Source organism: Pseudomonas peli (assembly GCF_900099645.1).
Lineage (GTDB): Bacteria > Pseudomonadota > Gammaproteobacteria > Pseudomonadales > Pseudomonadaceae > Aquipseudomonas > Aquipseudomonas peli.
In genome coordinates, this window is sequence record NZ_FMTL01000001.1 from 1,655,296 (window position 1) to 1,711,709 (window position 56,414).

General features: G+C 57.2%; 56 protein-coding genes and 1 pseudogene (2 of these 57 only partly in view). 24 read left to right on the forward strand and 33 right to left on the reverse strand.

All coding sequences use genetic code 11. The annotated features are described in order from the left end of the window. The 3 genes in view from BLO50_RS07855 to BLO50_RS07865 are tightly spaced (at most 47 nt apart) and all read left to right on the forward strand, a layout consistent with a single transcriptional unit that may run on beyond the window. Positions 1–169: the final stretch of a hypothetical protein gene (locus tag BLO50_RS07855; RefSeq protein WP_090250684.1), read on the forward strand. 191 nt of this gene lie to the left of the window's left edge; the window shows 169 of its 360 coding nt (coding positions 192–360); its start codon lies beyond the left edge, outside the window; the stop codon is at positions 167–169. A gap of 47 nt (positions 170–216) precedes the next feature. Further along, entirely contained in the window at positions 217–954 is a 738-nt protein-coding gene (locus BLO50_RS07860) for a HupE/UreJ family protein (protein WP_090250687.1), read from the forward strand. A 12-nt stretch (positions 955–966) separates the two neighbouring features. Continuing rightward, positions 967–1,629 carry a transmembrane anchor protein gene (locus BLO50_RS07865; RefSeq protein WP_090250689.1) on the forward strand — a complete coding sequence of 221 codons (663 nt, stop codon included), beginning with the start codon at positions 967–969 and terminating at the stop codon, positions 1,627–1,629. Positions 1,630–1,709: 80 nt separating this feature from the next. Here BLO50_RS07865 and BLO50_RS07870 read toward each other — a convergent pair whose 3' ends face one another. From BLO50_RS07870 to bufA2, 3 genes are read right to left on the reverse strand one after another with little or no spacing between them, the layout of a single operon-like run. Beyond that, positions 1,710–2,489 carry an HvfC/BufC N-terminal domain-containing protein gene (locus BLO50_RS07870; RefSeq protein ID WP_090250691.1) on the reverse strand — a complete coding sequence of 260 codons (780 nt, stop codon included), beginning with the start codon at positions 2,487–2,489 and terminating at the stop codon, positions 1,710–1,712. Beyond that, positions 2,480–3,322 (reverse strand): MNIO family bufferin maturase, encoded by an 843-nt coding sequence (bufB, locus tag BLO50_RS07875; RefSeq protein WP_090250695.1) that lies wholly within the window; start codon positions 3,320–3,322, stop codon positions 2,480–2,482. The genes BLO50_RS07870 and bufB overlap by 10 nt, the downstream gene beginning before the upstream one ends. A gap of 45 nt (positions 3,323–3,367) precedes the next feature. After that, positions 3,368–3,628, reverse strand: coding sequence for a BufA2 family periplasmic bufferin-type metallophore (gene bufA2, locus BLO50_RS22025; RefSeq protein WP_090250697.1), 261 nt, complete (start codon positions 3,626–3,628; stop codon positions 3,368–3,370). Between the two features lie 314 nt (positions 3,629–3,942). Between bufA2 and BLO50_RS07885 the strand changes: the two genes are divergently transcribed. From BLO50_RS07885 to BLO50_RS07910, 6 genes are all read left to right on the forward strand, one after another. Further along, positions 3,943–4,149: a co-regulatory protein PtrA N-terminal domain-containing protein gene (locus BLO50_RS07885; RefSeq protein ID WP_090250699.1), complete on the forward strand. Its 207-nt coding sequence runs from the start codon at positions 3,943–3,945 to the stop codon at positions 4,147–4,149. A gap of 197 nt (positions 4,150–4,346) precedes the next feature. Further along, a complete protein-coding gene (locus tag BLO50_RS07890) occupies positions 4,347–6,224 on the forward strand; it encodes a copper resistance system multicopper oxidase (protein ID WP_090250702.1) in 1,878 nt (625 codons plus the stop codon). 12 nt (positions 6,225–6,236) lie between these two features. Beyond that, entirely contained in the window at positions 6,237–6,536 is a 300-nt protein-coding gene (locus BLO50_RS07895; protein WP_090250704.1) for a hypothetical protein, read from the forward strand. Positions 6,537–6,579: 43 nt separating this feature from the next. Continuing rightward, the gene (locus BLO50_RS07900; RefSeq protein ID WP_420875449.1) at positions 6,580–7,560 is read left to right on the forward strand and encodes a copper resistance protein B; all 981 of its coding nucleotides are present in this window, start codon (positions 6,580–6,582) and stop codon (positions 7,558–7,560) included. 9 nt (positions 7,561–7,569) lie between these two features. Continuing rightward, on the forward strand, positions 7,570–8,433 hold the full coding sequence (locus BLO50_RS07905; protein WP_090250707.1) for a c-type cytochrome: 864 nt from the start codon (positions 7,570–7,572) through the stop codon (positions 8,431–8,433). Next, positions 8,423–8,878: a DUF411 domain-containing protein gene (locus tag BLO50_RS07910; RefSeq protein ID WP_090250710.1), complete on the forward strand. Its 456-nt coding sequence runs from the start codon at positions 8,423–8,425 to the stop codon at positions 8,876–8,878. Before BLO50_RS07905 ends, BLO50_RS07910 begins: the two co-directional genes overlap by 11 nt. Before the next feature lie 248 nt (positions 8,879–9,126). Here BLO50_RS07910 and BLO50_RS07915 read toward each other — a convergent pair whose 3' ends face one another. From BLO50_RS07915 to BLO50_RS07955, 8 genes are all read right to left on the reverse strand, one after another. Beyond that, positions 9,127–10,449, reverse strand: coding sequence for an OprD family porin (locus BLO50_RS07915; RefSeq protein ID WP_090250713.1), 1,323 nt, complete (start codon positions 10,447–10,449; stop codon positions 9,127–9,129). 173 nt (positions 10,450–10,622) lie between these two features. Continuing rightward, complete coding sequence (locus BLO50_RS07920; protein WP_090250716.1) at positions 10,623–10,955, reverse strand: DUF2790 domain-containing protein; 333 nt, start codon at positions 10,953–10,955, stop codon at positions 10,623–10,625. Positions 10,956–11,141: 186 nt separating this feature from the next. Next, positions 11,142–14,270: an efflux RND transporter permease subunit gene (locus tag BLO50_RS07925; RefSeq protein WP_090250719.1), complete on the reverse strand. Its 3,129-nt coding sequence runs from the start codon at positions 14,268–14,270 to the stop codon at positions 11,142–11,144. Then, a complete protein-coding gene (locus BLO50_RS07930) occupies positions 14,267–15,727 on the reverse strand; it encodes an efflux RND transporter periplasmic adaptor subunit (protein WP_090250721.1) in 1,461 nt (486 codons plus the stop codon). Before BLO50_RS07930 ends, BLO50_RS07925 begins: the two co-directional genes overlap by 4 nt. Further along, on the reverse strand, positions 15,724–16,986 hold the full coding sequence (locus BLO50_RS07935; RefSeq protein ID WP_090250724.1) for a TolC family protein: 1,263 nt from the start codon (positions 16,984–16,986) through the stop codon (positions 15,724–15,726). Before BLO50_RS07935 ends, BLO50_RS07930 begins: the two co-directional genes overlap by 4 nt. Positions 16,987–17,655: 669 nt before the next feature. After that, the gene (locus BLO50_RS07945) at positions 17,656–18,111 is read right to left on the reverse strand and encodes a hypothetical protein (protein ID WP_090250728.1); all 456 of its coding nucleotides are present in this window, start codon (positions 18,109–18,111) and stop codon (positions 17,656–17,658) included. Between the two features lie 8 nt (positions 18,112–18,119). Next, entirely contained in the window at positions 18,120–18,482 is a 363-nt protein-coding gene (locus tag BLO50_RS07950) for a DUF3703 domain-containing protein (protein WP_090250731.1), read from the reverse strand. A 16-nt stretch (positions 18,483–18,498) separates the two neighbouring features. Then, positions 18,499–20,781 (reverse strand): heavy metal translocating P-type ATPase, encoded by a 2,283-nt coding sequence (locus tag BLO50_RS07955; RefSeq protein ID WP_090250733.1) that lies wholly within the window; start codon positions 20,779–20,781, stop codon positions 18,499–18,501. Positions 20,782–21,016: 235 nt separating this feature from the next. Between BLO50_RS07955 and cadR the strand changes: the two genes are divergently transcribed. The 4 genes and pseudogenes from cadR to BLO50_RS21815 all read left to right on the forward strand — a co-directional run. Beyond that, the gene (gene cadR / locus BLO50_RS07960) at positions 21,017–21,469 is read left to right on the forward strand and encodes a Cd(II)/Pb(II)-responsive transcriptional regulator (RefSeq protein ID WP_090250736.1); all 453 of its coding nucleotides are present in this window, start codon (positions 21,017–21,019) and stop codon (positions 21,467–21,469) included. A gap of 259 nt (positions 21,470–21,728) precedes the next feature. Further along, positions 21,729–22,166, forward strand: coding sequence for a disulfide bond formation protein B (locus BLO50_RS07965; RefSeq protein WP_090250738.1), 438 nt, complete (start codon positions 21,729–21,731; stop codon positions 22,164–22,166). Next, positions 22,163–22,807 carry a DsbA family protein gene (locus tag BLO50_RS07970; protein ID WP_090250741.1) on the forward strand — a complete coding sequence of 215 codons (645 nt, stop codon included), beginning with the start codon at positions 22,163–22,165 and terminating at the stop codon, positions 22,805–22,807. Before BLO50_RS07965 ends, BLO50_RS07970 begins: the two co-directional genes overlap by 4 nt. A 143-nt stretch (positions 22,808–22,950) precedes the next feature. Then, positions 22,951–23,207: pseudogene (locus BLO50_RS21815) on the forward strand (HipA domain-containing protein); the annotation flags it as partial. A 38-nt stretch (positions 23,208–23,245) separates the two neighbouring features. Here BLO50_RS21815 and BLO50_RS07980 read toward each other — a convergent pair. From BLO50_RS07980 to BLO50_RS08010, 8 genes are all read right to left on the reverse strand, one after another. Next, positions 23,246–23,701, reverse strand: a complete 456-nt coding sequence (locus BLO50_RS07980) for a hypothetical protein (RefSeq protein ID WP_090250744.1) — start codon at positions 23,699–23,701, stop codon at positions 23,246–23,248. A gap of 2 nt (positions 23,702–23,703) precedes the next feature. Beyond that, positions 23,704–26,361: a hypothetical protein gene (locus BLO50_RS07985; RefSeq protein WP_090250746.1), complete on the reverse strand. Its 2,658-nt coding sequence runs from the start codon at positions 26,359–26,361 to the stop codon at positions 23,704–23,706. After that, positions 26,362–27,966 (reverse strand): site-specific integrase, encoded by a 1,605-nt coding sequence (locus BLO50_RS21655; protein WP_143003808.1) that lies wholly within the window; start codon positions 27,964–27,966, stop codon positions 26,362–26,364. Next, a complete protein-coding gene (locus BLO50_RS07990) occupies positions 27,967–29,184 on the reverse strand; it encodes a tyrosine-type recombinase/integrase (protein ID WP_143003809.1) in 1,218 nt (405 codons plus the stop codon). A gap of 212 nt (positions 29,185–29,396) precedes the next feature. Then, on the reverse strand, positions 29,397–29,669 hold the full coding sequence (locus tag BLO50_RS07995; protein ID WP_090250753.1) for an HU family DNA-binding protein: 273 nt from the start codon (positions 29,667–29,669) through the stop codon (positions 29,397–29,399). A gap of 186 nt (positions 29,670–29,855) precedes the next feature. After that, on the reverse strand, positions 29,856–31,004 hold the full coding sequence (locus BLO50_RS08000; protein ID WP_090250755.1) for an NAD(P)/FAD-dependent oxidoreductase: 1,149 nt from the start codon (positions 31,002–31,004) through the stop codon (positions 29,856–29,858). 63 nt (positions 31,005–31,067) lie between these two features. Next, on the reverse strand, positions 31,068–31,235 hold the full coding sequence (locus BLO50_RS08005; RefSeq protein WP_090250758.1) for a rubredoxin: 168 nt from the start codon (positions 31,233–31,235) through the stop codon (positions 31,068–31,070). A 99-nt stretch (positions 31,236–31,334) separates the two neighbouring features. Beyond that, positions 31,335–31,502, reverse strand: a complete 168-nt coding sequence (locus BLO50_RS08010; protein ID WP_090250760.1) for a rubredoxin — start codon at positions 31,500–31,502, stop codon at positions 31,335–31,337. 214 nt (positions 31,503–31,716) lie between these two features. Between BLO50_RS08010 and BLO50_RS08015 the strand changes: the two genes are divergently transcribed. The 5 genes from BLO50_RS08015 to BLO50_RS08035 all read left to right on the forward strand — a co-directional run bounded on the left by BLO50_RS08015 (position 31,717) and on the right by BLO50_RS08035 (position 36,853). After that, the gene (locus BLO50_RS08015) at positions 31,717–32,280 is read left to right on the forward strand and encodes a chorismate--pyruvate lyase family protein (protein ID WP_090250763.1); all 564 of its coding nucleotides are present in this window, start codon (positions 31,717–31,719) and stop codon (positions 32,278–32,280) included. A 111-nt stretch (positions 32,281–32,391) separates the two neighbouring features. Beyond that, positions 32,392–33,285, forward strand: a complete 894-nt coding sequence (ubiA, locus tag BLO50_RS08020; RefSeq protein ID WP_090250766.1) for a 4-hydroxybenzoate octaprenyltransferase — start codon at positions 32,392–32,394, stop codon at positions 33,283–33,285. 91 nt (positions 33,286–33,376) lie between these two features. Then, positions 33,377–34,066 (forward strand): phosphate regulon transcriptional regulator PhoB, encoded by a 690-nt coding sequence (gene phoB / locus BLO50_RS08025; protein ID WP_090250769.1) that lies wholly within the window; start codon positions 33,377–33,379, stop codon positions 34,064–34,066. Positions 34,067–34,135: 69 nt separating this feature from the next. Continuing rightward, positions 34,136–35,443 carry a phosphate regulon sensor histidine kinase PhoR gene (gene phoR / locus BLO50_RS08030; protein WP_090251344.1) on the forward strand — a complete coding sequence of 436 codons (1,308 nt, stop codon included), beginning with the start codon at positions 34,136–34,138 and terminating at the stop codon, positions 35,441–35,443. Between the two features lie 69 nt (positions 35,444–35,512). Beyond that, positions 35,513–36,853, forward strand: coding sequence for a hemolysin family protein (locus tag BLO50_RS08035; RefSeq protein WP_090250772.1), 1,341 nt, complete (start codon positions 35,513–35,515; stop codon positions 36,851–36,853). A 253-nt stretch (positions 36,854–37,106) separates the two neighbouring features. On the opposite strand, the gene BLO50_RS08040 is transcribed toward BLO50_RS08035, so the two are convergent. The 7 genes from BLO50_RS08040 to BLO50_RS08070 form a co-directional block, all read right to left on the reverse strand. After that, positions 37,107–38,003: a peptidoglycan DD-metalloendopeptidase family protein gene (locus tag BLO50_RS08040; protein ID WP_090250774.1), complete on the reverse strand. Its 897-nt coding sequence runs from the start codon at positions 38,001–38,003 to the stop codon at positions 37,107–37,109. Between the two features lie 123 nt (positions 38,004–38,126). Next, complete coding sequence (locus BLO50_RS08045) at positions 38,127–39,038, reverse strand: response regulator (RefSeq protein ID WP_090250777.1); 912 nt, start codon at positions 39,036–39,038, stop codon at positions 38,127–38,129. Positions 39,039–39,170: 132 nt separating this feature from the next. Continuing rightward, a complete protein-coding gene (gene phoU / locus BLO50_RS08050) occupies positions 39,171–39,902 on the reverse strand; it encodes a phosphate signaling complex protein PhoU (RefSeq protein WP_090250779.1) in 732 nt (243 codons plus the stop codon). Between the two features lie 53 nt (positions 39,903–39,955). Continuing rightward, positions 39,956–40,789 (reverse strand): phosphate ABC transporter ATP-binding protein PstB, encoded by an 834-nt coding sequence (gene pstB, locus BLO50_RS08055; protein WP_090250782.1) that lies wholly within the window; start codon positions 40,787–40,789, stop codon positions 39,956–39,958. A gap of 63 nt (positions 40,790–40,852) precedes the next feature. After that, positions 40,853–42,529 (reverse strand): phosphate ABC transporter permease PstA, encoded by a 1,677-nt coding sequence (gene pstA / locus BLO50_RS08060; protein WP_167354440.1) that lies wholly within the window; start codon positions 42,527–42,529, stop codon positions 40,853–40,855. Between the two features lie 15 nt (positions 42,530–42,544). After that, complete coding sequence (locus tag BLO50_RS08065) at positions 42,545–44,830, reverse strand: ABC transporter permease subunit (RefSeq protein ID WP_090250786.1); 2,286 nt, start codon at positions 44,828–44,830, stop codon at positions 42,545–42,547. 183 nt (positions 44,831–45,013) lie between these two features. Beyond that, on the reverse strand, positions 45,014–45,982 hold the full coding sequence (locus tag BLO50_RS08070) for a PstS family phosphate ABC transporter substrate-binding protein (RefSeq protein WP_090250788.1): 969 nt from the start codon (positions 45,980–45,982) through the stop codon (positions 45,014–45,016). Positions 45,983–46,294: 312 nt separating this feature from the next. Here BLO50_RS08070 and BLO50_RS08075 point away from each other — a divergent pair, with 312 nt between their 5' ends. Then, entirely contained in the window at positions 46,295–46,696 is a 402-nt protein-coding gene (locus tag BLO50_RS08075; protein WP_090250791.1) for an acyl-CoA thioesterase, read from the forward strand. Between the two features lie 59 nt (positions 46,697–46,755). Here BLO50_RS08075 and BLO50_RS08080 read toward each other — a convergent pair whose 3' ends face one another. Next, positions 46,756–47,856: a TRAP transporter substrate-binding protein gene (locus tag BLO50_RS08080; RefSeq protein ID WP_090250792.1), complete on the reverse strand. Its 1,101-nt coding sequence runs from the start codon at positions 47,854–47,856 to the stop codon at positions 46,756–46,758. 196 nt (positions 47,857–48,052) lie between these two features. On the opposite strand from BLO50_RS08080, the gene BLO50_RS08085 reads away from it, so the two are divergent. From BLO50_RS08085 to BLO50_RS08095, 3 genes are all read left to right on the forward strand, one after another. Continuing rightward, on the forward strand, positions 48,053–48,598 hold the full coding sequence (locus BLO50_RS08085; RefSeq protein ID WP_090250795.1) for a TRAP transporter small permease subunit: 546 nt from the start codon (positions 48,053–48,055) through the stop codon (positions 48,596–48,598). Next, entirely contained in the window at positions 48,591–49,967 is a 1,377-nt protein-coding gene (locus BLO50_RS08090; protein ID WP_090250797.1) for a TRAP transporter large permease, read from the forward strand. The genes BLO50_RS08085 and BLO50_RS08090 overlap by 8 nt, the downstream gene beginning before the upstream one ends. Positions 49,968–50,076: 109 nt before the next feature. Then, a complete protein-coding gene (locus BLO50_RS08095) occupies positions 50,077–50,997 on the forward strand; it encodes a D-hexose-6-phosphate mutarotase (protein WP_090250800.1) in 921 nt (306 codons plus the stop codon). A gap of 17 nt (positions 50,998–51,014) precedes the next feature. Here BLO50_RS08095 and BLO50_RS08100 read toward each other — a convergent pair whose 3' ends face one another. The 6 genes from BLO50_RS08100 to purE form a co-directional block, all read right to left on the reverse strand. Then, positions 51,015–51,482, reverse strand: coding sequence for an FAD/FMN-containing dehydrogenase (locus BLO50_RS08100; protein ID WP_090250803.1), 468 nt, complete (start codon positions 51,480–51,482; stop codon positions 51,015–51,017). Positions 51,483–51,498: 16 nt separating this feature from the next. Next, positions 51,499–52,032, reverse strand: a complete 534-nt coding sequence (locus BLO50_RS08105; RefSeq protein ID WP_090250805.1) for a DUF3299 domain-containing protein — start codon at positions 52,030–52,032, stop codon at positions 51,499–51,501. 34 nt (positions 52,033–52,066) lie between these two features. Continuing rightward, positions 52,067–52,312 carry a GlsB/YeaQ/YmgE family stress response membrane protein gene (locus BLO50_RS08110; protein ID WP_090250808.1) on the reverse strand — a complete coding sequence of 82 codons (246 nt, stop codon included), beginning with the start codon at positions 52,310–52,312 and terminating at the stop codon, positions 52,067–52,069. A 68-nt stretch (positions 52,313–52,380) separates the two neighbouring features. Next, the gene (locus tag BLO50_RS08115; protein ID WP_090250810.1) at positions 52,381–53,139 is read right to left on the reverse strand and encodes a substrate-binding periplasmic protein; all 759 of its coding nucleotides are present in this window, start codon (positions 53,137–53,139) and stop codon (positions 52,381–52,383) included. 49 nt (positions 53,140–53,188) lie between these two features. Continuing rightward, entirely contained in the window at positions 53,189–54,274 is a 1,086-nt protein-coding gene (locus BLO50_RS08120) for a 5-(carboxyamino)imidazole ribonucleotide synthase (RefSeq protein ID WP_090250813.1), read from the reverse strand. Positions 54,275–54,277: 3 nt separating this feature from the next. Further along, the gene (gene purE, locus BLO50_RS08125; RefSeq protein WP_090250815.1) at positions 54,278–54,769 is read right to left on the reverse strand and encodes a 5-(carboxyamino)imidazole ribonucleotide mutase; all 492 of its coding nucleotides are present in this window, start codon (positions 54,767–54,769) and stop codon (positions 54,278–54,280) included. A gap of 292 nt (positions 54,770–55,061) precedes the next feature. Here purE and BLO50_RS08130 point away from each other — a divergent pair, with 292 nt between their 5' ends. Both BLO50_RS08130 and BLO50_RS08135 read left to right on the forward strand, forming a co-directional pair. Next, positions 55,062–55,856: a hypothetical protein gene (locus tag BLO50_RS08130; RefSeq protein WP_090250818.1), complete on the forward strand. Its 795-nt coding sequence runs from the start codon at positions 55,062–55,064 to the stop codon at positions 55,854–55,856. A gap of 101 nt (positions 55,857–55,957) precedes the next feature. Next, a protein-coding gene (locus BLO50_RS08135) for an AraC family transcriptional regulator (RefSeq protein WP_090250820.1) crosses the window boundary here: on the forward strand, positions 55,958–56,414 show its beginning. 536 nt of this gene lie beyond the right edge of the window; 457 of the gene's 993 nt are visible here — the first part of the coding sequence; the start codon lies at positions 55,958–55,960; the stop codon falls past the right edge of the window.

The window sequence follows — 56,414 nt, forward strand, 5'->3', positions numbered from 1 at the left end:
CTCGTCGCTGACTGCCGACCATCTGCATGAAACACCGCACCTGACCACGCTACTCAGCATCAGCACGCGGCCAGAGCGTGCTCAGCCGATAGAAGCTCCTCGCCATTCCATTCCTTCCACTCCGATCTTCCTGATCGAGCGGCCACCACGCGCCACATTCATGCTCTGACACAGGCCGCCAAGCGGCCCAAGACCACTGCAATTTAGGACTTAACTATGTCTTCGCTATCTATGGGCGCAATGGACGCATCTGTCGTGCGTCCGAATCGCTCGCTATTACTGCTGCTGTTGTTCATTGCATTGCTGTTTCTCGGCATGCCTGATGCGCTGGCCCACGCTGTCGCCGAGGGCGACAAAGGCTTTATCCAGGAGAGCTCCGGGGTGATGGTGTTGCCGTTTATCTACATGGGCGCTAAGCACATGATCACCGGCTACGACCATCTGCTGTTCCTCTTTGGGGTGATCTTCTTTCTCTACCGCCTGAAGGACGTGGGGCTCTACGTAACCCTGTTCGCCGTGGGCCACACCGTGACGCTGCTGCTGGGCGTACTAGCGGAAATCAACATCAGCTCCTATGTGATCGACGCCATCATCGGTTTCTCTGTGGTGTACAAGGCGCTGGATAACCTGGGCGCGTTCCAGCGCTGGTTCGGTCACCAGCCGAACACCAAAGCGGCCACGCTGATATTTGGCTTGCTGCATGGCTTCGGTCTGGCGACCAAGATTCAGGAGTACGAGATCTCGGCAGACGGCCTGATCACCAACCTGATCGCATTTAATGTCGGCGTCGAAATCGGCCAGCTCCTGGCCTTGAGCGCCATCCTGATTGTCATGGGCTACTGGCGACGCACAGCCAGCTTCTGGCGCCATGCCTACACCGCCAACGTCGCCATGATGAGCGCCGGTTTCCTCTTGATGGGTTACCAGCTCACCGGCCTGATCGTCTCTCAGTAAGGAATTTTCAGCATGTTCAATACCAAGCTTCCAACTCAAAGCGAATTGCCGACCAGCCGCCAACTGCTGCGCTCCACTGTGATCGCCGTGGGTGTTGCCGCAGCCTTACTAGTCACCGTGGTGATGCCTTCGGAGTACGCCATCGACCCGACGGGCGTTGGTCGCGTACTCGGCCTGACCCAGATGGGCGAAATGAAGATAACCCTGGCCGAAGAAGCGGTAGCGGATGCAGCGGTTCAGCCAGCTGCGGCTCCCGTGGCTCAAGCTCCCGCGCCTGTTCAGCCGGTAGTTCAAGAACCTGTTGCAGCAGCACCTGTGGCCGAACCCGTAGTTGAGCCTCAGCCAGCCCTGAAGTCGGATGAAGTGACTGTCACGCTGAAGCCGGGCGAGGCCAGTGAAATCAAACTGGAGATGCTGAACAAGGCCACGGTCAGCTACGAGTGGACAACCAATGGTATTCCGGTCAACCACGACACCCACGGCGAACCCTACAACGGCCCCAAGGGCTATTACCACAGCTACAGCAAGGGTAAGCAGATGAAGGGCGACAAGGGTGAATTCACCGCCATCTTCGACGGCACGCACGGCTGGTTCTGGCGCAACCGCAGCAACAGCGACGTGACCATCACGCTGAAGACCAAGGGCGAGTACCTGAGCGTCAAACGCGTGATTTAAGGTTTTTGCCTCTTCCGTCAGCTGGCGGAAGAGGCAACTCTCAGCCAATGGCACCACGCCCTGCACATCCACGGCACTATTTATCGACGCTGAAGCAGTCCCTCACCGATCCACTGCTTCAGCCAGGTAGCCGCTCGCAGAGGTGCCTGTTCGCCGTGTTGACCCACGAGGTTTTCGCACATTGAAGCAAACGAGCCTCCATCGCTAAGTAACCGCAAAGCCGAAGCTTCACCCGACTCAAGAGTACGGTACTGACAGACCAACTCATGTCGCCAAACCAAGCAATCCAGGGGAGTGGACAGCGCAACGACATCAGGAATATCGGCCTCGGCCTTGGCAGCCACCCAAATACCCACGGTGTTGTGCTGTAGCTGCAACCAACGAACCGAGGGTGTGAGGTATACCCGCAGATTGACCCAGTCATCAGCTGAAAAACGACTCATCACATCCAGCGACAGTGGCTCTGTATCAGGTGCGTCGAAGGCCAGGGTAAAGGCCCATTCAAGTGTGGCGAATTCTATCATCGGGGAACGTTGCGGCTCGGCAATATAGCCGCGGATGAACTCCGGCAGCCTCTCACCCAGCCAGCGCAAACTGAAATGTCTAGGTGGCCACGCGCTGATATAAGCCAAGGCCAACTGTGCAAATGACTCATCACCCATCCAGCGATGCAACGCTGGGAAGTCTTCCCTCAAGACGGAAAGAAGCCTGGCGCGATAAGCGTTGTGGTAAATCATCAGGCCATCTGCGGCAGGCAGCGTATTGCTACCTTGAATCTGCTCCATCAGCTCATGTGGGATAACGCTATCGCCTGTGGCCAGGTAACGCTCCAGCGCTTCCTGCTGAGCACTCAGGCGCATGGTGCGGCAGCCCTTAGAGCATTGGCGGAGATAGAGCGCGCCTTGGACAGCTCCGCTAATAGCTCGTCAAAGGGCGGGAAATGATCATCTCGCTCAATCAGGGTGGCAGTAGCACCCAAATAGCTCAGCGTTTTGCTATACAGAGTCCAAACCGGATCGGCAATCGGCTGATCATGGGTGTCGATGAGGTAGTGGCCGTAGTCGCTGTGGCCAGCTAGGTGGATCTGGCGAATTCGACCATGAGGCAACTCCATGATGAATTGCCAAGGGTCGAATCCCTGGTTACGTGAACTGACGTATACATTGTTCACATCAAGCAATATCTCGCAGCCCGTCAGGCTACTCAGCTCGGCCAGAAACTGGGACTCACTCATACACGAGGTTTTCCACTGCACGTAGGCCGACACGTTCTCAAGCACCAGGGGGCGCTGCAATACATCCTGAACCAGCCGAACCCTTGACGCGACATGCAGCAGGCTTTCCTGGGTGAATGGCAGCGGCAGCAGATCATGCAGGTGATGGGCACTACCCCGACTCCAACACAGATGATCAGCGACCCAACAGGGCTGAACTCGGTCGGCCAAGGTTTTCAATTGCCGCAAGTAGTCGGCGTCGATCTCATGAGGACCGCCAATCGACAAGGAAACCCCGTGCATAACCAGCGGATACTGCTCTTTGATCGCGTCGAGAAAATAGAGGGCTTTCCCCCCGCCGACCATGTAATTCTCGGAGATGATCTCGAACCAGTCGACTTCAGGACGTTGCTCCAAAATCTGCTGGTAATACTCGCTACGTAAGCCCAGGCCAAAACCCAGCGTGTTGCTTTTGCTCATTAGAACTCCGAGTCAAGGGAGTGACTTGCACTCCCTCGGATGGACTTACTCGCTGGTTTTACCACCGGCCTCATCGCACTTTTCTTGGGTCATCAAATTGAAACCCTGGCCTTTGCATTCCCCCTGGCCTTTGCAGGCATTCTTTGCAGTCATGCAATCGTTTTGGCCTTTGCAGCCATTCACACCAAAGCATTTGACTTCGGCTGTTTTCGCGTCCTGAGCCGCTTGAACCGGCAGGGTGGCAAATAGGCTGGCGGCAACGAGTGCCAATGCAGCGCCGGTAGCAACGGTATTTTTCGTCGACATAGTGGCTATCTCTCTTGAGCGTTGTGTGGGGGTCAGGACTATTTAGCGCCACTGACCGGAAGAAGCTTAGGCATCGCTGCCAGGCATGCCATAAAACGAATCCGCGCAGGCTTCATAAACGGGCATGAGTAGACACTACAGAGGCCCGTGGAGACTCGACAAGAGAGAAGTAGCAACCTGACAGAACTGTAATGTTCAGCTCAGGTTTATGACAGGGCGCTCTGGTTAAGGTTACTTCGAGCCTGAAGCTCAATGCCTGATGCCGACCCACTCAGGGTCACCGGGCCAACTGAACTGAATCGAGGAACGCCCATATGAAATCAATTAAAACCCTGTTCGTGGTTATCGCGCTTACCGCCTCCTCTTTGGCGATGGCCGAAGGCGGTGCTGACCGGACTTTTGCTCGCATGGAACAGGCCAGCAAAGTATCGATGGAAGCCTATCAACTGGCCCAGCAAGAGAAAAAAGAGTCGCCGGTTGCAGGTAATAAAACCCAAACAGCCGACCACGCTAACTGCTAGTACACGGCCAACCTGACAGAAATGTAATCACTTAGCCGGTTGAGATATGGCAATTTCTCAAGCTCGCTGTCGAACCGATTTGAAAAATCACGGCAGTGGGCAAGGCTGATAGGGAAACCCTCCCAGGATGAAGCTGACAATCAACCTGAAGTTACGGTTGTTTACCCTGGTTCCTCTAACTGATTGGACATAACGGCATGCACTGCAAAACCTCAAGACGAACCTTCGTAAAAGGCCTGGCCGCCACCGGCATTCTCGGAGGCCTTGGCTTGTGGCGCACTCCCGTTTGGGCGGTGACCAGCCCAGGTCAGCCCAACGTATTGACTGGTACCGACTTCGACTTATTCATTGGTGAAACGCCAGTGAACATTACCGGAGCAGCCCGGACCGCGATGGCTATTAATGGGTCCATTCCAGGGCCAATTTTGCGCTGGCGGGAAGGCGATACCGTCACACTGCGTGTGAAAAACCGCTTGGCCGAAGACACCTCGATTCACTGGCACGGCATCATTTTGCCCGCGAACATGGATGGTGTGCCTGGCTTGAGCTTCCACGGCATCGCGCCCGATGGCATGTACGAGTACAAGTTCAAGGTCAATCAAAATGGTACTTACTGGTACCACAGCCACTCTGGGTTGCAGGAGCAGATTGGCGTTTACGGTGCCCTGGTCATCGATGCCAAGGAGCCTGAGCCGTTTAGCTATGACCGTGACTACGTGGTGATGCTGACTGACTGGACTGATGAAGACCCAACACGGTTATTGGCCAAGCTTAAAAAGCAGTCGGACTACTACAACCAGCACAAGCGCACCGTTGGCGACTTTATCAATGACGTGAGCGAGCAAGGTTGGTCGGCAGCGGTTGCTGATCGCAAGATGTGGGCCGAGATGAAGATGAGCCCCACTGATCTAGCCGACGTAAGTGCCTACACCTACACCTACCTGATGAATGGCCAGGCACCTAATGGGAACTGGACAGGTATTTTCAAACCGGGCGAAAAGCTCCGTTTGCGCTTCATTAACGGCTCGGCCATGACCTACTTCGACGTGCGCATTCCAGGCCTGAAGATGACGGTTGTTGCGGCCGATGGCCTGCACGTCAAGCCAGTCAGCGTTGATGAGCTGCGCATCGCCGTGGCCGAGACTTACGACGTGATTGTCGAACTCGCTGACCAAGAGGCTTACACCATTTTTGCCCAGTCCATGGATCGCACCGGCTATGCCCGCGGCACTCTGGCTACACGTGAAGGGTTGAGCGCTCCAGTACCCGAAACCGATCCTCGCCCCCTGATCGCCATGGGCGACATGGGTATGGATCACGGCAGCATGGCGGGCATGGACCACGGCAGCATGCAAGGCGGCATGAGCGGCATGGATCACAGCAAGATGGCCGGGATGGACGCTGGCGGAATGCAAGGTGATATGGCAGGTATGGACCACAGCAAGATGGCTGGCATGAGCCCTGGCACCATGCAGGGTGACATGGCCGGTATGGATCACAGCAAAATGACCGGCATGGACCATTCAGGTATGGCGGGTATGGGCGCAGCAATGCAATCGCATCCGGCCTCTGAAACCAATAACCCGCTGGTCGACATGCAAACCATGACTCCGACCCACAAGCTTAACGATCCAGGTATCGGCCTACGCGACAATGGTCGTCGCGTGCTGACCTATTCCGACTTGAAAAGCATCTTCCCCGACCCGGATGGCCGCGAACCCAGCCGAACCATTGAGCTGCACCTCACCGGGCACATGGAGAAATTTTCCTGGTCCTTCGACGGCATCAAGTTCTCGGATGCCGAGCCTTTGCGCCTTAAGTACGGCGAGCGTGTCCGCATCACGCTGGTCAACGACACCATGATGACTCACCCCATCCACCTTCACGGCATGTGGAGTGATCTGGAGGATGCGAACGGCAACTTCATGGTTCGTAAACACACCATCGACATGCCGCCAGGTTCCAAACGCAGTTATCGAGTGACTGCCGATGCATTGGGTCGCTGGGCCTACCACTGCCACCTACTACTCCACATGGAAATGGGCATGTTCCGTGAAGTTCGTGTGGATGAGTAAAGGAGATATCTGATGAGTACTTTTATGAAGCGGAAGGCCCTGGTTGGCAGCGCTACCTTATTGAGCCTTTTGGCTGCCCTACAAGCCCCGGTGTTGTTGGCCGGCGAAGGTCACAGTGAGCACGAACAACATGCTACTGAGACACAGGCTCCCAAATCGGTACCTGACAAGAAGGCCGCACAAGCGAAGGAAAGGGCTGCTAGTCAGCAGATGGATCACGGGGACATGAACCATGGCGGCATGGATCACGAAAGCATGATGGATAAGCATGGCGGCACCGAAGCCGAAGCAGGTTCGAACCATGACCACTAGGTTTTTACGTCCGCCCCTAACAGCACTGGCAGTGTCGCTGAGCATGCTTGGCAGCGGGCTCACCCTCGCTGCGGAAGAAATGGATCATTCGGCAATGGGCCACGGTTCCATGCCGATGGACCATAGCAAAATGAACCACGGTTCTGCCAAAGAGCCGATGGAGACCATGGATCATAGCCAGATGGGCCAGAGCCATGAAAAGGCTCCGACTATGGACCACAGCAAGATGGGTCACGGCGCTATGCAGGGGCAGATGGAGGGTATGGATCATTCAAAGATGAACCATGGTTCCGCTGAAGCCCCGAGAACTACCAGTCGCACGCCTATCCCGGTGCTGACAGATGCGGATCGTGAAGCAGCGTTCCCGCCGTTGCCAGGCCATAAGGTTCACGACAGCGCCATCAACAGCTTTTTCCTGCTCGATCAGCTCGAATACCAGGATGCCGATGAAGGCAGCACCTTGGCCTGGGATGCGTCCGGCTGGATTGGCGGAGACATCAATCGTCTCTGGCTTCGCTCCGAGGGTGAACGCACCAATGGCGTCACTGAGGATGCTGAATTGCAGGCCTTGTACGGGCGCTCGATTGGTCCTTGGTGGGATGTGGTCGCGGGTGTTCGCCAAGACTTCAAGCCAGAGTCGCCACAGACTTGGGCCGCATTCGGCATCCAGGGTATGGCGCTGTATGCCTTCGAGGCGGAGGCCACTGCCTTCGTCGGCGAGAACGGCCAGACGGCTGCGCGCTTAGAAGGCGAGTACGACATCCTGCTGACCAATCGCCTGATCCTTCAGCCGACCGCTGAAGTGAATTTCTACGGCAAGAACGATCCCGAGCGAGGCATCGGCTCCGGCCTGGCCAATGCCGAGGTCGGTCTGCGGCTGCGTTACGAGATTATTCGCCAGTTCGCACCCTACATCGGCGTTTCCTGGAGTCGCTCCTTCGGCAACACGGCCGACCTGATGCGAGATGAGGGTGAGGATGTTGAGGAGGCACTCTTAGTTGCCGGTATTCGGATGTGGTTTTGAGAGCCTGACATGAAAAGAACAATTAAAACCTTAGTGGCGGCGGGTGTCGTCGGAAGCGCTGCATTAGTTGGCGGTGCCTACTTGGGCTTGGTCAACGTGGGTGCCGATGACCCTCACTTCCCGGCAGTACATGCTTTCCTGACAATGGCCAGAGATCGCTCTATCGAAGTGCGTTCCAAAGATATAGAAGTACCCAATCTCAATGATGACGCGCTTATCAAAGCCGGGGCTGGTAACTACAATTCTATGTGCATCGGCTGTCATTTGGCACCGGGTGTTGCTGAAACAGAACTCAGCCAATCCCTCTATCCCGCTCCGCCGAACCTGACCAAGGTTGGCATTGATGGCAATCCCGCCGCTGCATTTTGGGTGATCAAGCACGGTATCAAGGCCACAGGCATGCCGGCCTGGGGCAAGAGCATGGGCGATCAGTACATCTGGGGCATGGTCGCGTTCCTCGATCAACTGCCGAAAATGGATGCCGGGCAGTATCAAGCCCTAGTTGCATCGAGCGGCGGTCACGATCATGGCGGCGGTGAGACCCAGATGCATAACCACGAAGGTCAACATGGAAGCGCCAAGACGGATCATCACGCCGAGCCTGAGGCTGCGACAGATCATCATGCTTCGGATAGTTCAAAGGCGAACGCAGGTGCCGACCATCACGGTGATTCGTCGAGCAGCGCAGATCATCACGCAGCAGATATGACGCCATCAGGCAGCGGCGCAGACCACCATGCGACGGATGGCCAAACGGCGGAAGAGGCTGCTGGTCATCACGAAACAGAGCCAGCTCAAAAGGAGCAGGCCCCGGCCGCTGCTCCCAACACTCACACCCATGCCGATGGCAAAGAGCACCTTCATGACAGCTAAATGTAAAGGAGCACGGGTGGCGATGCTGGCCGCCTTGTTTATGACCTCGGCAGTTCAATCAGCTGATGCCCTGACAATCGACGTGCACCGTGATGCAAATTGTGGTTGCTGCAAGAAGTGGATCTCGCACTTGGAAGCGAACGGCTTCAGAGTCATCGACCATGTCGAGGGCGATATGACCTCGGTTAAGCAACGACTCGGTGTTGCACCACGACTGGCGTCCTGCCACACCGCCGTGATCGACGGCAAATTCGTCGAGGGTCACGTACCAGCAGCGCAAATCATCGAACTATCCAAACGTGATGATCTGGCTGGTATCGCCGTTCCCGGCATGCCGGCAGGCTCACCTGGTATGGAAGTTGGTGGTACGCAGCATGCCTATCAGGTTATCGGGTTGACCAAGGCGGGTACTGACCAAGTTATTGCCGACTACCCCGCGCAGTAATATTCCCATCTAGAACCGAGCACTCAGACTTTTCATTCAAAGGTGAGTGCTCGGAATCACGATTTCTCACTCCTGCGCCCTCTGTTCCCCTCAATACAGCCCTTTACGACTAGCAGCACAACTAGCCGCATAGATCCGTATGAAAAAAGGCACCCGAGGGTGCCGAAGGCTGTCTCCAAACCAAAGGAGCAATACAGGGGACAGCAGTGAAGCGAGGCGAGGGCCGCAGGGCACTTGCCGATGACGCTTTAAAGCACTTCGAGTGGGTACTCGACGATGAGACGAACCTCATCCAAATCTGACTCGAAGTCGGTTGCACGGGTCGTTGCCTGGCGAATGCGGAAGGACATGTCTTTCAGTGATCCGGCTTGCACGACGTACTTGGCTTCGATGTCGCGCTCCCACCGTTTCTGATCGGTCAGCGGATTACCATCATCGCCGCGCCGCATGTAAACCTCGTTGGCGTTGGTGTAGTCAGCATCCCAGCCCTGCGCGTAGCGGGTCATGAAGCTCAGGCCGGGTACACCAAAAGGCTCCATGTCCAAGTCATAGCGCACCTGCCAGGACTTTTCCTTGGGCGAGTTGAAGTCGCTGTACTGGATGGAATTATCCAGGTAGATCGAGTCGGATTGACGCAGGTAATCGAAATCGTCATCGCCGTTATTGCGCTGAATGCCAACCATGACGGTATGGGCACCAAATTGTACTCCAGCCTTACCGCTCCAGATGTTGTTATCGAAGCTGCCCAGATGTTGTTTTCCCTCATCGACAGCTTTGTAGTAATTAAGTCCACCGATCAAGGCAACATCGTCGGAGAGCGGATAGCTCAACGTGGTACCAGCGTAGTACTGGTTCCAAGCATCTTTGAGGCGGCTGGTATAGAGGCTGATGCCGACGTTGTCGTTGACCGAGTAATCACCACCAAAATAGGCAATCCAGGGGGCGTCGACGGAGCCCGCATAGAACGTTGCGAAGCCATCGCGCATGCTGCTTGAGTTGGGCTCGCTCATTGAATGCAGGCGGCCACCTTGCAGGGCCAAGCCATCAATACTGTTGTTGGCCACGGTGATACCGCGGAAGCTTTCGGGCAGTAGTCGCGAGTCGCCGTATTGAACAACGGGGCTGACAGGGAAAACATCGCCAGCTTTGATGACTGTATCCATGAACCTGGCTTTAACCGCACCACCCACCTTGGAGTAGTCATCTTCGGGTTGCCCTGCACTGTTGTAAGGCATCACATCAACGGAGCCACCTGCGCCGGATCGCCCATCACCAGAGTCGAGTTTCAGGCCCAGCATCGCAAACGCGTCGATACCAAAGCCAACGGTACCCTCGGTGAATCCAGACTCAAACTGCCCAATGATCCCATGCGCCCACTCTTCCGAGTAACCATTACCTGTGCCGCTCGACTGACCCTTACGAAAGTCGCGATTGAAATAGAGGTTGCGATTCAGAATAGTGAGGCTGCTGCCCTCGACGAAGCCTTCGGCCTTTTCTTCGGCGGCAATTGCAGCCTGTCCGGTGCCGATACTCAGAGCTATCAGCGATAAGCAAAAAAGGGGGTTATTCATGTGACACTCCTGAATTATTTGGCAGTTTTATCTCGGTGAGATTTCTTGTAGTAGTTGCCGTAGCGCGCCAGGCATCGCCCGTGCGCGCTCACGCCATACTTCCACACGCCAAATAACGTCAGGGTGACTTGAAAATTACTTTTAAGTCAGTGACCTGTAAGCTCCTATGTAGCTCAGTTTTGATTCCGGCAGGCTGTACCCATTGCCCGATATTCAATAGTCTGCAAATCGCCGCTGGAGTCCTCATAGGTCATCTGAGCCGGCATTACCTCGCAACCAGAGCCTGTAGGACTCGTATGTACAACCTTCGCGATGTCCAGCTTCATGCCGTAGCGATAGTGAGTCACCTCGGGCGGAGTCTTGCCACGAGCAGCAGCGTATTCCTGCATCGCTCTTTCATTATCCTGAATCATTCGACCATAGACGCGGTCACCGCCGCCTTCGGCCATAACCAGGGACGATGCAGAAAGAATAGATACCGCCAAGACAGCTTTAAGAATGTTCACGTTTAATTCCTCTACTTAGGTTGTAGTGAAAATATAAACGTAGGCACCTGTCATCAAAGTGAAGCGAAAATTACATCTTCGTAATTGCAGTATTAGGGAGCTTTTTAGTAGCTCAAAAATATTAAATGACAGGGGCAACTCAGACTTCCTCTCCAGTTACCCCGAGTCATCCCCAGACCTGCTACATCATGCTCCTCCCCCTTTGCGCCGCATCAACCAGTAGGCAGCCGGCAACACCAGCATCGACAGCAACGGTGCGGTGATCATCCCGCCGACCATCGGTGCGGCAATTCGCTTCATTACTTCAGATCCCGCTCCCTCGCCCCAGAGGATCGGCAATAGACCGGCAATGATCACCGCGACCGTCATCACCTTCGGTCGCACGCGCAGTACCGCCCCCTCTCGAATGGACTCAAGCAAAGCAGGACTATCTGTGCGCCCCGCTTCAACTCGGGAATGCCAGGCGTTTTGCAGGTAGATCAGCATGATCACCCCGAACTCTGCCGACACCCCAGCCAGCGCAATAAAACCGACACCAGTGGCCACCGAGAGGTTGAATCCCAGCCAGTAGAGCAGCCAGACACCGCCGGTCAGGGCGAACGGTAACGTGGCCATGATCAGCAAGGCCTCGCCCAAACGATTGAAGGTGAGATAGAGCAGCACGAAGATAATCAGTAGTGTCGCCGGAACCACCAAGGTCAAGCGCGCATTAGCGCGTTCCAGGAACTCGAACTGCCCCGAGTAGGAAATGGTCATGCCCGCATCTGGCTTCACAGACTCGGCCACCCGCTGCTGCAGCTCACGTACGGTCGACGCTAGGTCACGGTCGCGGACATCGACATAGACCCAACCGGAAAGACGCCCGTTTTCGCTGCGCAACATCGGTGGTCCTTCGCTCAGGCTTATGTCGGCCACAGAGCCGAGTGTGATCTGCTGGCCTGCTGCCGTAAGGATGGGCAACCGTTGCAGCGCCTCGGGGCTGTCTCGCCACTCTCGGGGGTAGCGCAAATTGATCGGATAGCGCGCCAAACCTTCTACGGTTTCACCGATGTTGCTGCCACCAATCGCCCCTGACACCACCGCCTGGATTTCATCGACGTTCAGGCCATAACGTGCTGCGGCCAGGCGATTGATTTTTATATCCACGTAACGCCCGCCAGTCAGTCGTTCAGCCAGCGCCGAACTCACCCCCGGTACCTGCTTGGCTACCCCTTCGATCTCACGGGTGATGCGTTCAATATCGAGCAACGAAGTGCCGGCAACCTTTACCCCGATAGGGCTCTTGATACCGGTGGCGAGCATGTCGATGCGGTTGCGGATAGGTGGTACCCAGATGTTCGACAGCCCAGGGACTTTTACCGCCTGGTCCAGCTCATCAATCAGCTTCTCCGGTGTCATGCCATCACGCCATTGATCGCGTGGCTTGAACTGCACCGTGGTCTCGAACATCTCCAGTGGCGCGGGGTCGGTGGCGGTCTCCGCTCGGCCGGCTTTGCCGAACACTTGCGCCACCTCCGGCACGCTGAGAATCATGCGGTTGGTCTGTTGCAGCAGCTGGGTTGCTTTACTTGCGGGCAGGCCGGGTAAAGCCGAGGGCATGTACAGTAGGTCGCCTTCGTCCATCGCGGGCAGGAACTCACCGCCCAGCCGACTTAGCGGCCAGAGACTGGAAAGAAAGATCAGGAGTGCCAACACCAGGGTTGTCTTCGGCCATACCAGCACCGCTTCAAGTACCGGCCGGTAGGCCGCGATCAGCCAACGGTTCAGTGGGTTCTGCTGCTCATTGGGGATATGCCCGCGTATCCAGTAGCCCATCAGCACCGGTACCAGAGTGACTGACAGCCCTGCAGCAGCAGCCATGGCGTAGGTTTTGGTAAAGGCCAGCGGACCAAACAGCCGGCCCTCCTGGGCTTCGAGGGTAAACACCGGGAGAAACGACAGGGTAATGATCAACAGACTGAAGAACAGCGCAGGGCCGACCTCGGCAGCCGCCTTGCCGATCACCTGCCAATGCGTGTCGCCTTGTAGGCGCTCGTTCGGATGCTGTTCTTTCCACGCTTCGATGTGCTTGTGGGCGTTCTCGATCATCACCACGGCTGCATCGACCATGGCACCAATGGCGATGGCGATACCGCCTAGGGACATGATGTTGGCGTTGATGCCCTGATGACGCATGACGATAAACGCCATAAGGATGCCGAGCGGCAGGGTAATGATCGCCACCAGCGAGGAGCGCAGGTGCCAGAGAAAGATCAGACAGACCAGGGCGACGACCCCAAACTCTTCCAGCAGCTTGAAGCTGAGGTTGTCGATAGCCCGGTCAATTAACTGGGAGCGGTCATAGGTCGTCACCAACTCGACGCCCGCAGGTAAGCTTGCGCGTAAGCTGTCCAGCTTCTCTTTTACTGCACTGATCACCTCGCGAGCGTTCTTGTCCGAGCGCATGATCACCACACCACCGACCACTTCGCCTTCACCATCTAGCTCGGCTATACCGCGGCGCATCTCCGGGCCGAGCTGAATGCTTGCTACCTGGCCAAGCAAAATCGGTATACCGGTCGGTGACGTGCGCAACGGTACATTGCGAAAGTCCTCCAGGCTTTCCAGATAGCCAGAGGCGCGCACCATGTACTCACGCTCGGCTAACTCAAGGACGGCGCCCCCGGCTTCCTGGTTCGCCCCCTGCAACGCCGCCTCAATCTCCCGCTGAGTTACACCGTAGGCAACCATCTTCTGCGGATCGAGCACGACCTGATACTGCTTGACCATGCCGCCTAATGTGGCGACTTCCGCCACGTTAGGTAGGCTTTTCAGCTCGTACTTAAGAAACCAGTCCTGGATTGAGCGCAACTGCGAGAGGTCATGTTTGCCGCTGCGATCCACCAAGGCATATTGGTAGATCCAGCCCACGCCAGTAGCGTCGGGGCCAAGGGTGGTGGTGACCCCATCAGGCAGTCGATCCTGCGCCTGGTTGAGGTACTCCAGTACGCGGGAACGTGCCCAATAGAGATCTGTACCGTCCTCGAATAACACGTAGACAAACGAGTCGCCGAAGAACGAATAACCACGCACGGTCTTCGCACCTGGCACAGAAAGCATGGTGCTAGCCAACGGATAGGTCACCTGGTTCTCGATGATCTGAGGGGCCTGTCCTGGGAAGCTGGTGCGGATGATCACCTGAGTGTCGGAGAGATCCGGTAAGGCATCTAGTGGCGTGCTACGTAAAGACCAGATGCCCCAGGCAGTGATAAACAGGGTCGCCAACAAGACCAGAATGCGGTTGCCAATTGACCAATGGATCAAGCGCGCGATCATTGGCTCGCTCCTTGTTTAATGAGCTGCTCAACGAATAATCCGGCATCGCTTTGTCGTACTCCAATGCGGACGGCATCGCCTATCTTCAATCCAGCCGAGACTTCTGGCTTGGCCAAATCAAAAACCATGGTCATGCCTGGCATACCGAGGCTCTCGAAAGGGCCGTGCTCCAGCGTGACCGTTTGATCATCAAGCTCGCGGATCACACCCTGGGACTCATGCAGCGGGGCCTGCACGGGCACAGGGTCGCCTACCTGTGCCATCACCCCCTGTAAACTGGCTTCCGAATCAATCAGGAACTGCCCTGAAGTCACCACCGCCTGCCCCTCAGAGAGGCCCGCAAGCACTTCGAAGCGGCCATCGGCTTCCCGCCCGACCTGGATCTCATGAGGACGGTATCGTCCTTCACCTTCAGCTAGCATGACCAGAGCGCGTTTACCGGTGCGAATCACCGCCTCGCTAGGAATAAGCAGCACCGGCTGCTCGTCTGCGCTATTGAGCCGCACCGATGCAAACATACCGGGGCGTAACTTGCCTTCTGGATTGGGCAGCTCACTGCGCACGGTCAGCGTTCGTGTCTGCACGTCGGCACTCGGCAATAGTGCAATCACTCGGCCTTTGAGAGTTTGGCCTGGAAAAGCAGTCAGGCTTGCACTGATCTGCGCGCCAAGCTGAACCGCTGCGGCCTGGGACTCAGGGATGGCCGCGTCGAGCCAGATGCTCGACAGCCCATTGAGGCGTGCCAGGTCTTGGCCTGCCGAAACCGCCATGCCAGCGCGTACCTCCAGGGACAGCAACTCACCGCCAATTGGGGTGACCAATGTCTGCAATGCCTTCGGTTTAAGGGTATGTTGCACATGATCGATCAACCCTTTGGGCATACCCAGCAGGCGCAGGCGTTCACGCGCGGCGTCGACCAGCCGAGCATCACCGCTCTGCAATACCGCGATGAACTCAAGCTGGGCAGCAGACCACTCGGGTATCAGCAGGTCAGCCAACGGAGTTCCTGCAGGCAGTACATCTCCGGGGGCACGGCCATATACCCGCTCGACAAAGCCGGCAGAGCGCGCCTGCAAAGTAGCGACTTCGCGCTGGTTGTAGGCCAGTGAACCTACCGCATCGATACCGGACGGTAGTACTGCCCGTACGACCGTCGAAGTGCGCATGCCTAGGTTCTGAATTGCTTGCGTAGGCACGCTGAGAGCAGTCGTATCCTGCTCAGTGCCGGCATACTTGGGCACCAGTTCCATGTCCATAAAGGGAGACTTGCCTGGCTGCTCGAAGCGCTGAGTCGGCACCATCGGGTCGTACCAGTAGAGCACCTGACGATCTTCTGATTTTGCTGCTGGCATCTGATCATGGGATGAGCCTTGCTGGCCCAGCCAGAATCCACCAGCGGTTCCAGCTGCCGCAATGGCCAGCCCGACTAGGCAATACTTCAGAGCGGACGCTTTCATTTCAGGCCCTCCACATAGGCGTAATACAGACTGGCGGAGAGCTGGGTGAGCTGACGCTGTTGTTCGATTTTCCGCAGTTGCGCCTCGATCAGGTCACGACGGGCATTGATCACAGCTGCCAATTGACCGTTGCCCGCTTTGTAGGCGGCGAGCTCCAGATCCACGCGCTTACTCGACAAAGGGATAAGGTGTTGTTCGGTACGGTTCAACGTCTTGCGCAGTTGCTCCAGCTCGGCGAGGCCGCTTTCCAGTTCGGCTTGGTGAGTGCGCCGCAGCACCTCCTGTTCGGCCTCCACCTGGGCCACGCTGTGTTGCTTGGCGTTGATCTTGGGTCCCTGACGAGTGCCGACGAACATGGGCAGGTCAAAGGTGAACTGCAGCATCACCATGTCACCGAACTGGTTATCGCGGTTGTTGTAGGCGAATTCCACACCCCAGTCGGGCTTCTTCTCGGAAACTGCCTCGGCCAGCTCAGCATTAGCTTCGCCCACACGGGCGGCCGCAGCCCGCAGATCTGGATGTTCCCCCAGACGATGCTGCAGGTGCGGTACTTCCAAGCTAAGCACAGGTGGAGTCCCGGCCAGTGGCTGACTCGCATCATCGCCTACCCAGCGGCGTAACGTGGCGCGTGCAATCGCAACATCACGGTCCAACTCATCGCGTCGGTCCTCAAGCGTTAAGGCGTCCTGATCGGCCTGAAGAAGCTCACTGGATCGCGCGGAACTGCCAGCGATCAAGGCCTGAACAGCTGAGCGCAGCAGGGTGATCTGCTTATCCAACTGAGAGAAAAGCTCAACGCGGCGCTCTGCGTAATAGACATCGAGCCAGCTCAGCGCCGTCTGCCGCTTGGTCTCCAAGACCATCGCGCGCTGTTCCGCTTCGGCACGAGTCACCGTGGCCTCAGCCAGTTGCCGGCGAGCCTGGCGCTTATGGCTGTTAGGCACTTCCTGCATCAGGCCAATGCGGCGCATGGTCATAAAGTCGCGATTAAGCGAGTAGCGATCCGGGCCTTCAATCGGCAGGTTATCCACGCCCAGAATCAACTTGGGATCAGGTAGAGCATCCGACGGAAGCACAGCCTGTTGTGCCGACTCGACTTGGGCCTGCCTGGCAAGATTCTCAGGGGCCGAACGTTCGGCAAGGGCTTGAGCACGGGCGAACGTAAGTGGCTCCGCCTGCGCGGTGAGAAAGAAACTCACCCACAGCACGACAACCAGCACGCCCGAACAGCCACAGCGTGCGATAAGGAAAGCAGACATGCTTTCGTCTCCAATGACGGTGATCGATGCCGCCTAAATGCAGGCGACAACAGAACGCTCCCTTAGCGGAGCGCATTTCAGATCAGAGCATCAGGAGACGCGTGGTGGACGCCAAAGACCGGCGGGCTCTCGTTGAAGTAGCCGCTGTATCAGCGCTGTTTGCGGGGAAGCATGCAATGGAGCGAAGGGTTTGATCACCACAGTTTGCAGCAGACCACTGGTTTTGCATTCCTGGCCGGATTTGCAGGGCGATTTGCTGCCTGAGCTGGAGGTGTCGCTCATGTCCTCACAGCAAGGGGCCTCACTGCCGGCATGATCCATATCGGCAATGGCGCTTTGCATCGGGCACGGCTCAGCTGCCGGCATGCTGCCGAAAGCTGGCAGCATCAGGCTGAGGATCAAAGCCAGGACCAAGGAAAGCCGATACATAGCGGTTGCCGTTAGTGTGTCTGAATGAACATTAGCAGAGCTCTTTTACACAACACAGCGATAAGACGTCCCAGGGGACACTTGATCAACAAACTGCATCGCCTGGCCACTGTGCCGATTTAGGGCTCTGCTCTCAGCCGCAATGCTGCGGCGTAGGTAAGCGTGGTACTTAGCTGGCTGATGCGGGCAGCTTGTTATCCGCTCAACTCTTGGTCCGCTACTACAGAGTCGAACGCTTCTTTAGTTAAACCCATTTGCCGCCAAGGTTGCCCAGCGGCGCTGACGGTGGGCGTAGAACAGGCGCGCAAATAGCCAGACGAACGGAGTGAGGATGCCCGCCTTAATGGTCACGCTATCTCGGTAAAGCGTTCCTCCGTTGACCTCTTGTGCCGTAATCAGGTGATCCCACTTGTTAATCAGTGGGCTGTAACCGTTGTCTCTAAGCATGAATGTCTGAGCGTTTTCCGTCTGCGGGTAGCTGATTACAATCGCCTGCCGCCCAATGGGAAGTACGCCGAATAGCTTTAGCCTGACCCAGTAAGTGCCCTCGCTCCAAGTGCTAGGAAACTCTGCGGGAGTCAGCGGGCTGAAACTCAGTAACGGTGATGCAACCTGACGCAGCAGATGTGGCGTGCGCACCTGGGCGACCACCTCTGCCAATGAGCACGGAAGCTGGGTAGAAAGATCAATTTGCATGGGCGCAATCACCGACTAGATTGGGTTTGCTCGTCATCGGCAAGCAAGGTCTGTAGTTCTTCGGGAACCGGCATGGGCTTGAAAGCACTGATCCTAGAACGGCCTGTATTGCCGATAGGCACCCAGATTTTGGAGAACAGCAGGGCCGCGAAAATACGTGGTAGTTGTCCCGCGACCTCGCGGTAATCGCCAGTCTGCCAGCCGAGCACAAGCATCTGCCAGTGTGACCTGGCATGCAGCAGGGGTTGGCGTTGGGTCAGGATGTGCGCGCGCTCTAGCCATTGAAAGGCATCTGCGCCGCGCTGTTCCTGCATAGCCTGCCGAGCCTGCTGAAAAGCTTGTTCAATCGCGAGTTGCAATGCTGCTTTCATCTCCAATTCTCCAGTCCTACTTTTTAAGAAGGCGCAGGCCGTTGAACACCACCAGTAGGCTGACGCCCATGTCTGCAAAAACGGCCATCCACATCGTCGCCTGACCCGTTAGCGTCATGGCGAGAAACAAGGCCTTGATACCTAACGCCAGGACGATGTTTTGCTTGAGGATGGCTGCGGTTTGTTGAGACAGGCGGATAAAGGCCGGGATTTTGCGCAGGTCGTCATCCATCAAGGCTACATCCGCAGTTTCGATGGCAGTGTCTGTGCCTGCGGCGGCCATGGCGAAACCGATTTCAGACTTCGCCAGCGCCGGCGCATCGTTGATGCCATCGCCGACCATTCCTACAACGTAGCCGCGCGCCTGCAATGCTTCAATGGCCTGCAATTTGTCGACTGGTAGAAGGTTGCCGCGTGCCTCGTCGATGCCTACCTGCTGTGCAATCGCATCTGCGGTGTGCGGGTTATCGCCGGTCAGCATTGTGGTCTTCACGCCAAGCGCGTGAAGCTCATCGATTGCCTGACGGCTGGAATCTTTGACGGTATCGGCAACCGCGAACAGGGCAACGGGCCGCTGTGGATTGCACAGCACCACCACGGTTTTGCCTTGGCGCTCAAGACGTTCGAGTGTCGCTTCCAGCTCGGGTGAGCAAAGGCCAAGTTCTTCCACCAAGCGATGGTTACCCAGGTGGAAATCTATGCCTTCGATGGCGCCTCGCACACCGCGACCCAGTAACGCTTCGAATCCCTCAACGGCAATAAACGTCAGGCCATTCTCAGCGGCATGCTTGGCTATTGCCTGCGAAACCGGGTGGTCAGACCGACTGGCGAGACTGGCGGCATGGGTGCGGTAGCGTTCTGAGTCCTGTTCAACCAGCGGCATGTAGTCAGTCTGCGCAGGTTTGCCATGGGTAATGGTTCCAGTCTTGTCGAGTGCCAGAAAGCCAAGCTTGCCGCCGATTTCCAGATAGACGCCGCCTTTGACCAGGATGCCTTTGCGCGCCGCAGCAGCCAGGCCACTGACAATGGTGACGGGCGTCGAGATGACCAAGGCGCAAGGGCAAGCGACAACCAGCAGCACCAGGGCGCGATAGATCCAGTCGTACCACGGTGCGGCCATAAACAGCGGTGGCACGATGGCGACAGCCAGGGCGAAAAGGAATACGACGGGGGTGTATACCTTGGCGAATTGATCGACAAAGCGTTGAGTTGGCGCACGTGAACCCTGCGCCTCTTCGACGGCGTGAATGATGCGGGCCAGCGTGGTGTTAGCTGCGGCGGCCACAACGCGGTATTCCAACGAGCCGGCTTCATTGATAGTTCCGGCAAAAACCGGGTCGCCAATGGTTTTCTCTACGGGCAGGCTTTCCCCTGTGATCGGTGCCTGGTTGATGGTGGAGTTGCCGGCAGTTACCTCGCCATCGAGGCCGATCCGCTCGCCAGGTCGAACCCTGACCAATACGCCTAAGGCGATGGTTTTAACCTCAACTTCAAGCCATGAGCCGTCGGCCTGCTGCACCGTGGCGCGCTCTGGAGTCAGATCCATCAGGCCACGGATGGCATTGCGCGCCCGATCCAGCGACTTCGCCTCGATCAGCTCGGCGACAGAAAAGAGGAACATGACCATGGCGGCTTCCGGCCACTGCCCTATCAGCACCGCACCGGTAACTGCGATGCTCATTAACGCATTAATGTTCAGGTTACGATTTTTCAGGGCGATCCAGCCCTTCTTATAGGTCGTCAGGCCGCACAGCAGAATGGCCAGCAATGCCACGCCGGCCACACCCCACTCAGGAGCAAGCTCGGCGAAGTGCAGCACTTCAGCCGATACAGCAGCCACGCCTGATAGCGCCAAAGGCCACCAAGCCTTCTTGCGCGGCGCTGCTTGCGCTTCATCGTTTGCTGTTGCTGAACCCTCAACCACTGACGTGAAACCAAGGTCGCGAATCGCTGCCAGTGCTGCTGGCAATGCTTCTGCTGTGTGGCTAAACGTCAGTACGCGTTGCAGCAGGTTGAACTCCAGCGCGCTGATGCCGGGCACTAAGGAGAGTTTGTCGCGGATCAGCTTTTCTTCCGTTGGGCAGTCCATCTGTTCGATTTTGATGCGGGCTTGACCTTCAGCAGAGAGCGGTTCTGCCTGCATACCTAGGGACGAGATCGCCGCTTCAATAAGAACGGTCGACGGCAAGCTGTGCCATACCCCAAGAACGCGATTGATCAGATTGAAATCGAGCTTGTCTACGCCAGCCAGCTTGCTCAGTTTGTCCTGAATCAGTGTCTGTTCGGTGGGGCAGTCCATTTGCTCAATACGGAAGCTGCTGAGCCTGGAACCGGCTACGGGACCTACCGCTGTGGCACCTGTGGCGGAACACTTACTTGCTTCGTTGGAGTCACAGCAGACATCCTTTGCAACCGCTTCAGGTTTTTGTTCGTCACCGCAGCAGCCAGCCATGGGGGTATCCTCATTGTTCAGTTGTGCAGAGTGAACACCCTGAAGCCACTACAGGGTCAAGCGTTTGTCGAAGAGGTATTTCATGAAAATTGGAGAGCTGGCCAAGCTTGCCGATTGCCAGGTTGAAACGGTTCGTTATTACGAACGCGAGGGGCTCTTGCCGGCTCCGGCTCGCAGCGAGGGTAACTACCGCCTGTATAGCAGTGAGCACCTTGAGCGGCTTACGTTCATTCGCAACTGCCGAACGCTGGACATGACCCTGGACGAGATCAGAAGCCTGCTGGCGCTGATGGATCGGCCAGAGGAAAACTGTGAGGGTGTAAATAGCTTAGTGGATGAGCACATTGAGCATGTGCAAGCGCGCGTGACTAGCCTGTTGGCGCTGCAACAACAGCTGGTTGAGTTGCGCCACCGCTGCGCGTCTGAGCGGGGCGTAGATGAGTGCGGAATCCTTCAGCGCCTGAACACCACCGGCGGAGTCAGTGCGCTTCCGGATGATGGGCACACCCATGTTGGGAAAAGTCACCGTCATTGACCATTACCTCAAAAGAGCGTGGAAAGTATTTACACACCCCGCGCGATTCACGTTGTAGTTGCCACCCCCCGCCTTAATGGGAACTTCGTCATCAAGATGAACCGCCCAGCTCGATAGCTGCTGTGCCTGCTGGTTGCAACGCCAAGCGAATCGACCGGTGCCTGTGCAAGACGCATGCTGTAACACAAAGCCAATCGACAGCTGCTGCGGGCCCGCTAACGTGCCATCCCCATTTAAGGAAAAGGGCGAGTAGATAACGATGAGAAGCCAGATAGCCCCCTCTGCAAACCCCTGGGGTTTGCTGCTCGCTGTGTGGCTGCTGGCGTTGACCGCGACCCTGGCCGCCTTGTTTATCGGTGAAGTCATGGGCAAAACCCCATGCGTGCTGTGCTGGTTTCAGCGCATCTTCATGTTTCCGTTGGCGGTAATGCTGACGATCGCCTGTTACCGAGCGGACTTCGCCGTTTGGCTGTACGCCTTGCCCCTGGCCGTTATCGGTTGGGCAATCGCCCTGTATCACTGCCTGCTGTTCATGGGCGTGATTCCGGGAAACCTCAAGCCGTGCAACGCCGGAACCTCCTGTTCCGGGGCCGACATGCTGATCTTCGGTAGCGTGCCGCTGCCGCTGCTTTCCCTGGCGGCTTTCACCGCCATCGTCTTGCTTCTTGCCCTGATTCGCCGGAGAACCCTCGTATGAATAGACGTGCCATTGTCCTGACCATCAGCGCTGTAACCATTGCCGGCTTTGTAGCCGCGGCAGTGCTCTATCAGCGTTTTTCAGCGCCTCAGGAGACCCAGGCCGTCACCCAGGCGAGCAGTTCGTTGGTACGTTTCCACTCGCCAACCCTTGGGCCAATCAACGCGCCGGTCACCATCGTCGAGTTCTTCGACCCTTCGTGCGAAAGCTGCCGGGCGTTCTTCCCCTACGTAAAGCAAATCATGGCGCAGTACCCACAGGACGTGCGCCTGGTCGTACGCTATGTGTTGTTCCACAAAGGCTCGGAAGAGGCCGTGCGCCTGCTGGAGACGGCACGCATGCAGGGGCTTTACGAGCCAGTGCTCGCAGCCGTGCTGGAGGCCCAACCGCTGTGGCATGACGACGCGCAAGCGCAGAAAGCATGGGAAGCCGCAGCAGCAGTTGGCCTGGATGTCGAGAAGGCCCGCGCCACGATGAACTCGCCAGCCATCGACGAGATACTGGCCAAAGATGCCGCAGACGTGAAGAAAGTCGGGATTCAAGGCACGCCCACCTTCTTCGTCAACGGCCAGCTGCTGACCAAGTTCGGCCCTGAGCCGCTGCTGGAGTTGGTGCAGAGCGAACTGCAGAAAGTGCGCTAAAACACAAAACTGGCGCAAACGCTGTGGCTGCGTTATCGAGCGTTTTTATGCGAACACTGGAAAACAGGATACCTCCGCCGATTGTGGCCAGTATTTTCGGGGTACTTATGTGGTTGGCAGCCTGCTATGTGCCAGGTCTCGCCTCGAAAACCTCTGGCCTGATCATCAAGGGCGGCCAGGAGGAGTTATCGAGGTTGGCGGTAAACGAGTACCGTTGTATGTCCGCGGCAAGGGCGGCGGGAATTGCGGTGCCGGAACTCTATCTCTCCGCCAACGCCAAGTAGTTCGTTATGCGCCGCTTCGACCGAGATGAGCAGCTCAACCCCATCGGTTTCGAGGACAGGGTGGCATTGAGGGGCTGGCCGCGGAGCAAAAGTACAGCAAGAGCTATTTGGCCTTAAATGCCAGTACAAAGCCAGTTGATGGCACCCGACTTGGCTAGCGCCCCTTTGACGGCAGCTTGACCACCGAGCCGCCTTTGGCAGGCTTGCGAAACACTGGGCTCTCATCTAAGAACTCCGCAGGATCGATATTCTTACGGCGAGCAATCATAGAGGCGTATATGAGCCTTTCGCGCTCCCTATTTAATTGCTTCGTCAACTCCTGGACCTGTGCCTTGAGCACCTCGATTTGGTGATCTCGATCACGATCTCTGGCCGCTTTCAGTGAAACTTCTTGATCGAACTGTTTCTCACCACGAGCATAACTTTTGACAACTTCCTTAATACGTTGAAACTCTTTTTCAAATTCCTTGTTTCGCCAAAGGGTCGGCTTAGATACACCAGACTTATCGGTAATATACTTCCACCCAAAGTTTGAAGGATCTATCATCTGCCTTTCAAATTGTTGCAATACCGAAAAAGCTTTACCCCATTGCTCAGTAGACGTAGTCACAATCAAGCTACTCCACATTGGAATACACAGTCGCTTGGAACAGAGCCATCAGTCCTAAATGGCTGATAGTCCTTGCTCTTTTCAACTTGAATTTCGTTAAGCACCACCTCAGAATTATCTAAAATATAAGAAGCATTTCTAAAAATCGCCATTTGATGTTCGATATGCATTTCAACAGACTCTACCGGGATACCGGGTCTATTCAAGGCTTCAAAAAGCCGCGCCAACTCAATTTCTGATCTATTACGCTCTGACTCGACTTGCTTTATTTGAACTGGATCTAAAATATCTACAACGAACTCTCTACAGCCCTTTCCTGAATTGCCGGTCAGACACTTCAGATGAAATTCGCAGGGCTTCAAATTAATATCACGAAAACAATGTCCAAGCGGACCGTAATGTACGGTTTGCAGCATATCAGTCAAAAAGGTCTGCACATTCTGGGTCGGGATATCGTTGTCAGTCCAAGCCTTGACCTTATTCGCCAGATCACCAATAAAGCGGGACTGCTCAGAGAGCATAAGCTCACCGACTTTCTCAGCACGTTCTTTAGCAGTCTGATGATCGTAATGATCACCTTGACTATCAGATCTTCCCATCCACTTATTCACAATACTTGCAGCCAAGCCGGCCCGAAAAAGTGAATTAGTTTGCCAATGTCGTCCCTTGTGGGTCTGAAACGTACTTACAATCTCTTCATTGGCTACAACACCGTAACGGACAAACGCTGACTGCCCCTGCTTAGCTGGTTTTATCGCATATAGAACAGAAAAATAGCCAAGGATAGATGGAATGTGTTCGTTATACACACCGCCAAGATTGCTTGGGACGACAAATAAATAATCAGAGACTTTTTGACTTATCCCAAATGTAGCCGAACCAATCTCTACCCCATCCGCTAGAAGTTCCTCTTTAATTCCCTGGATTAGTTCTGACTTAACTTTCGTATTAACTGATACAAAAGCATCTACAACGGCACTTTTAATGCTGGCCTGTTCAACCAAGAACCCAGATACGGCAGAATGCTTAACTCTATTGCTTTTCGCGACCGGCCTATAAAAATTGATTCGTTCTTCCGAGACTCTAAGAAACGAGTAGAACCCAGCTGTATTTGCATTAGCAATGTAGGTCATGGTCTTCTGGTTGAACAGCTCTGGATAAAGTTCCTCAGCATCTAATATCGGAATGTAAGCGCGATAATTATACCCACCACTGACAATATTTCTTATTGCGGCAACTGCATCGTCACGACTAAGATATACTATCCTCGCACCATAAAGACACGACTCCCCCGTCAAGACAAAGGCTTCCAAAGAAGCCAGGCTTTTCGACTGCAACCTATCTTTTAGAGCGTGTACATCCTTAGACCGACTTCCTACAGGTGGTCGTTTATGGAGCACCTCAAAAAACTCAGAATATAAAACAATATTGCGGCGAAATTCTATCAATTGAGCAAGTCGCTGCTTAACATCAGATCCTCGTACATAATAAACGCACTTTACCTTTCCGAGTGATTTTGAAGTTATCTTAAAGCCGTTTTTTTTGTAGAACTTAAGGAGTGAAGTTGAGTCGTGTGAATTTGAGGCAAATGGTAAGTACTCACGCAAATTCTTGAGCTCAACAAGTTCTTCATCTGGCAGATACTTCAGGAGGCGCAACTGTCTTTCAGACGCTGAAACATTAGACTCTATTTTCTTAGATAGACAGTCTAGGGTAGACTCAACATGCCGATCAATTGCTTCTGTTCTTCCCTGAAAGCGATAATCAAGAGTCTCGGCATAGGAACCATCTTCAATGCTCAAAGCCCTTTTTCTGTAGGGTTCGCAGATGGCATCAATTCGGAGAACCGCTTCACAGAGGGCGGCTCTCCAGATAGTAGGGACATACCTGGCGATTGGCTCCGCACCTTTTTCTGTCCATACTCGACAATATAACTCACCGTTTATTGTAACTAAGCAGTTCTTAGGTAACCGCAGAACCTCCCCGATTCTTAGGCCTAATCCATATTGAAATGCCTGAGTCAGAACCGACAACATATCCATCTGAGCACGAAAGCTGCCATCCCACTGGTCTTGCACTGCCCACTTCAACGCTATGATTGCTTTGACCAATTCTGGAAGCGGCAGTTTATCTCCAAGGGCAACACGGCCATACTTATCTTTCTCTTGAAGATCCTGCGTACCGATGAGGTCAAAATTGCTAACGGCCAAGGAAGAATTAAAGATGAATCTGATAAAATAATTTAGCGATCTACATGCACTAGCAGGTGATTTATAGCGTGTTTGAATGTATTTAAACGTTGTCATGTAGGAAGATTGATCAAGCCCTCTAAGGTTAACAACACCCTGAGCAGCCATATACTTTACCGCAGCCGATAAGTCCATAACGCGACCGGCTGATACCACCTTGTGGTCCGTCCTTCTGTCCCAGAGATAACTTACCAAGAAGACCTTATTAAGTAGCATTAACTCTGCATTAGTTTCTCCACGAGCCAGCAAATAAACATTATGCCTTCCGTTATATAACCAGGAGAGATCCTCCCACTTTGACCCATTGAAACAACTGAGTTTTGAGAATCTCTCCTCGGCTTTGCTGGCAAGGCGGCTTAGCTTAATCCGAAGCTCCTCATGCAAAATATCCTGTGCCATTATATTTTGCACTCAGACTTCCTTCACATTAATTAGAACCACGTCCTGCCCTTCAGAGTAGGCGATTGCAGCACGGCAACCAGCTATGGCTTGGTCTATAACTGAAACCACATTAGCGGTGCTGACGGTTAGCAAGCGATCTTTTCGCTCTACCAAACCCTCCAAAGCACTTTCATGTGCTACAACATCTTTATTAGGACAAAATCTGTCACACGAATAGCAAGATACCGCCGGTTCCTCGAAGCATATAGATTGAGACGCACACTTTCCTATGACATTGAAATTTCTTGGCTCACATACGTGACTATATATATTATTTACAAGGTCACCTTCTCTCATCCAAGCAGCTGTGAATTGCTTCTGTTCAATGCGACTCAACGTGGCATTTTCTAGAATCTCCCACATTTCATGAGTGAACCTGAAGTAGTGTTTAATGCTATTCGTATCATTGTGATCGAGTAAATCGGCAAGCTCTTCTGGCGAACAACCGGACATTACTGCTTGCGTGCCAACCGTGTAACGAAATCTATATGCACATAAACTGAATTTCTTTCCGGTACGAGGGGATAATGGCAGCCTATGTTCATTTCCCCAAAGGATATAATTAATTTTGCCACTCGACTTTTGGTAGAGTATGGCCCGCTTTGACTCATCTGAGAAATAGTCACTTGACAACCGCTCTGCATCTTCCCAGTAGTGACTTCCTAAGGAATTTCCGTCTCTTTCTAAATCTATCGATTTTGAGTTAATAAGAAGTGGTAGCTCTGCAGGATCAATACCATCGGGATTTTTTGCAGAATCTATGTAAGACTGAATAAGACTTGCAGTTCTTTCCGTGAGTATTCGAGAGCTGAATTGAACTCGCCGATTTCGCGAATCTTGCTTCACACGCGGCACGTTAAGATAATATAATCCGCTCTTACTATCTTTAATAAAATCTTTTCTTTTCAATAAAGAAATTTGTATTGGTCTCAACCCAAAACACAAACACAGATCTAACACCAAGCGAAATTCCAACGGAAGTGCCTGGTTATTAACCTGACCTGACAGTACGGAAACTTCCTCTCTAGTAAATGGTCCTCTGGCATCATCCATTACAAATAGAGCTAAATAGGCATTTTCTTTACCTGAATAATTTCGAAGCTTATGGAAATCCTCATACACTTCAAGTGAAAGATCTTCATAGCCGCAAAGCAATAGAAACTTCAAAAATTCCTTACAAGCAGAGATATATGCTGCCTTTTCTTTATTTTCAAGCACAGAAAGACTTTCCAAGAAGTCGTTGATATGAACTCCTTTGGACATCTCACGGGCAAACAAATCAAGAAATTTATATTTAATTCTAACAGTTGAAGCGTGATATCTCTCCAAGATATATCTTAGATAACTCCTCGCAATCTCTCTTAACTCAAAATCCAACAGATTAAGATACTGTGATGTAAGATAAACAAACTCACCCGTATCATCCGGCAATTTTATTGCAGATCGAAAGCCACCATACTCATCAAATAATTCGATGTCATAGCCCAATCGACTTTTTACAAAAGTGCCTCCCGGCAAAAAATATGAATGTTCATCGTTGCCGGACAACACCCTCTGAATCTGGAGTTCTTTCATTTAATCAACCAGTTGTGGCTTAAGGGCTTCTTGCTGGAGTAGGGCTTGTAACTCGGCAACTTTGGCTTGTATCGATCCTTTAGCATAATGCTCAGGCATATTACTATTCTTAGCCCAACCGCCTGCCGCTTCCTGAATAGGTGCTTTTAAAATCTTACGACTTAAACCACTTTCACCCTTAAACTTTCTATCCAGTGCCTGATTCAAAAGATCATGAAACGTATTGCGAAGGCGATGGGGGCTGAGAAGACCCACAAACTCTGGATATTGTTTTATAAGTTCATTCAGGATTGAATTAGGAGTCTGCACTGAAAGAGGACGCCCATCCCGGTAAGACAGGAAGACATAGCTTGTTGACTGCCAGCCGATGAATTCTTTTCTGACATTCACAATGTAGTGTTCAACTAATGCGGCCAGTTGATCATGCAACACCACCTGCCGGCCGAGTGTTTTAACTGAGGGGGACTCAGCGCGAGGATAATCAATCACATCTTTGTTCTTGACGATGTCGTAATATTTTCGCATTCCTGTAAGCTGGAAATTATTCAGCTTCAACAGTAACGTCTCACCTTTACGATTTCCGCCCAACATCAATAGAAGCAGGAGAATATAATTTCTCCATCGCACCTTATAAATCTTCCAAGGATTTAAATTATTGCTCTCATCAGGGTCAATAATAGCAATGAACTTAGCCTGAAGCGCAGGAGTAAGGCCGATCCTGTCTTTTTTATCGCCCCTGTAAGGGGCTTTCATATACAACTTGAAGCCGGCAGTCATCCTCTCATACGAACGCTTAGCAATTTTAAGTTGCTCCAAGTTTCGAGCGCACCGCCCCTCATAGAACAGCCATAGGTAATCTATAAATTTTTTAGCGCCTCGCATGCGGGCACCATACCAATTCGGATTAACCTGCTCGCCGCTCTGCTGAGCAAAGCCGCAATACGATGAGAAAGACTCAATTTCACCGATAGTAAGCGGATTAAGATTTGCGATGCGCTCAATCAAATCTACTTTTTGAATTTCACAGAACCGATATAGGATCAGAATTGAACTCTGATCAACTCGTATGGTATTTGGCTTCGAGCCATTGTCGAATCGTTGCAAAGCATACGCGCCGGCAAATATATCAACCTGGCTACTTTCAGTTACTAACTTTAGTTTTATACCGCCCAATTTATCGAAGACGACGGTAGTGAGCGAAAAGACTGAATTCTTCAAATGAAACACCGCGCTTTTTTCACGAGCACGGAAGCCTATAGACAGGCTAAATGGGCGTCAATAATGAAACGCTACTGCTTCAATGCGGTCACTTTTTCTTTTAAATACTTAATGAAACACTGTTTCGATATTTTCACTTACCCCAGATAGTACAAAGCCCCGAATCACGGGGCTTTGCAGAACTTATCCACAGAAAATGAAACACTCTCTGTTTAATTTACAGCATCTTTCAGGGACTTGCCCGGTTTGAAGGCGACGGTATTGCTGGCCTTGATCTTCACCGGCTCGCCGGTTTGCGGATTTTTACCGGTGCGAGCACCACGGTGGCGTTGCACGAAGGTACCGAAGCCGACCAATGTGACGCTGTCCTTGCGGTTCAGTGCATTGGTGATTTCTTCGAGTACGGCGTTGAGTACACGGTTTGCCTGATCTTTAGTCAGATCCGCCTTATCGGCGATGGCGGCGGCGAGTTCCGGTTTACGCATAAATGCCTCTTTACGGTTTTTTGTTGTTGTGTCCGGGCTGCTCTGCGCGAGCAGATACCAAGGCGCCGCAACAGCTCTAGGCTGCGGCAGACTGAGGGAGGATGGCATGCCATCCAGCCCTGCGCCAGTCTTGTCCGACAGTTAAACCGGGCAATTTTGTGGCATATCCGACAGAACGACCGTCATTCAGGCCAAAAGCGCAGGCAGCAGCTTATTCAACGCCAATTTGTCCTGCACGGCCGTACCGGTGAGGGCGTAGCCCAGTAGCGCACCGCTGCTGTCATGGCACAGCGCCTTGATGTCGGCGCCGCTGCCTTCAACGCTCCACTCGCCTTGCAGCCCGCGCGGTGGTGGCGATACCACCAGCGGACAGACCGGAGTTTTTACCGTAACTGGCATCGGCCCGTAGCTGACTGCCGTAGGGGTACCGGCCAAGGTTTGCGCCAGTGCACGAGCACTGGTCATCAGCGGCATAACGTAGAGCAGGTTGATGCCATCGACCTCGGCGCAATCACCCAGGGCGTAGATATTGGCGTGCGAGGTGCGCAGCTGGCGGTCGACCACCACCCCGCGATTGACCGCTAGCCCAGCCGCTGCCGCCAGCTCGATACGTGGACGCAGGCCCACAGCCGAAAGCACCAGATCGCACTCAATCAGCGTGCCGTCGGACAGGTGCGCTTCCAGTGCATCACCGTTGTGATTCAGGCTGGCCAACACTGGCCCGAGGTGAAAGCGCGCGCCCAGCCCTTCCAGACCCGCTTGAACTGCGGCGGCAGCAGCCGGATGCAGCAGGCCAGGCATCACCTGCTCGCAGGGTGCGACCAGTTCGACCTGGTAGCCGCCCAGGCTCAGGTCATTGGCAAACTCGCAGCCAATCAGCCCGGCACCCAACAGCAGAATCCGCTGCTTACCGGCTGCGGCCGTGCGAAAGCGTGCGTAGTCCTCCAGATCATTGATCGAGAAGATCCCATCGTCGGCATCACCTTCCACCGGCACACGAATCACCTCGGCGCCCCAGGCCAGGATCAGGTCGCGATAAGGCACAGCCTCTTCGCCAATCCACAGCTGCTTGTGGCCAGGGTCAATGCCGCTGATCCGGGTGTGGGTGCGAATTTCCGCGTTGAGCTGATCGGCCATAGCGCCCGGCTCGGCCATGCTCAGCCCATCGGCGTCCTTGTTCTTGGCAAAGCCGGTGGACAGCATGGGCTTGGAATACGAGCGACCTTCGTCGGCAGTGATCAGCAGCAGCGGGGTTTCGCTATCCAGCTTGCGAAATTCGCGGGCCAGGTTGTAGCCGGCCAAGCCGGTGCCGACGATAACGACAGGTGCACTCATGCTGCATTCCTCACGCAAGCCGCGCACTGCTGCGGCCGTAATAGATTTTGGGGCTGACGCGACTCAGATGATCTCGATCATCTCGAAATCCAGCTTGCCGACGCCGCAATCGGGGCACAACCAATCGGCGGGAATATCTTCCCAGGCCGTGCCCGGGGCGATGCCTTCCTCGGGCAGGCCGAGGGCTTCGTCATAGATAAAACCGCACACCACACACTGCCACTTACGCATAACCACCTCGGCGCTTATTCAGCTCGTTCGGGGTATTCAGTATGCGCACTCGCTAAACAAAACGGCGACCCTTGGGTCGCCGCTTGTCACAGCCTGGACTCAACCGATTTCGATCATTTCGAAATCCAATTTACCCACGCCACAGTCAGGGCACAGCCAGTCTTCCGGGACATCCTGCCAGAGTGTCCCGGCGGCGATACCGTCATCAGGCCAGCCTTGGCTCTCATCGTAAATCAGTCCACAGACCACACATTGCCACTTCTTCATAACTACCTCAGGTGGATCACACGGCTATTGCGCCGGGGAAACTACCGTATATGCGCAGGTGCGCCAAGCCGGCGGGCGATGAATAGCGCGTCATTGAGGCCAACCAAAGTCGGGTTGTGCCCGGCTTAGCGGCCAATCGCCGCGCCTTACGTCATCTATCCAGGCGCAAGGCCCATGCTAGACTCGCGCGCCTCTGCCTACGGTGAAACCGCTCGTGCCCCACGCCGCCCTCGCCCACCCGCCGCGCTGGCTGACTGCCAGCCAACTGCACCCTGCGCCCACTGCTGCGGTGTGCGACTGGCTGTTCAATGAGGATTCGCTGACGCGGCGGCTCACCACCCTGTCGGCCGATGGTTTCAGCGTCACTCCACTCCAGGAAGGCTGGCAGCGCCTGCGCAGCGATGAATGCAACGCGCTGGGCGTGGTCAAAGGCAGCCAGGGCTGGGTGCGCGAGGTGTACCTGCGCGGTCACGGCCAGCCCTGGGTATTTGCCCGCAGCGTGGCAGCCCGCAGCGCATTGGAAGGTTCCGGCCTGGCGCTGGACCAACTCGGCAGTCGCTCGCTGGGAGAGTTGCTGTTCAGCGACCGCGCCTTCGATCGCGGCGAACTGCAGGTATGCCGCTACCCGGCCCAGTGGCTGCCAGCGGAAGCCTGTAGCGAGCGCCTGTGGGCGCGCCGCTCATGCTTTAGCCGTGGCGCGCTGGGCGTATTGGTGGCCGAGGTTTTCCTTCCTGAGTTCTGGGCCGCAGCTGACATCGAGTCGCAAGTCAGCACGTAAGGCGAGTATCGTTTTTACATCCACCTAGCAGCCACCATGGCGGATCGATAAAACGTGATCCACCCTACGCCCGTCTTATAATCAGCCGCACCTCGCATGGAGACGCGCTCGATGTATACCCGCCTGCTGCATTCACTTAATCGCCTGCACCCACGCGCTTGGGACTTTATCCAGCTGATGCGCCTGGACAAGCCCATCGGCATCTACCTGCTGCTGTGGCCGACGCTGTGGGCGCTGTGGGTTGCTGCCGAAGGCGTGCCGAGCGTGAAGAACCTGCTGATCTTCGTGTTCGGGGTGATTCTGATGCGCGCCGCCGGCTGCGTGATCAACGATTACGCCGACCGCAACTTCGACGGCCACGTCAGCCGCACCAAGGCGCGGCCGCTGGCCAGTGGCAGGGTCAAGCCGCGTGAAGCGCTGATCCTATTCGCCGTGCTGGTGGCGCTGAGCTTCGTGCTGGTGCTGTTTACCAACGCCACCACCATCTGGCTGTCGTTCGGCGGCCTGGCCCTGGCCGCCTGCTACCCCTTTATGAAGCGCTACACCTTCTACCCGCAGGTGGTGTTGGGCGCGGCCTTCTCCTGGGGCATGCCCATGGCTTTCACTGCCGAAACCGGCAGCCTGCCACCGGAAGCCTGGCTGCTGTATATCGCCAACCTACTATGGACGGTGGCCTACGACACCTACTACGCCATGGCCGACCGCGAGGATGACCTGAAGATCGGCGTACGCTCCACCGCCATTCTGTTTGGCGATGCCGACCGTCTGATCATTGTCATCCTCCAGGGCCTGGCGCTGCTCTGCCTGCTGCTGGCGGCGGCGCGCTTCGAGCTGGGCCTGTACTTTCACCTCGGTCTGCTGGTCGCCGCTGGCTGCTTTGCCTGGGAGTTTCACAAGACCCGCAACCGCAAGCCAATGGCCTGCTTCAATGCCTTTTTGCACAACCATTGGGCGGGCTTGGCGATCTTTATCGGCCTGGTAGTGGACTACGCTGTGCGCGGCTAGAAAGAAGCCTTGCCGCGCGCCTGTCATATCGCTGCAATAATTCCGTTATCTAATGCAGCCCATTACAGCGAGATGACCCGAGGCTTGACCCATGGTTGGCAAGAACATCCTGATCGTCGATGACGAAGCACCGATCCGTGAAATGATCGCCGTGGCCCTGGAAATGGCCGGCTACGAGTGCCTGGAAGCGGAAAATACCCAGCAGGCACACGCCATCATCGTCGACCGTAAACCTGATTTGATTCTGCTCGACTGGATGCTCCCCGGCACCAGCGGCATTGAGCTGGCGCGCCGCCTCAAGCGCGATGAGCTGACCGGCGACATCCCGATCATCATGCTCACGGCCAAAGGCGAAGAGGACAACAAGATCCAGGGCCTGGAAGTCGGCGCCGACGACTACATCACCAAGCCGTTCTCCCCGCGCGAACTGGTCGCCCGCCTGAAAGCCGTGTTGCGCCGCGCTGGACCGACCGACAGTGAAGGGCCGATCGAAGTTGGCGGCCTGCTGCTCGACCCAGTCAGCCACCGCGTCACCATCGACGGTAAACCGGCCGAGATGGGCCCCACCGAATACCGCCTGCTGCAGTTCTTTATGACGCACCAGGAGCGCGCTTACACCCGCGGTCAGCTGCTGGACCAGGTCTGGGGCGGTAACGTGTATGTCGAGGAGCGCACCGTCGATGTGCATATCCGTCGCCTGCGCAAAGCCCTCGGTGAGGCCTACGAAAACCTGGTGCAAACCGTACGCGGCACCGGCTATCGTTTCTCCACCAAGAGCTAACACGGTTAGGATGGCCTGCCGGCGCGATGAGCGCTCGGTGAAAAGGATTGATTGGCGGATGAGCTCGAATTGAATCAAGACTGGCGCGGCCCCCTGATACGTCGCTTGTTGCTCCTGGTCAGTGTCTGCCTGCTGCTGGGGCTGATCACTGGCGAATACGCCTGGGCACTGGTCATTGGCCTGGCCGGCTACCTTGGCTGGCACTTGCAACAACTGCTACGTCTGCACAAATGGCTGCGCACCCGCCAGGGTGACGAAGCACCGCCCGATGGCTACGGCCTGTGGGGCGAAGTGTTCGACAGCATCTACCACCTGCAGCGCCGCGACCAGAAAGTCCGTGGCCGCCTGCAGGCAGTGATCGACCGCGTTCAGGAGTCCACCGCTGCGCTTAAAGATGCGGTGATCATGCTCGACCGCGACGGCAACCTGGAATGGTGGAACATCGCCGCCGAGAAACTGCTGGGCCTGAAAACCCCACAGGACAGCGGCCAGCAGATCACCAACCTGGTGCGCGACCCGCGTTTTATCGAATATTTCGAGAACCATAATTACAACGAGCCGCTGGAGCTGCCCTCACCAGTCAGCGACCGCCTGCGCCTGCAATTCCATATCACCCAGTACGGCAACCGCGAACACCTAATGCTGGTACGCGACATCACCCGCCTGTTTCAGCTGGAGCAGATGCGTAAGGATTTCGTCGCCAACGTCTCCCACGAGCTGCGCACCCCGCTGACGGTGATCAGCGGCTACCTGGAAACGCTGTTGGATAACGTCGAGGACGTCAACCCGCGCTGGCTACGCGCCCTGCAGCAGATGCAGCAACAAGGCGGACGCATGCAGAATCTGCTGAATGATCTGCTGCTGCTGGCCAAGCTGGAAGCCACCGATTACCCCTCGGACAATCAACCAGTGGCCGTCGATCTGCTACTGCTGAGCATCAAGAACGATGCCCAGGCGCTATCCGGCGAACGCCACCATCGCATCAGCCTGGAAGCAGACCCGCACCTCAAGCTTAAGGGCAGCGAAACCGAGCTGCGCAGCGCCTTTTCCAACCTGGTGTTCAACGCCGTGAAATACACCCCGGACGAAGGCAGCATCCAGATTCGCTGGTGGGGCGATGAACAGGGCGCGCACCTCAGCGTGCAGGACAGCGGTCTGGGTATCGAGGCCAAGCATCTGCCGCGCCTGACCGAGCGCTTCTACCGGGTCGACTCCAGCCGCGCCAGCAACACCGGTGGCACCGGGCTTGGCCTTGCCATCGTCAAACATGTGCTGCTGCGTCACCGTGCGCTCCTGGATACCGCCAGTACCCTGGGCAAAGGCAGCACCTTCACCTGCCACTTCCCGATGCTGCAAGTGGTTCGGCGCGGCCAGTAACCGCGCCCTACTTGCAAAGCCGGCTGTCAGCCCCCACCCTTTAGCGGTCATTCACTACCCGAACCCTTTATGGACCCCTCCACGAGTTACGTCGCCAGCAACTATTTCGCCGATTTCGGCCTCGTTCTATTCGCTCTGTTTCTGGTGCTGCTCAACGGCTTCTTCGTTGCCGCCGAGTTCGCCATCGTCAAACTGCGCGCCACCAAGGTCGATGCCCTGGCGGAAAAAAATGGCTGGCGCGGGCATATTCTGCGCACCGTACACAACCAGCTCGACGCCTACCTCTCAGCCTGTCAGCTGGGTATCACCCTGGCTTCCCTCGGCCTCGGCTGGGTCGGCGAACCGGCCTTTGCCCACCTGCTCGAACCGCTGCTGGCGGGTATCGGTATCGAATCGCCGAAGCTGATACATGGCATCGCCTTCTTTACCGCGTTCTTTATCATTTCCTACCTGCATATCGTGGTCGGCGAGCTGGCACCCAAGTCCTGGGCCATCCGAAAACCCGAGCTGCTGTCGCTATGGACGGCCGCGCCGCTGTACATGTTCTACTGGGCCATGTACCCGGCGATCTTTCTGCTCAACGCCAGCGCCAACGCCATTCTGCGCGTGGCAGGCCAGGGCGAGCCGGGGCCGCATCATGAGCACCACTACAGCCGCGACGAACTCAAGCTGATCCTCCATTCCAGCCGCGCCAGCGACCCCAGCGACCAGGACATGCGTGTGCTGGCCTCGGCCGTGGAGCTGGGCGAACTGGAGGTGGTGGACTGGGCCAACTCCCGCGAGGACCTGGTGTCGCTACCGCTGACAGCCGCATTGGATGAAGTGTTCAGCGTGTTTCGTCGGCACAAGTACAGCCGCTACCCGATCTACGACGATATCAGTGGCGAGTACGTTGGCGTATTGCACATCAAGGACTTGCTGCTGCACCTGTCGCTGCTGGAGATGCTGCCCTCGGCACTGAAACTGGCTGACCTGATGCACCCTGTTGAACGCGTCGGCCGGCACATGCCGCTGTCCAGCCTGCTAGAACAATTCCGCATGGGGGGTTCGCACTTCGCCTTAGTCGAAGAAGCCGACGGCAAGGTAATCGGCTACTTGACCATGGAAGACGTACTGGAAGCCCTGGTGGGCGACATTCAGGATGAACACCGCAAAGCCGAACGCGGCATCCTCGCCTATCAGCCGGGCAAGCTGCTGGTACGCGGCGACACGCCACTGGCCAAAGTCGAACGCCTGCTCGGCGTCGACCTCGATCACGTCGAAGCGGAAACCCTCGCCGGGCTGATTTACGACACCCTTAAGCGCATGCCTGAAGAAGAGGAAGTACTAGAAGTCGATGGCCTGCGCATCATCGTCAAAAAGATGAAAGGCCCGAAGATCGTGCTGGCTAAGGTGCTTAAGCTGGATTGAGGGACCGACTGCCGTAGAACGTATTTACGATCTTGCGAGCGAGAGTCCTACACGGCGCTACCTAGGAACAGCCTTCGGCTGGTTAAGACAGCGAGGAAGCGGACTGGGCTCGCACGCGAGTGTGCTTTTGTACACGAGCATTACTCATTCCACTCGCCATTCGGGTCGCGCTAAAGCGCGTTAGCTGTAAGCGGCTTGCCGAGCCTGTTTTTAACGCAGTAAGGCCGAAGCACAGCAGATCGTAAGCAGGTTCTTACTCGCCGCCGACGGCGAAATTAGGCAGGCTGTTGACCGGCTGAGCGAAGTTAAACGGGATCGACTCCAGCGCCAAGCCAACGTTGCGCTGCACCACGAAGTGCAGGTGCGGCCCGGTGCTATTGCCCGTGTTGCCTGAACGCGCGAGCAGGCTGCCAGCGCGCACACGAGCACCTTCACTGACGGCCACCGACCCCTGCATCAAGTGCAGGTAAACACCCATGGTGCCGTCGTCGTGGAGAATGCGCACATAGTTGCCAGACGGGTTGTTGCCGCGCCCACTTTGCTGATTCTCGGTTTTCACCACGATGCCACCGCGTGCCGCAACAATCGGCGTGCCCTCGGGCATGGCGATATCCATGGCGTAACGGCCTTTGGGGGTGAAGTGGCTGTACTGGCCGTTGGCCCCTTGAGTCAGACGGAACGGCCCTCCACGCCAAGGCAGTGGGTAGCTTTTCTGCGTCGGCAGCAGACGCGGGTCGCCCATCGCATAACGCAACTTGGGGGTATACCGCATAGGTTTGCTGGCATCACGCGGGGCCAGGGTGGCCAAACGGATATTGCTGCGCGGCGGTAATACCCAGCTAATCGGCTTTTCCGGCACGCCGGAGACGTTATCCGTAGCTTCCAGGCGCAGTTCAATCTGCACCGGGGCGTGCAGGTCGTTGCGCACCAACAGGGTTTCACCGGCCTCGTGTTTCTTGGTCTCCAGCTTTACCTGATTGTCCAGGCGCTCAACCATACGGTCGCGAAACACGAACACCTGGGCACCGGGCGCGGCCTGGTCGGTATAGGTGACCACGCCGTTAGCATCGGTGTACTTGTAAATAGTCAACGCCGCTGCCTGGCCGGCAAGGGTCAACAAACTGCAGAGAAGTATCAGACGCCCTAGCATAACGACTCGGATCTTATGATTTGTCTGTCCGGGCCAATCAGATTAGCAGCCGAACCCATGCGACGCGAACCGGCGCGCCAGGGTTGTGAGCCATCTCGCATGCACCGGCGGCGTGGCCTGTGCTCAGGCGCCGGGGCTGAAATGCTTCTGCGCAGTTCCCCGGGCGATCAGCCGGGAGATGTAGTCGAGCTTCTGCGGGTCGCGGTCGACGAATCTGAAGGTCAGTTGCAGCCACTCGCTGTCTGGCTTCGGCTCGAAGGCCGCCACGGCATGCAAGTAGCCGTTGAGCCGAGCGGTTTCCGCCGCGTCGCCCTGCTCCAGATCTAGCACCGCACTGTCGAGCACCTGCGGCAGCTCCTCGGTGCGTTTAACCACCAACAGTGCTTCCTTGAGGCTCAGGGCCTTGATCACGCAGGACATGGTGGCGCCACCGGGTAACCGCAGTTGACCCTGCCCGCGCCCGCTGGGTGCGCTGGTAGCCGGTGCCTTGCCGGCGGGTTTGCTGGCAAAGGCAGCAGCGGCTTGCACGGCGGGCCCAGCGGCGGGTTTGACGGTATCGGCTTTACCGCCAGTCAGCGCAGACAACGAATCGTTGGCGAAAGCACCGCTGCTGAGCATTTTCGGGGGGGCACTGGACACCAATGCCTGCAACTTGCCAGCCCGGCTCAGGGCCTTCTTCACCTTGGTGATCAGCTGCTCGTTGGAAAAGGGCTTACCGATGAAATCAGAAACGCCAGCTTGAATCGCCTGCACCACGTTCTCTTTGTCACCGCGACTGGTGACCATGATAAACGGGACGATCTTCAGAGCATCTTGCTCGCGGCACCAGGTGAGCAGCTCCAGGCCGGACATTTCCGGCATTTCCCAGTCGCACAGAATCAGGTCAACCGGCTGACGCGTCAGCATCTGCAGGGCTTTGCGCCCGTTCACGGCTTCCTCGATCTGGATACCTGGAAAGTGATCGCGCAAACCCTTTTTCACCAAATCACGGATAAAGGTTGCGTCGTCCACTACCAGCACGCTGACTTTGCTCATCGGCCACTCCTGTTCTGATGGCCATAAGCATAGTCACGGCTACTGGCCAAAGGCCAACCGAAATGCACCCAATGTCGCGATCAGGTGCATCTTGGCCATCGGGCAGTGCGTTCACTGCCCGCAACAACCGACTCAGCCGTCCTTCTTGGTGCCCTGCACTTCTTCCTGCATGCGGGTCAGGCCGATGTGTTTCACATCGGTGCCGCGCACCAGGTAGATCACCAGCTCGGCGATATTACGGGCGTGGTCGCCGATGCGCTCCAGCGAACGCAGCGCCCAGATGATGTTGAGCACACGCGCGATCGAACGTGGGTCTTCCATCATATAAGTGACCAGCTCACGCAGAGCGGTCTTGTATTCGCGGTCAACGGTCTTGTCGTACTGCGCCACAGACAACGCCAGGTCAGCGTCAAAACGGGCAAAGGCATCCAACGACTCTTGCACCATCTTGCGCACTTGGTCGCCGATATGACGCACTTCCACGTAGCCACGCGGCGCTTCACCTTCTTCGCACAACAAGATCGCCCGCTTGGCGATTTTGGTGGCTTCGTCGCCGATACGCTCGAGATCGATCACCGATTTGGAGATGCTGATGATCAGGCGCAGGTCGGACGCAGCTGGCTGACGACGCGCCAGAATGCGCACGCATTCTTCGTCGATATTGCGTTCCATCTGGTTGATCTGGTCATCGATCTCGCGCACCTGCTGGGCCAGACCGGAGTCGGCGTCAATCAGTGCGGTGACGGCGTCGTTAACCTGCTTCTCGACCAGGCCGCCCATCGCCAGCAGGTGGCTGCGCACCTCCTCCAGCTCGACGTTGAACTGCTGGGAGATGTGCTGGGTAAGGTTTTCTTTGTTGATCATGTGCAAACCCTTGAATTAACCGAATAACGTCTCTGCTTAGGATGGGCTTGCCATCAGCCGTAACGACCGGTGATGTAGTCCTCTGTCTGCTTCTTGTCCGGGTTGGTGAACAGCGTATCGGTATCACCGAACTCGATCAGTTTGCCCATGTACATAAACGCCGTGTAGTCCGATACCCGCGCAGCCTGCTGCATGTTGTGGGTAACGATGACGATGGTGTACTTGGATTTCAGTTCGTAGATCAGCTCTTCGACTTTCAGCGTGGAGATCGGGTCGAGCGCCGAGCAGGGTTCGTCAAGCAGCAGCACTTCAGGCTGAACTGCCACGGTGCGGGCGATCACCAGACGCTGCTGCTGACCACCGGACAGGCCGAGAGCCGACTCGTGCAGACGGTCTTTGACCTCATCCCACAGTGCTGCGCTTTTCAGTGCCCACTCCACGGCTTCATCGAGCACGCGCTTCTGGTTAATACCCTGGATGCGCAGGCCGTAGACCACGTTCTCGTAAATGCTCTTGGGGAACGGGTTGGGCTTCTGGAACACCATGCCGACGCGGCGACGCAGCTCAGCCACGTCTTCGCCTTTGCGGTAGATGTTCTTACCGTCGAGGTTGATTTCGCCTTCTACGCGGCAGCCGTCAACCAAATCATTCATCCGGTTGAAGGTGCGCAGCAGGGTTGATTTACCGCAACCAGACGGGCCGATAAACGCCGTCACACGCTGATTGGGGATAGTCATCTTGACGTCGAACAGCGCCTGCTTCTCGCCGTAGTACAGGTTCAAACCCGGTACGTCGATGGCCACGCGTTCGTTGGCCATGTTCAAGCCCTGGCGGTCGCGGCCGAGGGCCGCCATGTCGATACCGTGTGTGTGTGCTTCGTGCTGCATGGGATGCTCCCTACGCTAACAAATTCGTTAAGCCGCCACGGCCAGTGGGCCGTGGCGCAATGATTAGTGATCCAGCGCCTTGTACTTCTCGCGCAGGTGGTTACGGATATAAACCGCCGCCATGTTCAGCACCACAATGACCAACACCAGCAGCAGCGCAGTGGCGTACACCAGCGGCCGCGCGGCCTCAACGTTGGGGCTCTGGAAGCCGACGTCGTAGATGTGGAAGCCCAGGTGCATGATCTTCTGATCAAGGTGCAGGTACGGGTAGTTGCCATCCACCGGCAGGCTCGGGGCCAGCTTGACCACCCCCACCAGCATAAGCGGCGCCACTTCACCGGCGGCGCGGGCCACGGCGAGAATCAGGCCGGTCATCATGGCCGGGCTGGCCATTGGCAACACCACGCGCCAGAGGGTTTCCACCTTGGTTGCGCCAAGGGCCAGGGAGCCTTCACGCACGGCCCGCGGAATCCGCGCCAGACCTTCTTCGGTGGCCACGATCACCACCGGCAGGGTGAGGATCGCCAGGGTCAGCGAAGCCCAGAGCAGGCCCGGCGTACCAAAGGTCGGCGCCGGCGCGGCTTCGGGGAAGAACATGCGGTCGAGCGAGCCACCCAGCACGTAGACGAAGAAGCCCAGGCCGAACACCCCGTAAACGATGGCCGGAACGCCCGCCAGGTTGTTTACCGCGATACGGATCACCCGGGTCAGCGGGCCCTGCTTGGCATACTCACGCAGGTAGATGGCCGCCACCACGCCAAACGGCGTCACGATCACGGCCATGATCAGGGTCATCATCACGGTGCCGAAAATCGCCGGGAAAATGCCACCTTCAGTGTTGGCTTCACGCGGGTCGTCGCTGACGAATTCCCACAGCTTGGCGAAGTAGAAACTGAGCTTTTCACCCATGCCCATGGCATTCGGCTGGAACGCGCGCACCACCTTGCCCATGCTGATGGTCACTTCGCGACCATCAACGGTCTTCAGCGTGACGCTGTCGCGATTGAACGCCTGATTAAGGGCTATCAACTCGGTTTCCAGCACCTTGTACTCGGCATCCCACTGCGCGCGCTCGGCGTCCAGTTCGGCCTGCGCAACATCATTCAGCTTGCCCTGCAGTTCCAGCTTACGGGTTTGCAGACGGATGCGCTCCAGGCCGGCGTTGATCCGCCCGATGTCCTTCTTCTCCAGGCGAACCAGCTGAGTGTGCAACTGCTCGACACGCTCAATACGCTCCTGCAGCGCCGGCCAGCTGGCATCGCCCTCGGCGACCAACACGCCGGCTTCCTTGACGTTGACCAGGTAACCGTAGAAGTTGCCCCACTCGCGACGCTCCAGCGCCGTGAGGTTTTCCGGGGTGCGCTGGTTACTCAGCCACTCGCCGACCACCCAGGTGAAGTCCGCGCCATACACATCGCGGTTACCCACTTTGAACAGCTCGCGGGTCATAAACTCGCCGCCTTCAGCCTCCACCGGCAAGCCGGAAGCGGCCAAACGGGCACGTGGCACTTCTTCGATCTGGGTGATCTCGCCGGCCATCACCCGGGCTTCCTGACCAGGGATCTGGTAGTCGGCTTCAACGATATCAGCCGGCCAGAAGTGGCCGAGGCCGCGCACGGCGATCACCATCAGCAGACCGAGGGTCATGATCACCGCGATCGACACCGCGCCGGCGTTCATCCAGATCCACGGCGAACCGCTCTTGAACCAGGCTTTCAGATTGTTCTGTTTCACGGACATATACCTTCCCAAGCCTTAGAGCGAGGCGTACTTGACGCGCAGACGCTGGCGCACCAGCTCCGCCAGGGTGTTCATGACAAAGGTGAAGCCGAGCAGCACCAGCGCCGAAAGGAACAGCACGCGGTAGTGGGTACCACCCACTTCCGATTCGGGCATTTCCACCGCCACGTTGGCGGCAAGGGTGCGCAGGCCCTCAAAGATGTTCATGTCCATGATCGCGGTGTTACCAGTGGCCATCAGCACGATCATGGTTTCGCCAACGGCGCGGCCCATGCCGATCATCACCGCGGAGAAGATGCCTGGGCTGGCGGTGAGAATCACCACCCGAGCCAGGGTCTGCCACGGCGTGGCACCGAGGGCCAGGGAACCGAAGGTCAGGCTCTTCGGCACGCTGAACACAGCGTCTTCGGCAATCGAATAGATGTTCGGGATTACCGCAAAACCCATGGCCAGGCCGACTACCAGGGCGTTGCGCTGGTCGAACGGAATGCCTAAGTCATTGCTCAGCCACATACGCATGTTGCCGTCGAACAGCCAGTTCTCCACATGGCCGCTCATGGCCAGCGAGACATAGCCAATGAGCAAGATTACTGGGATCAGCATCGCCGACTCCCAACCATCCGGCACTCTCAGGCGAATCGACTCCGGCAAGCGGCTCCACAGGTACCCGGCCAGCAGAATGCCGATGGGGGTGAACAGCAGCAGGCTGAAGATGCCCGGCAGATGACCCTCCACATAAGGTGCGAGGAACAGCCCGGCGAAGAAGCCAAGAATCACCGTTGGCAACGCTTCCATCAGCTCGATCACCGGCTTGACCTTGCGGCGCATGGCCGGAGCCATGAAGTAGGCGGTGTAAATCGCGGCGGCAATCGCCAGCGGAGCGGCCAGAAGCATCGCGTAGAAGGCCGCTTTCAGCGTACCGAAGGCCAGCGGCGCGAGGCTCAGTTTAGGTTCGTTGTCAGTGCTGGCAGAGGTCGACTGCCAGACATAGCCAGGCGCATCGTAATTCTCATACCAGACCTTGCCCCACAATGAGCTCCAGGAAATTTCCGGATGCGGGTTGTCGACGATCAAGCGCTGCAGCTGACCATCACTTTCCACCAGCACGCGGTTTGCACGCGGTGATAGGGCGGCCAGGGCCTGACCTTCAGCCACCGGCTCGACCAGCAGAGTGCGGTGTGCGGTGCTGTGGAAGATACCCAGATTGCCTTTGGCATCCAGGGCGAAGAAGCCTTTACGGCGCTCTTCCGGAAGAATCTGGATGATCGGGCTGTCGGCCAGTTGGAAGCTACGGATCGACTTCAGTACCGCCTTGCCGTCTGCTTCGCGCACCATAAACCACTGGGCGATGCCGCCGCTGCTGTCGCCGATCATCAGCGAGATACCGCCAAGCAGCGAAGTGGCGTTGCTGACTTCCAGCTTGCCGTCCTCCAACAGCTTGTAACGACCGTTCAGGCTGTTGCTGCGCATGTCGAAGACATCGGCGGTGGCACGGCCGTTGACCACATACAGCCACAGGTGGCGTGGGTCGATGATCAGTGCCTTGATCGGCTCGGCGATCTGCGGCAGGGCAACACGCTCTTCGCTGAGGGTCACCTCGCCGGTCATCATGTTTTCCTCGCGGCCCAGGCTCAGCACGTGCAGCTCGGTGCCGGTGGAGCCCGCCAGCATCAGCGTGCCGCTGTTCAGGCTGACGCCCATGTGGTCCAGCGCGCGACCCTGAGGATCAAGCTTAATCGGCGCTTCGCCGAACGGGTATTCGATGCTCGGCGTGATGGTTTGCACATCATTCGGGTAGCTGAGCTTGTAGACATGCTGGAACACCAGCACCTGGCCATTGGACAGGCCCAGGGCAACGCGGTTACTGCCCGGCTGGTCCTGGCCGACCGAAGCAATCCGCACATCCGCTGGGATCGGCAGCTGCACGCTGCTCAGCGGCTGCATCTTCTTCGCATCGAAGAACTGTACCTTGCCGCTCTGGTCCAGGCGCATTGCCATCTGGTTCTGTTCTTCAAGAGTCAGCAGCAGTGGCGCGGCTGCTTCATTCAACCAGGCAACCTGCACTGGCTTGCGAGTTTCCAGGCTAGCGCCCTGGAACATCGGCAGCACCACGTAGGCCAGGTAGAAGAAAATCAGGGTGATGGCGCCAAGCACGGCCAGGCCGCCGACGGATACCGCCCAGCGGGCAAAACGATCTTTCAGCGCGCGCATACGCCGCTTGCGCTGCAGGGCCGGGGTGTTGAAGTCCAGCCCGAGGGATTTAGATGTGGCGGTCATGGTTTCACTAGCCAAGTCATTCATAGGTAAGAGCGTCTCTGCGCAGCCATGAGCGCGCCATAGTGATTTCTGTCGCTATACAAGGCGATAACTCTAGCCGTTTCATGTGACAGAAAAGTTACAGCGCTTTGACAAAGCAACGCCCACCTGTCGTAAACGAAGGCGGGCGTGCGACTTACTTAGGCGTCCTTGCCAGTCAGGCAGGTCTTACAGACCCAGTTCCTGCATGGTTTTATCGACGACTTTCTTCGGCAGTGGGATGTAGCCGTCCTTCACGACAACTTCCTGGCCTTGCTTGGACAGCACCAGCTTGACGAACTCGGCGTCCAGCGGGCTCAGCGGCTTGTTCGGCGCCTTGTTGACGTAAACGTAGAAGAAGCGAGCCAACGGGAACTTGCCAGCCAGGGCGTTGGCTTCGTTAGCGTCAAACGCTTCGCCGCCTTTCTTCGACAGAGGCACAGTCTTCACGCTGGAAGTCTTGTAGCCGATGCCCGAGTAACCGATGGCGTTGATGGTGCTGGAGATCGACTGCACCACGGAGGCCGAACCCGGCTGCTCGTTGACGTTGGCCTTGAAATCACCTTTGCACAGGGCTTCTTCTTTGAAGTAACCGTAAGTGCCGGATACCGAGTTACGACCGAACAGCTGGATCGGCTTGGCCGCCCACTCGCCAGTCATGCCCAGGTCACCCCAGGTTTTGATATCGGTAGCGCCACCGCACAGACGAGTGCTGGAGAAGATCGCGTCAACCTGAGCCATGTCCAGGGACTTGATCGGGTTGTCTTTGTGCACGAATACCGCCAGGGCGTCGATGGCCACAGGTACGGCAGTCGGCTTGTAGCCGTATTTCTCTTCGAACGCCTGAATCTCGGCATCCTTCATTGCACGGCTCATCGGGCCCATGCTAGCGGTGCCTTCAGTCAGAGCGGGCGGCGCGGTAGAAGAACCAGCGGCCTGGATCTGGATGTTGACGTTCGGGTATTCCTTTTTGAACTCTTCAGCCCACAGAGTCATCAGGTTGGCCAGGGAGTCGGAACCAACGCTGGACAGGTTGCCCGATACGCCGGAAGTTTTGGTGTAGCTCGGCAGAGCCGGATCGACAGCAGCAACCGCAGTGGCGGTAGCCACGCCAGCGGCGACAAAAGTCATGGCCGCCATCAAACGCTTAAGTTTCATGCCTTACTCCTAGCAAACTAGTGTTGGATTGAACGGGGCCAAGTATCTGTAGGCCGCATGACGACTGTATGTATGCAATATGACAGTTAGATGAACGCTGCTGAAATTTTGCCGCAGTCGATGCACTGACGCGCAACGCCCAGGCGGCCAAGTGCCATGGTCGCCCTGCGACTGCTGAGTCGCTATACTCGCTGCGCCCGCACTCCCGCGGGTCTGCTGGGCCGACCCGCGATAGCCGCAGAGCCTGACTCGCCGCCACCGCCAAGCCCCGCACCGCGCCAATAAAAACAACCGCGCCGCGAGCCTAGATAGATGCACGATTTCGAACAGGAAGACCCTATCCCGCAAGGCGACCTGGCTTTGCAAATCACCGCGCTGCCGCGTGAAACCAATGGTTTTGGCGATATCTACGGCGGCTGGCTGGTATCGCAGATGGACCTGGCCGGCACGGCCATGGCCTGCAAGGTTGCGGGCGGGCGAGTAGCCACCGTGGCTATCGATCGCATGGCCTTTCTGGTGCCGGTGGCGGTGGGTGCGCAACTGTCCTTCTACACGCAAACCGTGGAAGTGGGCCGCAGCTCGATTCAGATGCTGGTTGAAGTGTGGAGCGACGATCCGCTGTCCAGCGAATGGCGCAAGGTTACCGAGGCAGTCTTCGTCTTCGTCGCTATCGACGGCAGCGGTCGCACGCGCCCGGTGCCAGCGCGGCGCTGATTGCCGATGGTGAAACGAAAACGCCGGCTATGAGCCGGCGTTTTGCTGTGCGCTAAGAATCAGCCGCGGATGTTGTAGATGTCCTTCTCATTCAACTCGGCGTAGTCGTACAGACGCTGCAGATAAGCCTTCTGCTGCGCCCATACCTTGCTCGCTACCGGATCGGCGGCGGCGCTGGCATCGACCACTTCGGCGGCCACTTCCTTGAGTTTGGCCAGCACTTCGTCCGGCAGACGGCGTACTTCCACACCCTCACCTTTGAGCTGCTCCAGGGCTTCCATGTTCTTCGCGTTGTAATCGTCGAGCATGTCGCCATTCACTTCGCGAGCGGCGGCGCGGACGATAGCCTGCAGATCAGCCGGCAGGGTTTCCCAAGCCTTGATGTTGATATCCAGTTCGAAGGTGACGTTCGGCTCTTGCCAGCCCGGGGTGTAGTAGTACTTGGCGGCTTTGTGCAGGCCCAGGGCCTGGTCGTTGTATGGGCCGATCCACTCGGTGGCATCGATAGCACCAGTTTGCAGCGCAGTGAAGATTTCACCGGCCGGCATGTTGACCACCGTGCCGCCCATTTTGGTCAGCACTTCACCACCCAGGCCTGGGGTACGCATCTTCAAGCCCTGGAAGTCGGCTACGCCATTGATTTCCTTGTTGAACCAACCGGCGGTCTGCACGCCCGTCGCGCCGCAGGCCATCGGCAGTACGCCGAACGGCTTGTAGGTTTCTTCCCACAGCTGCATACCGCCGCCCTTGTGCAGCCAGGCATTCATTTCCTGGGCATTGGGGCCAAATGGCAGCGCGCAGAAGAACTGGGCGGCTGGCACTTTGCCTTTCCAGTAATAAGGCGCGCCGTGGCCCATTTCGGCGGTGCCGCGGCTCACTGCATCGAATACTTCCAGCGCCGGCACCAACTCGCCTGCGGCATAGACCTTGACCTTCAAGCGGCCGTTGCTCATTTCTTCAACCAGCTTGGCAAAGCGCTCGGCACCGACGCCTACACCCGGGAAGTTCTTCGGCCAGGAGGTGACCATTTTCCAGTTGAAGGTTTGGCTGCTCGCGCCTTCTTGGGGCTTACCAGCGGTTTCAGCCTCTTGTTTGCAACCGGCCAGTGCCGTGGCTGCAAGGCCTACGCCTGCTGCTGCGAGAATTTGACGACGTTTCATGCAAAGCTCCTTTATTGTTGTAGTGGTCTGACCACAGGATCGCTGCGGACCCACCGCGCCTGAGTAACATAGGGGTAAGTGACTCTCAAGCCTAGCGGATACGACTAAAGTTGTAGTGCCATTGCCGCATGCGTACAGGCCTGCCTAGAATCGCCGGCCTGCCTGCCCACAAAGCCCATAACCATAAGGACTCATGATGTCCGACAAACCTCCTCTGTTACTCGGCCTTGCTCGTTTGATCGACTCTGGCAACGCCTATTTCGGTAAAGCCTGCGCCTGGCTAACGCTGTTTCTGGTACTTGGCACCGCCATCGTGGTGATCCTGCGTTATGGTTTCGGCATCGGCGCCACCGCCCTGCAAGAAGCCGTGCTGTACGCCCACGCACTGGTATTCATGGGCGCGGCCGCCTGGGTGTTGCAACGCAACGGCCATGTGCGCGTGGACATCTTCTATCAGACGTTCAGCCCCAAACGTAAAGCCCTGGTCGACAGCCTCGGCACCTTGCTGTTTTTGCTGCCGGTGTGCCTGTACCTCGGCTGGAGCAGCTGGGATTACGTCGGCAACTCCTGGTCGACCCTGGAAGGCTCCAGCGAGTCGGGCGGCCTGAAATTCGTCTACCTGCAGAAGAGCATCATTCTGGTGCTGGTGATCAGCCTGGTCTTACAAGGAATCTCCGACTTGATCAAATTCGCCAATATCCTCACCGGCCGCCTGCAAGTCGCGGAGGTGAACCATGGCTGAGTTGATGGCGATTCTGCTGTTTATCAGCATCTGCGCGGCCCTCATGGCCGGCTACCCGGTGGCCTTCACCCTGGGCGGTGTGTCGCTGCTGTTTGCCGGTATCGGTATCGTCACTGGCACCTTTGATGCCGGCTACCTGGGCGCCCTGCCTAACCGGCTGTTCGGCATCATGAACAACCAGACCATGCTGGCGGTGCCGTTGTTCGTGTTTATGGGCGTGATGCTGGAGAAATCCAGGGTCGCCGAAGACTTGCTGGAGTCCATGTCGCGGCTGTTCGGCACGCTGCGTGGCGGTCTGGCGATTTCCGTGTGCGTGGTCGGCGCACTGCTGGCGGCATCCACCGGTATCGTTGGCGCCACCGTGGTGACCATGGGCCTGCTGGCCCTGCCAACCATGCTGCGCCGCGGTTATGACCCGGCGATTGCCACCGGCACCCTGGCCGCCACCGGCACCCTGGGGCAGATCATTCCGCCGTCCATCGTGCTGGTACTGCTGGGCGACGTGATGTCCAGCGCCTACCAACAGGCACAGCTGAAGATGGGCATCTTCTCGCCAAAGACCGTCTCGGTCGGTGACCTGTTCGTCGGCGCCCTGGTTCCGGGCCTGATGCTGGTCGGTCTGTACATTGTCTACATCATCGTGGTGGCAATCTTCCAGCCGAAGAAATTGCCGGCACTGCCGCAAGAAGAGCTGGGCCCGATCGAATGGGGCAAGCTGATCAACGCCCTGGTGCCGCCGCTGCTGTTGATCGGCGCGGTACTCGGCTCGATCCTCGCCGGTTACGCCACCCCGACCGAAGCAGCCGCACTCGGTGCAGTCGGCGCTATGCTGCTGGCCTTCTACAAGGGCAAGCTGAACTTCGGCCAGCTGCGTGAAGTGACCTACGGCACCACCGAAATCAGCGCCATGGTGTTCCTCATCCTGATTGGCGCCTCGCTGTTCTCCCTGGTGTTCCGCGGCTTCGGCGGCGAGGCGATGATCGAGGACGTGTTCGCCCAGTTGCCTGGCGGCGTGCTTGGCGCGTTTTTCCTGGTGATGGTGGTGATCTTCCTGCTCGGCTTTATCCTCGACTTTATCGAGATCACCTTCGTGGTGGTGCCGATTGTCGGCCCGGTATTGCTGGCCATGGGGTTGGACCCGGTATGGCTGGGCGTGATGATCGCGCTGAACCTGCAGACGTCCTTCCTCACCCCGCCGTTCGGCTTTGCGCTGTTCTATTTGCGCGGGGTCACGCCGCTTTCGGTGCCCACCAGCACCATCTATAAAGGTGTGGTGCCGTTTATCCTCCTGCAAATCCTGATGCTGGTGATAGCCTATATCTTCCCGGGGCTGATCACCTGGCTACCGGAGCAGGTATACGGCAAGTAACACGGCTGAAAAACATCAAAGCGCCCGTCCCAGAGACGGGCGTTTTGCTTTCTGCGCGCAAGCTGCGCTCCAATAGACTTCTTAAATTCCTATTTCTATGAGTACGCCAATGGCCAGATCCCATGTTGAACGCCTTGAACTGGACGAACTGACCTGCTGGCGCGCGCGCGTAGGAACCCGCGAGCTGCTGATCAGCCAGCAAGGCGCGCAGGTACTCAGCTACCAGGAAGATGACCAGCCGCCGCTTATCTGGCTCAGCGAGCAAGCCGCCTACAAGCGCGGCCAGGGTGTGCGCGGCGGTGTGCCGGTGTGCTGGCCTTGGTTCGGCGGCCTGCAACGCAACCCGCAGACGGTGCAGGCCATGCATCTGCAGCCTGCCGATGCGCCCGCCCACGGCCTGGTGCGTAACCTCGACTGGCAGCTGCAAGGCATCGACAGCCGCGATGATGGCGTCCAAATCGAGTTCGTCTACAACAGCGCAGCTCAGCCCCTGGCCGACTGGCCCCACGCCGCCGAACTGCGCCTGAGCATTCGCCTGGATGAGCGCCTGCATATCCAGCTGAACAGCCGCAATTTGGGCGACACGCCGCTGGCCATCAGCCAGGCGCTGCACAGCTATTTTGCCGTCAGCGATATCCGCAACGTCGCAGTCGAAGGCCTGCACGGCTGCCGCTATATCGAAACCCTGGAAGACTGGCAGCAATGCCAGCAGGACGGTCTGCTGCAGTTCAGTGGCGAGACCGACCGCATTTACCTGGACACCCCAGCGCAGCTGAGTATTCTCGACCGCACATGGCAGCGGCGCATCCAGCTGCACAGCAGCGGCTCAAACTCAGCCGTACTGTGGAATCCCTGGATCGACAAGGCGCAACGCCTCTCGCAATTCGCCGCCGACGCATGGACCGGCATGCTGTGTATCGAACACGCCAACGTACTGGACGACATCCGCGTACTGGCGCCGGGCGAGCAACATCAGCTCGAGGTCACCCTCTGGGCTGACCCAGCTGAACGAGAACAACCTGACGAATAGACATACACGCGTTGTGCTTAGCGCCCTACTGCCTCCAACGCCTGCGCCAACTCGGTAGCATCGGTAAACCGGCGCTGCCCCTGTAGCTGGCCCTGGCGCAGATCGAGCCAAAGTACGCTGGCATTGTCCGCCGGGTATCGGGGTGCGATGCGGGCATCGCGGTCGAGGAGGACGCGGTAGTTGTAGTCGCGCATTTTGGGGATGGCGAAGAGTTTGCCGATGATGCTCGGCATGCGGCTGATATCGGCGAGAAACACCGTGTGGCGCTGCTCCAGATAGCCGTTGGGCTTGCCCTGCAGGGCGGCGTCAACGAGTTTGGCGGCGTCCATGCTGCGGGCTACCAGCAATACTTGCAGCTGATCGTCCAAGGTGTAGGCCTGGTCATGCTGATCGAGCAGGGTCCAGGGCGCCAAACGCTCACCGGTTTCCAGGGCCATGCTGGTGGCGGAGAACAGGCACAACAGCAGAGCAATAGCGGCTTTCATGGTGCGCACTCCGGCTTTATAGGTCGTCATCGGTCACCACCCTCACCACATCCGCCTGCATGGCATATGCGGCATCCGCCAACTCGTTGTTGACCTGTTCGATCTGCAGCGTACCGCTGACCCAGAGCGGGGCGTAGATGTCTTCCAGCTCAATACCTTTGGGGTAGCGCACCAGCACCAGTTGATTGGGTGGTGGCGGCGGGACGTGGATGCAGGCGCCGGGGTAGGGAACTAGGAAGAACAGTGTGCTGTGGCCCTTGCTGTCGGTTTCCAGTGGCACCGGATAGCCGCCCAGGCGCACCGCCTTACCATCGAAGGCGGCGACGGTTTTGGTGGAATACATCACCGCCGGCAAGTTCTGATCCTGCTGCTTGAGGCCACCGGGGTTATAGAAGCCGCTATCCTGCTCAAGGCCTTGGTGGCTGATCTCGGGCATGTCTTCCAGGGCCTGGCGGTCTTCCGGTGGCATCAGCTCCAGCCAATCGGTTTCCGGCAGTTCGGCACAGGCCAGGGTGCTGAGCAGCAGCAGAGGTAACAACAGATAGCGCATCGGTGGGCTCACAGGGCAGCGAAGTGACAGGGCCTTAGCCCTTTTTAACAGCGCCGTAGATTACCAGCAGCACCACCGCGCCGATTACTGCACCGATAAAACCAGCGGACTCCCCCACCTTGTAGATGCCCAGCGCCTGGCCGCCATAGGTAGCAGCAATCGAGCCGCCGACGCCCAGCAGGATGGTCATGATCCAGCCCATGCTGTCGTTACCCGGCTTGATAAAGCGCGCGATCAGACCGACGATCAAGCCGATAAAAATGATGCCAATAATGCTCATGCGAGCCTCCTCAGTGGACGGTGGGATTTGCGACCGTTGATCTGACCACGGGAAATGCTGGCAGTTCGCTACTCTTCGGTCTCGGGTGGCACGACACCGTAGCGGTGGTAGATGCGGGCAATCTCGCCACTCTCGCGCATGCCGCGCAGCGTCTGCCCCAACTGCTCGTAGAGGGTCTTTTTGTCACCCAGATAGTGACGCTTCGAGGCACCGTAATAGTTACCAACGGATTGCTCGTACTGGTAGTCAGCATAGCTGTAGTCGCTGAAGCCAATCTTGTGGAACTGCGCCTCGATGGCTTCGGCATCCAGCACCACCATAACATCCAGGCGCCCGGCACGAAACATCCCGGCCAGCAGGTAGTCGTCGGTGGCCAGGCTTTTTGTCAGGGCACTGTCGCCGTCGAACTGATCGAAATAAGCGGTGCCGCGTTTGACCCCGATCACCTTGCCCTGCAGATCGGCATAGCTGCGCAGGCTGGCCTGCTGAACGGTCTTGACGATAAAGCGGATGCTTTTGCGCTGGGTGCCGATGGACGGCAGAAAGTGCACGTAGTCCATGCGCTCGGCGGTGAACAACACACGGGGAGCTAGATCAATCCGCCCGGACTTGAGGTCTTCCAGGCTGCGCACGAAGGGCGCGTAACGCCATTCGATTCGCGCGCCGACGCGTTGCGCAGCCGTATCCAAGACCTCAATCAACGGGCCAACGGGCAGCGCGTCGATGGCCTGCATCTCTGGCGGGCGCTCGCGGTAATCGGCGCGCAACACCTGTTCGGCATGGCATAACGGCAGGAAGAATAGAGACAACAGCAGTAGACACTTCATGACTAGGCTCTTGTGTGTTCTACGCAAGAGCCTAGTCACAAAGCAGGGGTCAGGCCTTGGCGATCAGCGCTTCGACAGCCGCGATCTGCTTATCCAGAGTGGCACGATCCGCACAGCGCAAGTTGGCGTGACCGACCTTGCGCCCAGCCTTGAAGGCCTTGCCGTAGTGGTGCAGGTGGCAGTCAGCGATGGCAATAACCTGCTCGACCGGCGGAACCACACCGATAAAGTTAAGCATCGCGCTCTCACCGACCTTGGCAGTCGACCCCAACGGCAGGCCGGCAACGGCGCGCAGGTGGTTTTCGAACTGGCTGCACTCGGCGCCTTCGATGGTCCAGTGCCCGGAGTTGTGCACGCGCGGGGCGATTTCGTTGGCTTTCAGGCCGCCATCGACTTCGAAGAACTCGAAGGCCAGCACGCCGACGTAATCGAGCTTGGTCAGCACGCGGCTGACGTAATCTTCGGCCAAGGCTTGCAGCGGGTGATCGGTACTGGCGATAGACAGCGCCAGCACGCCGCTGTCATGCCGGTTGTGCACCAGCGGGTAGAAGCGCGTTTCGCCATCGCGGGCACGCACCGCCACCAGCGAGACTTCGCCGGTAAACGGTACGAAGCCTTCGAGGATGCACGGCACGCTGCCCAGCTCGGCGAAAGCGCCGACTACGTCCTCGGGTTTGCGCAGGACCTTCTGGCCCTTGCCGTCGTAACCCAGGGTGCGGGTCTTCATCACAGCCGGCAGGCCAATGCTCGCCACAGCGGCGTCGAGGTCAGCCTGCGATTGGATATCGGCGAAATCCGGGGTCGGAATGCCGAGGTCCTTGAACATGGATTTTTCAAACCAGCGATCACGGGCGATGCGCAGCGCGTCCGCGCTCGGGTAAACAGGGACGAACTGCGAGAGGAAGGCCACGGTCTCGGCCGGCACGCTTTCGAACTCGAAAGTCACCAGGTCAACTTCATCGGCCAACTGACGCAGGTGATCCTGATCGCCGTAATCGGCGCGGATATGTTCGCCCAGCGCTTGCGCACAGGCATCCGGTGCAGGGTCGAGAAAAGCGAAATTCATCCCCAGCGGCGTACCTGCCAGGGCCAACATGCGACCCAGCTGGCCGCCACCGATTACGCCGATCTTCATGGGTTAGGCCTCACGCGGGTCCGGATTGTCCAGTACGGTTTCAGTCTGTTCCTGGCGGAACTGCTTGAGCGCCGCATGAAACTGCGGATGCTGGTGACCGAGGATGCTCGCGGCAAGCAGCGCGGCGTTTACGGCACCAGCCTTGCCGATGGCCAGGGTAGCAACTGGAATGCCGGCCGGCATCTGCACGATCGACAGCAGCGAATCAACGCCCGAAAGCACCGCCGATTGCACCGGCACACCCAGGACCGGCAGGTGGGTCTTGGCCGCACACATGCCCGGCAGATGCGCCGCGCCGCCGGCACCGGCGATGATCACCTGAATGCCGCGCTCTTCAGCCTGTTCGGCGTACTGGAACAGCAGGTCCGGGGTGCGGTGGGCGGATACCACCTTCACTTCGTACGGAATGCCCAGCTTGTCCAGCATCTCGGCGGTGTGGCTAAGGGTGGACCAATCGGACTTGGAGCCCATGATCACGCCAACCAGTGCGCTCATCGTCGTGCCTCTTCTTCATCAAGTGCCCGTAGGCGCTGCAGAAACTAACAAGCCACGCTGGAAACCAGGCGTGGCTTGTTAGGGAATGAATTATGGCGGTGCGGACCGCCAAAGGCCGCGCAGTATACCGTAAAGCCTGGGCTGGCGTGCACACCGACGCACCGTTTGTCGCGGGCCGCACGCCATGATGCCCAGTGGCAGCTCAGCTAACGCCACGAGCAGACCTGGCGCACAAATCGCGGCGGGCGGCCTGGCTATACTGGGCATCCTTTAAATGACCCAGGACACCACCATGACAAGGCTGTCACTGCTCCTCGCCGCTGCCCTTTTCACCCTCAACGCCAACGCCCTCGAACTGGCCAAATACCCGCAAGTATTCGATGCCGGCAATGGCATCAGCGTGACCGTCGCACCCAGCAGCGACGGCAAACAGGCGCTGATTCAGGTCAGCGGCATCAACCACCCATTGGATGAAGTGGTACTGCTGAGCACGGTCAACGAGCACGGCAACGATGAGCGGGATTACACCACCACCCTCGACGGCAGCGCCTACAACATGCTGATCAAGCGCCAGGGCTGGGGTGGCGAGCAATACCAGCTGTACCTGCCGAGCACCGACGGCTTCGAGCTGGGTTTTGATGAAGCCAAGAGCAAACAGACCAAACCAGCCAACCTTCTGGCGCTCTACGAGCAGCAGAAGAAAAAAGGCATTCAGGACAAGCTGAGCAGCTTCGACCGGGAAAAGCGCGTGGCCGACTTCACCCAGCAGCTGCAGCAGATCGACCAGGACGCCTCGAAGGCCTGCAACACACCGCTGACCACCCAGGTTGACTGGAACGCCATCGACGACGACAAACTCAAGCGCCTTAGCGTGCCGAGCTTCTGCGGTGAAGTGGTCAACCAGCTGGCTAACCTGTGCCAGAACGGCGACGAGCAGCAGGCTGTCGCCAAGGGTCTGAAAACCGTGCAGTGCAGCTTTGCGCAGAAGCTCAAACTGCGCGAAAACGAGGCGATCCTGACCTTCACCACCCATGAAAAAGCACCCAATCAGGGCGACTTTATCAACGCTTTCCTGCGTAATCGCTAAATCCACCTGGACCGCAGCGGCCCGGATCAGCTCCGGCCGCTGCGGTGCCGCGGTATAGTTCTTGCCTCATTCAGGCATCCTGAACTGTTGCGGTTGTCCCGATGTTGCACGCCCACCTGACCACCCTGCATGTGGTTTCCCTGATTCTCGAAATCTTTGCCACACAACACGAGCTGACCGAGACGCTACTGGCTGGCAGCGGCATTGCTGCGACTGACCTGGACTGCGCCGACACCCGCATCACCCGCACCCAGGAACTGCAGGTTTGCGCCAACGCCCTGCAGCTGCGCAGTGACCTGGGCCTGGAGCTGGGCCGGCGCATGCACGTGTCCGCCTACGGCATGGTCGGTTACGCCGCGCTCTCCAGTGCCACCTTTGGTGACGCCTGGCGGCTGATGCTGCAGTACCCGGCATTGCTCGGCACCTACTTCAAACTGGATATGCACCTTGAGGGCGAGCTGGCCTGGGTCAGCGCCAGCGACTACCAGCACGCGCCAGCACTGGAAGTGTTCAACCTGGAAATGTGCCTGGCCTCGCTCAAGCTGATCAGCGACGACC

What these genes read in the sequence shown, in the direction of transcription:
- BLO50_RS07860 (WP_090250687.1), top strand. Translation starts at nt 217, where the DNA reads ATGTCTTCGCTATCTATGGGCGCAATGGACGCATCTGTCGTGCGTCCG.
- BLO50_RS07865 (WP_090250689.1), top strand. Translation starts at nt 967, where the DNA reads ATGTTCAATACCAAGCTTCCAACTCAAAGCGAATTGCCGACCAGCCGC.
- BLO50_RS07870 (WP_090250691.1), bottom strand. Translation starts at nt 2,489, where the DNA reads ATGCGCCTGAGTGCTCAGCAGGAAGCGCTGGAGCGTTACCTGGCCACA.
- bufB (WP_090250695.1), bottom strand. Translation starts at nt 3,322, where the DNA reads ATGAGCAAAAGCAACACGCTGGGTTTTGGCCTGGGCTTACGTAGCGAG.
- bufA2 (WP_090250697.1), bottom strand. Translation starts at nt 3,628, where the DNA reads ATGTCGACGAAAAATACCGTTGCTACCGGCGCTGCATTGGCACTCGTT.
- BLO50_RS07885 (WP_090250699.1), top strand. Translation starts at nt 3,943, where the DNA reads ATGAAATCAATTAAAACCCTGTTCGTGGTTATCGCGCTTACCGCCTCC.
- BLO50_RS07890 (WP_090250702.1), top strand. Translation starts at nt 4,347, where the DNA reads ATGCACTGCAAAACCTCAAGACGAACCTTCGTAAAAGGCCTGGCCGCC.
- BLO50_RS07895 (WP_090250704.1), top strand. Translation starts at nt 6,237, where the DNA reads ATGAGTACTTTTATGAAGCGGAAGGCCCTGGTTGGCAGCGCTACCTTA.
- BLO50_RS07900 (WP_420875449.1), top strand. Translation starts at nt 6,580, where the DNA reads ATGCTTGGCAGCGGGCTCACCCTCGCTGCGGAAGAAATGGATCATTCG.
- BLO50_RS07905 (WP_090250707.1), top strand. Translation starts at nt 7,570, where the DNA reads ATGAAAAGAACAATTAAAACCTTAGTGGCGGCGGGTGTCGTCGGAAGC.
- BLO50_RS07910 (WP_090250710.1), top strand. Translation starts at nt 8,423, where the DNA reads ATGACAGCTAAATGTAAAGGAGCACGGGTGGCGATGCTGGCCGCCTTG.
- BLO50_RS07915 (WP_090250713.1), bottom strand. Translation starts at nt 10,449, where the DNA reads ATGAATAACCCCCTTTTTTGCTTATCGCTGATAGCTCTGAGTATCGGC.
- BLO50_RS07925 (WP_090250719.1), bottom strand. Translation starts at nt 14,270, where the DNA reads ATGATCGCGCGCTTGATCCATTGGTCAATTGGCAACCGCATTCTGGTC.
- BLO50_RS07930 (WP_090250721.1), bottom strand. Translation starts at nt 15,727, where the DNA reads ATGAAAGCGTCCGCTCTGAAGTATTGCCTAGTCGGGCTGGCCATTGCG.
- BLO50_RS07935 (WP_090250724.1), bottom strand. Translation starts at nt 16,986, where the DNA reads ATGTCTGCTTTCCTTATCGCACGCTGTGGCTGTTCGGGCGTGCTGGTT.
- BLO50_RS07945 (WP_090250728.1), bottom strand. Translation starts at nt 18,111, where the DNA reads ATGCAAATTGATCTTTCTACCCAGCTTCCGTGCTCATTGGCAGAGGTG.
- BLO50_RS07950 (WP_090250731.1), bottom strand. Translation starts at nt 18,482, where the DNA reads ATGAAAGCAGCATTGCAACTCGCGATTGAACAAGCTTTTCAGCAGGCT.
- BLO50_RS07955 (WP_090250733.1), bottom strand. Translation starts at nt 20,781, where the DNA reads ATGGACTGCCCCACCGAACAGACACTGATTCAGGACAAACTGAGCAAG.
- cadR (WP_090250736.1), top strand. Translation starts at nt 21,017, where the DNA reads ATGAAAATTGGAGAGCTGGCCAAGCTTGCCGATTGCCAGGTTGAAACG.
- BLO50_RS07965 (WP_090250738.1), top strand. Translation starts at nt 21,729, where the DNA reads ATGAGAAGCCAGATAGCCCCCTCTGCAAACCCCTGGGGTTTGCTGCTC.
- BLO50_RS07970 (WP_090250741.1), top strand. Translation starts at nt 22,163, where the DNA reads ATGAATAGACGTGCCATTGTCCTGACCATCAGCGCTGTAACCATTGCC.
- BLO50_RS21655 (WP_143003808.1), bottom strand. Translation starts at nt 27,966, where the DNA reads ATGAAAGAACTCCAGATTCAGAGGGTGTTGTCCGGCAACGATGAACAT.
- BLO50_RS07995 (WP_090250753.1), bottom strand. Translation starts at nt 29,669, where the DNA reads ATGCGTAAACCGGAACTCGCCGCCGCCATCGCCGATAAGGCGGATCTG.
- BLO50_RS08000 (WP_090250755.1), bottom strand. Translation starts at nt 31,004, where the DNA reads ATGAGTGCACCTGTCGTTATCGTCGGCACCGGCTTGGCCGGCTACAAC.
- BLO50_RS08005 (WP_090250758.1), bottom strand. Translation starts at nt 31,235, where the DNA reads ATGCGTAAGTGGCAGTGTGTGGTGTGCGGTTTTATCTATGACGAAGCC.
- BLO50_RS08010 (WP_090250760.1), bottom strand. Translation starts at nt 31,502, where the DNA reads ATGAAGAAGTGGCAATGTGTGGTCTGTGGACTGATTTACGATGAGAGC.
- ubiA (WP_090250766.1), top strand. Translation starts at nt 32,392, where the DNA reads ATGTATACCCGCCTGCTGCATTCACTTAATCGCCTGCACCCACGCGCT.
- phoB (WP_090250769.1), top strand. Translation starts at nt 33,377, where the DNA reads ATGGTTGGCAAGAACATCCTGATCGTCGATGACGAAGCACCGATCCGT.
- BLO50_RS08035 (WP_090250772.1), top strand. Translation starts at nt 35,513, where the DNA reads ATGGACCCCTCCACGAGTTACGTCGCCAGCAACTATTTCGCCGATTTC.
- BLO50_RS08040 (WP_090250774.1), bottom strand. Translation starts at nt 38,003, where the DNA reads ATGCTAGGGCGTCTGATACTTCTCTGCAGTTTGTTGACCCTTGCCGGC.
- BLO50_RS08045 (WP_090250777.1), bottom strand. Translation starts at nt 39,038, where the DNA reads ATGAGCAAAGTCAGCGTGCTGGTAGTGGACGACGCAACCTTTATCCGT.
- phoU (WP_090250779.1), bottom strand. Translation starts at nt 39,902, where the DNA reads ATGATCAACAAAGAAAACCTTACCCAGCACATCTCCCAGCAGTTCAAC.
- pstB (WP_090250782.1), bottom strand. Translation starts at nt 40,789, where the DNA reads ATGCAGCACGAAGCACACACACACGGTATCGACATGGCGGCCCTCGGC.
- pstA (WP_167354440.1), bottom strand. Translation starts at nt 42,529, where the DNA reads ATGTCCGTGAAACAGAACAATCTGAAAGCCTGGTTCAAGAGCGGTTCG.
- BLO50_RS08065 (WP_090250786.1), bottom strand. Translation starts at nt 44,830, where the DNA reads ATGAATGACTTGGCTAGTGAAACCATGACCGCCACATCTAAATCCCTC.
- BLO50_RS08070 (WP_090250788.1), bottom strand. Translation starts at nt 45,982, where the DNA reads ATGAAACTTAAGCGTTTGATGGCGGCCATGACTTTTGTCGCCGCTGGC.
- BLO50_RS08075 (WP_090250791.1), top strand. Translation starts at nt 46,295, where the DNA reads ATGCACGATTTCGAACAGGAAGACCCTATCCCGCAAGGCGACCTGGCT.
- BLO50_RS08080 (WP_090250792.1), bottom strand. Translation starts at nt 47,856, where the DNA reads ATGAAACGTCGTCAAATTCTCGCAGCAGCAGGCGTAGGCCTTGCAGCC.
- BLO50_RS08085 (WP_090250795.1), top strand. Translation starts at nt 48,053, where the DNA reads ATGTCCGACAAACCTCCTCTGTTACTCGGCCTTGCTCGTTTGATCGAC.
- BLO50_RS08090 (WP_090250797.1), top strand. Translation starts at nt 48,591, where the DNA reads ATGGCTGAGTTGATGGCGATTCTGCTGTTTATCAGCATCTGCGCGGCC.
- BLO50_RS08095 (WP_090250800.1), top strand. Translation starts at nt 50,077, where the DNA reads ATGGCCAGATCCCATGTTGAACGCCTTGAACTGGACGAACTGACCTGC.
- BLO50_RS08100 (WP_090250803.1), bottom strand. Translation starts at nt 51,482, where the DNA reads ATGAAAGCCGCTATTGCTCTGCTGTTGTGCCTGTTCTCCGCCACCAGC.
- BLO50_RS08105 (WP_090250805.1), bottom strand. Translation starts at nt 52,032, where the DNA reads ATGCGCTATCTGTTGTTACCTCTGCTGCTGCTCAGCACCCTGGCCTGT.
- BLO50_RS08110 (WP_090250808.1), bottom strand. Translation starts at nt 52,312, where the DNA reads ATGAGCATTATTGGCATCATTTTTATCGGCTTGATCGTCGGTCTGATC.
- BLO50_RS08115 (WP_090250810.1), bottom strand. Translation starts at nt 53,139, where the DNA reads ATGAAGTGTCTACTGCTGTTGTCTCTATTCTTCCTGCCGTTATGCCAT.
- BLO50_RS08120 (WP_090250813.1), bottom strand. Translation starts at nt 54,274, where the DNA reads ATGAAGATCGGCGTAATCGGTGGCGGCCAGCTGGGTCGCATGTTGGCC.
- purE (WP_090250815.1), bottom strand. Translation starts at nt 54,769, where the DNA reads ATGAGCGCACTGGTTGGCGTGATCATGGGCTCCAAGTCCGATTGGTCC.
- BLO50_RS08130 (WP_090250818.1), top strand. Translation starts at nt 55,062, where the DNA reads ATGACAAGGCTGTCACTGCTCCTCGCCGCTGCCCTTTTCACCCTCAAC.